Raw genomic sequence first — 56,371 nt, 5'->3', positions numbered from 1 at the left:
TGCCGGCGGATCGCCTGCTCGATCAGGCCGCGCTCGTATTCCGCGACCATTTCCTTGAGGCTCCGCGCGACCTCGGGCGCGTCGGCATCGGCATCCCCTGCCCCGCCGCGCGATTGCGGCGCGTCGAGCCGCGCCAGCACCTCGTCCTCGCCCAGCACGACCACCTGTTGCAGGATGTTGTAGAGCTCGCGCACGTTTCCCGGATAATCATAGTCGTTCAGCACCTGAAGCAATCGCGGGCCGATCCGCATCGGCTCCTGCAGGCGCTGGTTGAGGAACTGGGTGAAACGCTCGATGAGATGGGGGATAAGTTCGCGCGTCTCGCGCAGCGGCTGCATCGCCAGTTCGACCACCGTGAGGCGGAAATAGAGATCCAGCCGGAAGCGATCTTCGGCGACCATCGCCTTCAGGTCGCGGTTGGTGGCCGAGATCAGCCGCACGTTGACGGCTTTCTGGCGTTCGCCCCCGACCCTCTGGATCGTGCGCTCCTCGAGGAAGGACAGCAGCTTGGCCTGAAGCTGAAGCGGGATCTCGCCCACCTCGTCCAGGAACAGGGTGCCGCCGTCGGCCTGTTCGATCAGGCCCTTCTTCCCGGTATTGAGCGCGCCGGTGAACGCGCCCTTTTCATAGCCGAACAGCTCGGTCTCGAACAGGGTTTCGGGGATCGCCGCGCAGTTCACGACCACGAAGGGATTGCTCGGCTCGCTGATATAGCCGTGCAGATAGCGCGCCACCTCGGTCTTGCCGACGCCGCTTTCGCCCGAGATCAGCACCCCCGCGCCATGCAGCAGCGCCCGCTCGCCGCGCGACATGATGGTGTCGAGATAGCGCGAGATCTGCCGCTGCTTGGCGAAATCCGGGCGCATCTTGCGGTTGCTGCCGCTGCTTTCGCGCGGCATCTGCACCCCCGAGGCGCGTCTGCGCGCATGGTCGAAGACCTCGAGATCGCGCAGTTGCAGCACCATGGCCTGGTTGTCGGGCGCCGCGCGCCGCACCGTGACCAGAAGCGCGGAACGAAGGCCGCTGCGCAGCAGGAACTCGCCGTTCATCCGCTCGGCCACGGCGCCCAGGACCGGCGACCAGTCGTCATAGCCGCCCAGGCGTCCCAGATGGCTGAAATCCTGTCCGACCAGCTCGGTCGCCCGGACGCCCAGCATCGACGCCGCCTCCGGGTTGAGAAAGATGACGCGGCGGTCGGAGGCGACGCAGAGGATCCCGTCGGGCAAGGCCATCAGGCCGCGCAGAACGGATGCCGTGGCCGATACCTGCGGGCTGCTAGCTTGCGCGGTCTGCTTCATGCTGTGTCCTTGCACTATTCGGCCTGCAGGAATGCCAAGGACATGCCCTTGTCGCGCCACCGCCCGCGCCTGGCGATCCTGCGCAGGCTGACGATGATGCAGCTGTTGCCGCCGTTCTCCAGGCGACTGGCGCTTACCTCGACGGAAAGGGGGCCGTCCCGCCCGATCATCTGTGCGACGAGCGGGCTCTGCAATCTCTGCGTCACGCTGTCGGCAAGCAGTTCCTGCAACAGCGCGCTGCCGGCCTCGGGGCCGATCAGGTCATCGTAAGGGTGGTCCAGAATCCGCTCCGCCGGCAGTCCGAGCAGATCCTCGGCGGCGGCATTGGTATGGATGACCATGGCCGAGGCGCCGATCACCAGCAGCGGATCCGGGATGGCGGTCAGCAGATCCTCGAGGTTCGAGACCTGCTTGCGAAGCGTTTCGGTATTGTACAGGTGATGCGTGACATCGCGGACCGTCCCCCAAAGGCGATACAGCAGGTTGCCGCGGATGAAACTGCGGATGTCGTTCTCGACCGTCATGCTGACGCCGTCGTAACGCATGTCCACGGAGATGATGCGCTTGCCGTTGAAGTTGCAGCGGATGAGTTCGCGGATGAAACGCTCGTTGGCGGGATTGCGCGAGAATATCTGCGACCACGGCTTGGCGTTCATGTCCTCGCCTTCGGGAAGCCGGTAGTAGCGTCCCATGGCCGCATTGCAAAAGCGCAGCTTGCAGCGGTTGGAAAAAACCTGACGCACCACCTCCTGGTCGGGGGCGGAAAGATCGACCGGCTCGTCGAACTCCACGCACCAGCCCGGATCGTCCGAACTGGCCACGAAATCCGACAGGATAGCGAGATCCTCGGCCTGGCGCAGCGTCGCCTGCAGAAATGGCGCCTCGATCCACTTGAAAAGGCGCAGCAGCAATTCACCCGCCTCGTCGCGGACGAATTCCGCGATGGCCTGCACCTCGACCAGCCGGCTTTCGGCATCCAGCAGGTGAAGCCGGGTTGCGATCGGCCCGCGATGCGGCTCGGCAAAGAAGGATTCGATCTGCCGCAGGGAGCTTGGCGGGTAAATCCGCTCCCACGGCCTGCCCGCGATCTCCTGCAGGCGAAAGCCGAGCGCGCTGGCCTGAGCGGCTTCGCAGTCGCGGATGTTCCCATCTGCGGACAGAAGATCGACGAGGGCGGCGGAGCGGTGGCTCGAAACTGTCATTTTTTCTCCGTTTTCGGAAATGCGGCGGGAAGCAGGGTCGGAACGGGCGCACTCTTGCCCGGCCTCTGCAAGGCAGATGGCGGCGGTGTGCGATCCCTGTCCCGTGTCGAGGTTGCTCCTCGTCATCGTTCCGAGTCAATCGAAGAACATTGCCCCGGTCGCCGGGCATGGCGATGCCCGGCGACCGGTGCTGCGCGCCCGGGGAACTGGCCGCGTCCCCGGGCGCGCCGCCGGCTCAGTTCAGCGGATCGGCCGAGGCATGGGCCAGGTTGCCGTTACGGCTCTTGCGCAGCAGCCGGTAGGCCGTCAGCGCCCCGATCAGGGTGATGAGCACCAGCAGGTTGTTGAAGTGGCCGACCTTGCCGTAGCCGCCGCCGCTGATCATGGCGCCGCCGACGCTGGGCCCGACCGCGATCCCCAGGATCAGCGCGCTGCCCGCGGCCGCCGCGATCCGGCCGTTGATGTCCATCTCGGCCGCAAGCGCGGTCAGATAGGCGACGCAAAGCCAATAGATGCCGACCCAGGCAAGAACCGCGGTCGAGTAGAGCGAGGCGCTGTTGGAGGATTGGCTGATCGCATAGGTCACCAGACCCGAAAGAATGATGCCGAGGATGAGCGGCAGCGTCAGCCCGAAGCGCGCGCCGATCAGGGCCGCCAGCAACGGTCCGGAAATACCGATCAGCGCCGATTGCGCAAGCAGGCTGCCGACCTCGGATTCGGTCAGGCCGGCCGAGATGCCGATGCTGGTCAGGAACGCCCAGGACATGGTGTCGCGCAGGGAGAAGGCGAACATGCCCACGAGGATCGCAATCCCGGCAAGGCCGAGGATCGGCAGCCGGCCGTGGATCACCGTCTCGCTTTCGGGGAAATCCCGGGTCGGGGCCGAACGCGGCATGAACAGCATGAGCGCCATCAGCACCAGCACCGTCCCCGCCAGCGCAAGATAGACGCCCGGCTGCCCCCAGGATTCGGCGATATAGCCGAACGAGGCGCTGACCAGGGTTTGCAGCGCGACCAGCAGCACCGTCATCCACCCGGCGAACCGCTCGGGCCGCCTGGCGTTGGAAATGGTGGCGTTGCCGGTGGCCAGCGCCAGGCCCGCGCCGAGGCCGGCGATCAGGCGCAGCACGCTCAGCGATTCATAGGTGCCCCAATAGGCGCTGGCGACATTGGCCAGAACGACGATGCCGGCGCCAGTCAGCGCCAGGCGGCGGCGATCGACCCGCGCCATGCGCGGCGCGAACACCACCGAGGTGATGAAGACGCCGAGAAATTCCAACGAGCTCAGTATTCCGGCAGCCGCCTCGTCGATCTGCAGCGTGCGCATGTTGGCCGCGACCATGAACGGCAGGGCGATCAGCGCGAGCAGGCCGGTCCCATAGGCCGCTGCAAAGGCGGCCAGGACGGACTTCCAGCTTTCAGGCATAAGTTCTGCCAGCGCGCCGGGCGCTCTGTCTTCTCGTGCCATGTAACTCTCCTGTTGAATATCGTACTTTTTTCTGCGCCCGGGGTTGGCGGCCCCGGTCAGCAGCGCCGGGTGTCCCGGCCTTGGGCCATATGCAATTCCCGTGCCAGGGATATCGGCATGTCCCGCCCCGCATCCGAATAGGCAATGAAATTCAGCCATTATCTGATTAAGTCGGCAAATGCGCACGGCAGGTTCGGAACGAAATCCCGTGGCGCCGGCCGGTAAAGCGCGGCGATTCTGCATCGCATGACCGGTGCATTTCCGACCCGGGGCGCAGCCGGCCCTCGCCGCGATGAAGCATATTGCCGCGCCGGGAAAGGCAATGGTTCGCAGGAATCGGTGCGGGGTGGCGGCTTGCCGACGAGGTGGGACGGGAAGCCGGAGAATACCCCGACCGCATCGCCGCCGGCCTGATCGCTGGGCCGCGGCACCGCGGTATCGGCAGCCATCGAGGGCATGACTGGGGCGAAAGGCACGTGCCTGCCCGGCTCGACGAGCGACTTGCTCGGTTGAGCTCAGCCGGTGAACTGTCCGGAAAATCGGGGGTGATCGGTGGGCCTCGGTTGCGACGGTCGGAAATCAAGACCATCGCCGCAGGTCAAATCGGCTTTCTGTAATGGTCGGAAAGATCGGCACCGCGACGAAAGGCCCGCCAACCGTCCGGCACGGATCGGCACAGGCCCGTCGCGGCGGATTTCGAGCCCCCTGTTTGCGACGGGGTGCCGCGCCGCGTCCGGCAAGTCGATTGCCGCCGGCGGCTCATCGGCGCTGGCAAGGGAAAACAGCCGGCCCGGTCCCCTCGCCTCTGCGCAGGGCACGGCCCGGCATTCCCGGACCATTGCCGGGAATGGCAGGCTTGCGGGCATGATGCGGCAGGGGATCGCAGCCCGCGCCGCATATCCTTTCAGATCGCAGGCCCAAGCTTCAGGGGCGTGCCGTCGCTGAACCGGTTGAACCTGAACCGCGAAAGGTCGTGCCCCGCCGGGCGGCCCTGGATCAGGTCGGACATGATGCGTCCCGCGGCGGGACCGATGCCAAATCCATGGCCGCTGAAGCCGGAGGCGACCCAGAGCCCCTGCAGCCCCGGCACGCTGTCCATCGTCGGCACGATATCCGGCATCGCGTCGATCATCCCGGCCCAGCTGTCGAGGATGCGGATATCGGCCAAAGCGGGAAAACGCTCGGCGAATCTTCTTTTCAGCACCTTCGCGGCCCCGGCTCTCGGCTTGGGGTTCAGCACGCGCATTCTCTCGAACGGCGAAACCAGGTCATTGCTCCATTTTTTCGGCGTGCCCCAGGCATCGGGATAATATGCCGGCGCCCAAGGCTTGGGATAGGTCTTGCCGCGTTCGCGCCAGGCGGCCCGGAAAAAGTCGAACAGCGAGGAAAACGCATCGCGGCCCAAAAAGAACGAATGATGATCGGTGAATGCCAGCGTATAACCGCCGTCCTCGCGGCGGCGGAAGGCCAGCGAGGAATCGAGCGCGCCGCCACCGTAGATATTGGGCGCCTCGGCGGTTCGCGCCACGCTGGCCAGCACGCTGAGCTGCGGGAAATGCTTGCCGTGACGCTGCAGGAAAAGCCGCGACCAGGCACCACCGGCCAGAAGCACCGCATCGGCCTTGACGATGCCATGCTCGGAAACGACGCCGGTGACCTTGCCGGCCGAATAATCGAGCCCGCGGACGGCGCAGTTTTCACGGATGATCGCGCCCCGCTTTTGCGCGGCGCGCGCCATCGCCGGAACCGCGACCCATGGTTCGGCGCGGGAATCGCTTTCGCATTGAAGGCCGCCGATCCAGTATCCCGGGCGGCTCTTTATCAGATTCTCGACATCGCTGCGATCAAGTCTTTTGACGACCAGCTGGTGACGTTTCGCAACATCCAGGAAGGATTCGAACTTGACGCGATCGCTTTCCTTCCTGGCCAGATAGGCCAGACCCTCCACCCGGTGACCGATATCGGCGCCGATCCGCGCCGGCATGTCCTTCCAGATGCGGGTGGCTTCGGTGACGATCGGCAATTCCGCCTCGTCGCGTCCAAGCTGGCGAATCCAGCCCCAGTTCCGGCTGGATTGCTCGCCGGCGATGCGGCCTTTTTCAAGCACCGCCACCCTGAGCCCGTCCTCGGCCAGACAAAGCGCGGCAGACACGCCAATGACCCCGCCGCCGATAATCAATACATCGACCTTGTCGGGCAAGGCGTCGCGGAAATTGATCGGGGATTCTTCGGTAATCAGGGCCATTTTCACTCCTTGTGTTGACTTGCTTGACTGCCCGGCCTCTGCCGCATGTCAAGGAAAAGGCGCGGCGGCATGTCGGCCGGCCGGCTTCCTCAATAGGCCGGGAAGCGCCGGCAAAGATCGCGCACCTCGGCCAGCACCGCCTTCTCGACCCCGGCGTCACCCTCCGGACCGGCCGTCGCCAAGGCGTCGATCACCTTCAGGATCAACTTGCCGACCCGGCGAAACTCGGTCTCGCCGAAGCCGCGCGTGGTGCCCGCCGAAGTGCCGAGCCGCACGCCGGAGGTCACCGCCGGCTTTTCCGGGTCGAAGGGGATCGCGTTCTTGTTGCAGGTCAGGCCGGCGCGCTCCAGCGCCTGCTCGGCGTCGCGGCCCTTGACGCCCTTCGGCCGCAGATCGACCAGCACCATATGGCAGTCGCTGCCGCCCGAGACGATGTCGAGGCCGCCCGCGGTCAGGGTCTCGCACAGCGCCTTGGCATTGGCGACGACCTGGGTCGCATAAACCTTGAAGCTGGGGCGGAGCGCCTCGCCGAAGGCGACGGCCTTGGCGGCGATGACATGCATCAGCGGCCCGCCCTGGTTGCCCGGAAATACCGCCGAGTTCAGCTTCTTCGCCAGCGCCTCGTCATTGGTCAGGATCATGCCGCCGCGTGGACCGCGCAGCGTCTTGTGGGTCGTCGTCGTCACCACATGGGCATGAGGCAGCGGATCGGGATAAAGCCCGGCCGCGATCAGCCCGGCATAATGCGCCATGTCCACCATCAGCCATGCACCGATTTCGTCGGCGATCCGGCGGAAGGCGGCGAAATCAATGACGCGCGGATAGGCCGACGCCCCGGCCACGATCAGCTTCGGCCTCGTTTCCAGTGCCTTGGCGCGCAAGGCGTCATAGTCGATCAGCTGATCGGACTGCCGAACTTCGTAGCTGACCACATCGAACCATTTGCCGGACATGGTGACCGGCGAACCGTGGGTCAGGTGGCCGCCGTGGGCAAGCGACATGCCCATGATGCGGTCGCCCGGCCGGAGCAGGGCCAGGAACACCGCCTGATTGGCCTGCGCCCCCGAATGCGGCTGCACATTGGCGAATCCCGCACCGAATAGCGCCTTGGCCCGCTCGATGGCCATGGTCTCGATCTCGTCGACGAACTCGCAGCCGCCATAATAGCGGCGGCCGGGATAGCCTTCGGCATATTTGTTGGTCAGAATCGAGCCCTGTGCCTTGAGCACGTCGGTCGAGACGATGTTTTCCGAAGCAATCAACTCGATCTGGTCGTTCTGCCGATCAAGTTCGCGCGCGATCGCGGCGGCAATCTCGGAGTCTTTGAGCGAGGGGGTCACATCGGTATGAGCCATGGGCATTTCTTCTGTTTCGTTTCTGACGTTATGGTTCGAACTCGCAACGCGCAGCTCTCGAAAGCCGCCGTTCCATGACAGGGCCAGGACCTCTGGTTGCGGCCGGGATGTCCGCAGGAAACGGCCCGACCCCGTCACAAGCTTGCGCTGACCGCGCAGGAGGTTTCTCAATCCTGCTTCTCGGGAATTTTGACGATCACGAAATTCTTTTTCACATAATTGTCGACGGTCCATTCCATCCGGGTCCCGTTCTCCATGATGAAGGCATCCCCCACCTTCATCGTCTGCACGCTGCCATCGTCCAGCGACTTGATGGTCACCTCGCCTTCGATGATCTGGCAGAACTCGACGATGCCGTCCATGACGTCAAGGAAAACGCTCTTGTTCGCCTCCCAGACACCGGATCGAACCGTGCCGGTCCTGTCCTCGAATTGCAGCCAGCGGCCGAAGAAGGGGTCGCCGGAAATGTTGTTCTTGGTGTCGTCCACCACCTGGCGGACGGGAGAGTTCTGGGAAAAGTTGGTGATGTTCTTGTAGCTCATCCTGGGCTCCATTTATTCTGCTGAATGCATTGTGCCGCCGCGTGTGACTTGTGTGCGGATTTCCCGGCGTTATTCGATAGGTCGGTCATCCCCTGGGGAATCGGCAGTTGCGCCGGTTTCCCCCGGGAACGCCGCGGGCTTCCTCAAACCGCATCGCGCAGAGTCACCCAGATCGTCTTGGTCTGGAGATACTGATCCATCGCTTCCGTTCCATTGTCGCGCGACAGCGAACCGGATTGCTTGTATCCGCCGAATGGCGTCTTTATGTCGCCCTCGGAAAATCCATTCACCGATACGGTGCCGCAGGGCAGCCGCCGCGCCAGATACAGCGCACGATCCACATCGCGCGTGAATACGGTCGCATGCAGGCCATACACCGTATCGACCGCGATCCGCAGGGCATCGTCGATTCCCTTGACGGGAATAACGCCCAGAACCGGACCGAAAATCTCATCCCGGGAGATGGTCATTTCAGGCGTCAGTCCGGAAAACACCGTCGGTTCGATGAAACATCCCTTGCCGCTGCGGGCACCACCGGTCAACCGCCGGGCGCCTTCGGCTTCGCCGCGCTCGATATAGCCGGTCACGCGGTCCATGTGCTGCCGCGTGACCATCGCACCGATATCCGTCGAGGGGTCAAGGGGATCCCCGACCTTGTATTTCCGGGCCCGCGCCGCAACACGTTCGGCGAATTCATCGGCGATCCGGGCATCGACCAGCTGGCGCATGTTGGCCGAACAGTTCTGACCGGCATTCCAGAAGGCCGAGGCAGCCGCATGTTCGATCAGATCGTCGTTCAGATCCGCGTCATCCAGAACGATGAACGGGCTCTTTCCGCCCATTTCAAGTCCGACGACCTTGAGGTTGCTTTCACCGGCATAGCGAAGGAACAAGCCGCCGACTTCGGTCGATCCGGTAAACGAGATGATGTCGATATCGTTGTGCCGCCCGATCGCCTGCCCCGTGGTTTCGCCCAGGCCGGGCAATATGTTGAGCACGCCGTCCGGCAAACCGGCCTGTTGCGCCAGCTCTCCCAAACGGATGGCGCTCAGCGGAGTCTGCTCGGCCGGTTTCACGATGCAGGAACATCCCGCCGCAAGTGCCGGCGCCAGTTTCCATGCCGCCATAAGCAATGGAAAGTTCCAGGGCAGGACCAGGCCGACGACGCCCGCCGGCTCCTTGACAATCAAGGCAAGGGCACTGTCACCGGTCGGCGCCACCTTTCCGAAGGATTTGTCGACCAGCTCTCCATACCATTGGAAGAAGTTGGCGACATCCGTGCCGATTTCCCGCAGGCAGTCCGTGATGGTTTTCCCGCTGTCCAGGCTTTCCAGAACCGCAAGCTCGAAAGCATTCTCTCGAATAAGGCGAGAGAGGTTGAGCAGCACCTCCTTGCGATGCTCCGGTTCCGCGCGCGACCATTGCCCGTCGTTGAAGCTGCGGCGCGCGGCGATCACCGCCTTATCGACATCGGCCGCCTTGCAATGGGCAACCTTGCAAAGAACCTCGCCCGTGGCCGGATTGGCCGTTTCGAACGTGTCGCCATCTCCCGCCGAGCAAAGCTGCCCGTTTATGAACGCCTGAGTCGGGAAGCGGAGGTTTGAGGCAACCTCCCGAACCTTGTCGTAGGATATCGTCATTTCCAGCCCTTCAGCTTTCATTTCGTTCGATATTCATCATCGGATTTCCGTTTCGGCTGCGATGCCGATCAATAGACATCCCGCAGATAGCGCTTTTCCCGACGCAGGCGATCCACATAGGCCTGCGCTTCCTCCAGCCCAAGGCCGCCCTGCTCACCGACGATCCCCAGAAGGGCCTCCTCGACATCATAGGCCATGCGCTTGCCGTCCCCGCAGACATAGAGATAGGCGCCACTATCGAGCCAGGAAAAGAGTTCCTTCGCATTTTCCTGCATAAGATTCTGCACATATATCTTGTCCGCCTGGTCGCGCGAGAAGGCAAGATCGAGGCGGGTCAGCAAACCGTCTTTCTGCATCGCCGCAAATTCCTTGCCGTAAAGGAAGTCGCGGTCGCGGTGCCTGTTTCCGAAGAACAGCCAGTTTCTACCCTTGGCGCCCCGTGCCTTACGCTCCTGTAGAAAAGCCCGGAACGGTGCGACGCCGGTGCCCGGACCGATCATGATGACCGACGCATTGTCATCGGACGGAAGCCGGAACGACCGGTTGGGCGACATGAAGATCGGGGCTTTCGCGCCGGTCGCCAGGCGTTCGGCAAGATATCCCGAGCAGACGCCCAGCCTGTCGCGCCCGCGGCTGTGGCTTTGAACCTTTGCGACCGTCAGATGGATTTCATCGGGGTGCAGCTTTGCACTCGATGCAATCGAATAAGTACGATGCTGAAGCGGATTCAGCAGCGGAAGAAGCGCCTCGAGCGACAGCTTCCCGGCCGGTACCATATCCAGAAGATCGAGAATGTCCCGGCCCCAAAGCCACGCATCCAGGGCATCGCGGTCGCCCCCTTCGACGACATGGGTCAATTCGGGATCGCCGGCAAGCTCCTCGACCTTCAGGATAAGGGCGTGGGATGGAATCCGAATCTCCAGTTTCTCCGAGAGCAACGTACCCAGATTGTCATCGAAACCCGCAGCTGGAGCATGTGCACAGGTTCCGAAGCGATCGAAGAAAGCCGCGACGAGCGACGGATCATTCGTCGGCAGCAAGCCGATGCAATCGCCCGGCTCATAGACGATACCGCTGCCCGAGATGTCGAAAACGATGTGACGAACATCCTTGTCCGCATCCGCGGTTGCCAGGGATCTGTTTTCGGTGGCTTCCGACAGGAAGGGCTTGTGGCGCGTCCATTTGGGTCGGGCCAGTCCGGCACTTTGCTGAAGCAATGTGTCGCGGGTGATATTGTCCTCTCCCTCGACGGATTGCATGGCCGCAACGGCCGCATCAACCCATGCGAAGCCCTTCGTCGCGTAATTTACGTCGCAATCGGCGCGATCGGCGACACGCAACGCGCCGCGGCTTGCAAGTCTTTCGTCGATCAGGCGTCCGGCATTGCAGAAACGCTCGTAGCCGGAATCGCCCATGGCCATCACCGAATAGGTCAGGTTCTCGAACCGGACCGGATCGTCGCTGTCCAAAGCCTCCCAGAACTGTTGCGCGGAATCGGGCATCTCGCCGTCACCGTAGCTGGAGGTGACGATCAGAACCCGGCGCAGATTGCCCAAGATGCCCAGTGAAACGGAGTTGAGGGGCAGGACCACCGGATTGAAGCCACGCTTTCTGGCGATGCTTGCGACATCGCTCGCCATCTGTTCGGCATTGCCGGTCTGCGTTCCGAAAAGGATCGTCAGGTTGGTGCCACCGATGTTTTCCTCGACCGGTTCGGCATCGGTCTTTTCCTCTGCCAGGGCATGAATATCTATTCCCAGATCCCTGGACAAGGGGCCACGGTCGAAGGAAATGGGCAGCGTGATCGGGCCGGTATTGCCGCTGTCGGGAAGCCATTGCGCCCCGCTCCCGACGCGAACATTCTTCAGGCGGCTGGCGAGGATTGCCAGCGCCTCGTTCATGTCCGCACGCGCGATAAAATGGCCGACGCAATGGTGAACGCCGCCACCGAAGCCGAAATGCGGCTTGCGCTCCGCGGTTATGTCAAAGGACGGGTCGGGGAAGGCGCGCGGATCGGAGGCCGCCGACTGCCCGAAAAGATGGATGGTCGTGCCTTTCTTGATGTATATGCCCTGATACTCGAAATCCTCCAGCGCCTCCCGGGTGACCCAGGTAATGGCCGGGCGCACCCGCATCACCTCCTCCACTGCAGGCTTGCCCAGTTCGGGGTTCTGCCCCAGCAGCTCCCATTGGTCCGGATGCTCGGCAAAAACCGACAGCGCCAGGCCGATCTGGTTGCGCGTCGTATCCACGGCACCGAAAAGAACGGAGACGAGCATGTCATAAAGCTCGCGCTCGCTCAGCGTGTCGTCGCCTTCGCTGGCGGTACGCACCAGCGTGCTGACGAAATCGTCGCCGTATCCGCGCTCTCTGGTTTGCCGAACCAGCTCCTGAACATAGTCGAACAGCTTTGCCGTCGCGGCATCAATGATTTCCAGGTCGCGCTTGTAATTGACGCTGAGCGCAAGCCCCATTTCATTGGCGATGGTGGAAATGGTGCGCCACTCGTCCTGCGGAAGACCAAGAAGAAGGCAGACGACCCGCGTCGCATAGGGTTCGGAAAACTCGCTCATGAACTCGCAGCTGCCCTTCTCGATGAACTGGTCGATCAGTTCATGTGCAAGCGCAAAGAATTTCGGCCGCAAAGAAATGACGAGCTTGGGCGAAAAGACCGGGTTGGCGATACGGCGCAGGCGCGCATGGTCGGCGCCTTCCTGGCTCAGCATCTGGCGGTGCCACCATCCGGCGAAAAGGCCGGAAACCCCATTCAGTTCGGGCCAGGCATAACTGCCCTGCCGAAGCCGTTGATCGCGCAGAAGCTTGTGCACCTCGTCGTAACGCAGGACCGCGAGGCCATAGTTGGTGCGTGCAATCCAGCTTTTTTCCCGAGCATCCAGCACCTCGGCAGAGCGGATCGAAAAGCCCTGCTTCGACATGTCGAGGTAAGGCAGATCGAGGTAAGGCAGGGTCTGCGGCTGCATGGTTTTACTCCCTTATGTCGCTTAGACGTTGTTTTATCGCTTCTTATGCAACTCCCGTGCCAGCCTACGGCATTCGTCGCAGTATATTGATTTAAAATAATTTTTTAATTCCACATGAGAGGCACGTGATGAGCGGCGAACGTATCGCTGCGCTTTTGCATCCCTCTCTCGCGGAAAAATCACAGCGCCCGGTCTGCGATCCCGAAGAAGGCCGCAGGCAGCAGCGCAAGCGCGACTCATCAAAGTGTCCGCTTGCGAATTTGCAGGATGCTCCGGCCCGTGACGGCAATATCTTTCCGACCATGACGATTATTGCAGCGGCCCGGTGCGGGATTGCTGATCAATCGCAGCATCGGCCCCGCACCCGGGCCGGGAGCAATCCGGTAAATCCGCATATTGTGCAGAAAAAACAGTTGGTTTCACGAAAGGACCGCCGGCTGGCATCCGTCTTGCATAAGGAGGGCCGAGAAGAATGGAAAATCCTGGTTCTGACCTTGCCGGAACAAGACGATCAGATTTGGAACGGAAACGATGCGGGCGAGCCGGCGCAACGCTGCGGGCACCGCGTCTTCTTTCCGTATCGGATTCGATACCATGGCAGCCAGGCGCACCGATGCACGGCCGGGTGCCGATACTGGTATCGCTCGCGCGATCGGAAGCTGCACCGACCAGAAACCTTGTCAGTTGCAAACCTTGAGATTTGCCCCGCGCCCATCCTGAAACCATGCAAACATGGAGATGTATTTTAATGGCACTGAATGATCTCGCCGATACATTGAAAGAGCGAAAGATCAATATTGTCCATGTCGGGCAATTCGATCACGCGGGCATATTCCGCGAACGGCGCCTGCCGCGGGATTCCTTTCTGGAATGGGCGGATAAACCCCGGTTCTCGAACACCGTGGCCATTTGGGATTCTTCGGACAACCTGTTCGGCCCCGGCCCCTATCTCACGGAAGATGTCGTCATCGACCCGACGTCGCTGCGCAGCTACCCTTTCGAGCCCGACGCCGCTGCGATCATCGCGGAATTTTCGGGCGATTCGGCCGAGATCATGCCGCGCGCGGTCCTGCGCCGCCAGGTCGAGCGGGCCGCGGCCTTAGGGCTGGAAGTGCGCGCCGCCTTCGAATTCGAGGTGATCTTTCTTGACGAGACCGCCGAAAGCCTGCGCACGGCAGGCTTCGCCGGGCTGCGCTCCTTTGCCCCCGACAACAAGTGCTGGGGCGGGCAGACCGGCGCCAACCATGCGGGTTTCGTGGCCGGGCTGGAAGACACCCTGCGCGCAACCGGCGTTTCGGTCTTCGGGGTCTCGGGAGAGCTCGGCCCGGGCTGCTTCGAGGCGACGCTGGCCGCCGAATCCCCGCTGAAGGCGGCCGACGACGCGGGCTTCTTCCGCCTGGCGACGCGGGCCTATGCCCGCAATCACGGCAAGACCGCCTCGTTCATGTCCTGCCTGGGCCAGGGCTATCCCGGCCTTGGCGGGCATGTCAGCCTGTCGCTCTGGGACAAGGCCACGGGCAAGAACGTCTTTTCCGATCCGAAGAACGTGACCAACCCGGCGGCGCTGAGCTTCATCGGCGGCATGACCCGCACGGTGCCCGAAGCCTTCGCGCTTTGCGCCCATACGGTGAACGCCTATCGCCGCTATGCGCCGGGATCCTGGGCGCCGAAATCGGTGGGCTGGGCCGAACTCACCTTCACCACGGCGGTGCGCTCGGTGCCGTCGCAGGGTGGTGGTGCAAGGCTGGAGTTCCGCCTGCCGGGGGCCGATTGCAACCCCTATCTCACGCTTGCGCTGATGCTGGGCGCCGGCCTGGACGGGATCGAGGAAAAGCTCTCGGCACCCGCACCGACCCCGGACAACGGACCGGACGACATTCCACCCGGCGCGATCAGGCTGCCGGGAAGCCTTGCCGAGGCCGCCGCGCGGCTGTCGGCAAGCGAGAACGCGCGCCGTCTTTTCGGCGAACGCTTCGTAAACCACTTCACGAGAGCTTGCGAGGTCGAACATGCCAGCCTCGCACGTGCGGTCAGCACTCAGGAAATCGAACGTTATCTCGAGGGCTGAGACTTTGCTCATAACAACATCAAGGAACCAATGGGGAAACCATGACTGACGAATTGTATCAGGCCGAAGGCCAGGACCTGCTTGCTCCTCCGGGCGCACCGTCCGGCGGCGCGGCCCTGCCGGCAGGCAAGGCAGGATGGGACTCGTTTCATCAGGACAGCGACCTGATGCGCGAAGTCGCGGATCCGCTCCGCCAGGAGCGGGTCGCCAGGGTGCGCGAGAAGATCGACCGCCTCGGCATCGAATATATCTACTACCAGTATGTCACCATCACCGGGCGGGTGCTGGGCAAGTCGGTTCCCGCGCGCCATTGGGAGCAAAACGCCCGCAAGGGCGTCCAGACCTGGATCGGCGGCATCGCCAACCTCACCATCGACATCCGCGGCGATCTGATCGGCTTTTCGGCCAATGACGGCGAGTGCCTGGCATTGCCCGATCCCGAGACCTTCTGCCAGCTGCCGTGGGAGAAGAAGGTCGCCCGGGTCTTCTGCACGCTGTTCCGCACGCTCGACGAGCCGGAAAATCCCGGTTCCTACTTCGAATGCGATACGCGGGGCAACCTGAAGCGTTTCGATCGTGAGTTCCGCGAGAAGAACAACGGTCTGCATCTGCGGGTGGGGATGGAGCCGGAAATGCTGTGGCTCCGCCCGACGGGCGAGGGCCTCCGGTCCTTCGAGGGTATCAGCAAGCCGAACTCCTACCATATCGACCAGTTCGAGGCGACGCGGCGGGTCTGGATGAAGGTGTCGGAATACGCCCAGGCCATGGGGCTCGACATGATCCAGGGCGATGTCGAGGATTCGCCCGGGCTGCTGGAACTCAACTTCGCGTTCGACGATGTGCTGGCGACGGCCGACAGGCTGACCACCTATCGCCAGATCTGCGCCGAGGTGGCCCGCCAGGAGGGGCTTATCGCCTGCTTCATGGCCAAGCCCATCATGGGGGTCCCCGCCCTTGGCTGCCACCACAACTGTTCGCTCTGGTATGGCGGAGAGAAGAGGCTTGTCCCGACCGTCGATGGCGAGTTGCCGGGCATGGAGGAGGTCTTCACCTACAACAAGGGTGGCGTAAACGCCTTCGAGAACACCGAAGGCGGCTGGATCCCGACCGAACTTGGCCGCCACGCCCTTGGCGGCGCGTTGAAGCACATCGGGGCGCTGACCGCATTGGGCGCGTGCACCGTGAACTCCTACCGCCGCTTCGCGGATATCGGCCAGTGGGCGCCGGTCGGGGCGGACTGGGGGCTTCAGAACCGCTCGTGCTCGATCCGCATCTCGTCGCCGGACCGTTTCGAGTTCCGCGCGGTGGACGCCATGGTCAACCAGCACCTGTTCTGCGGGGCGCTGCTGAAGGCGCTCGACGACGGGATCAGGAACCAGGTCGATCCCGGCCCGCCGGAAGGCCGCAACGTCGCCGAAGTCCTGAAGGCGGGAACCGAGGAACTGAAGACCATCCCCCTCAACCTTTACGAGGCGCTCGAGGCGCTCAAATCGGATGATTTCATCCTCGAGGCGATGCCGGGCCGTCTGCACGAGCTTTTCGACAAGCTCAAGCGCGACGAATGGCAGCGGTTCATGAAGGAAATCACGGATTGGGATTTCGAACGCTACATGGACTATCTGCCGTAAGGCCGCTGCGGCCCTCGGGAGCCTCGCTCCCGGGGGTCTGCCATCCAGCTACAAGAAGGACATCTCCCATGAGTGAATTGCAGCAAAAGCCCGTCAAGGACTGGTCCGCGGCCGAATGGCACAAGCGCGCCGAAACCTTCAGCTTCGAAACCCGCATGTTCATCGACGGCACCTTCCGCGCCGGCCTGGACGGCGGGATCTACACCTCGATCAACCCGGCGACGGGCGCCCCCGTGGCGGAGGTCGCGCGGGGCTCGGCCGTTGACGTCGACCTTGCGGTGGCCACCGCGCGCCGCGCCTTCAACTCGGGCGCATGGTCGCGCCTGGCGCCGCGCGCCCGCATGGCAGTGATGCTGCGTTTCGCCGACCTGATCGAGACGCATGCCGTCGATCTGGCCCTTCTCGACAGCCTGGAAATGGGCAAGCCCGTCTCCTCCCTCACCGGCTTCGACATCCCCTGTGCCGCCGAAAACCTGCGCTTCGCGGCCGAGGCCATCGACAAGACCGAAGGCGCGGTCACCAACACCGCCGAGGAAGCCTTCCACTTCATCCGGCGCGAGCCCCTGGGCGTGGTCGGGCTGATCGTGCCGTGGAACTACCCGCTGATGATGGCCTGCTGGAAACTCGGCCCGGCCCTGGCGACGGGCAACAGCGTCGTCCTGAAACCGGCCCAGCAAACCTCGCTGTCGGCGATTCTGCTGGCGCGGCTTTTCAGCGAGGCCGGTGGGCCGGACGGCGTGTTCAACGTCGTGACGGGCGCAGGCTCCGAGATCGGCAGGGCGCTGGCGCTGCACGAGGACGTGGACAAGATCGGCTTTACCGGCTCGGAGGCCATCGGCGGCCAGATCCTGGAATATGCCGGCCAGTCCAACCTCAAGCGCGTAAGCCTTGAATGCGGCGGCAAGTCGCCCCAGATCATTCTGGCCGATTGCGATCTGGACGCCGCGGCGCGCAATGCCGTCATCGGCAGCTTCGCCAACCAGGGCGAGGTCTGCGCCGCAAGCTCGCGTCTGATCGTGGACGAGGCGGTCCATGACGCATTCCTGGCCAGGTTCACCGAGCAGACCCGGGCGCTGTACAACCCCGGCGACCCCCTGGATCCGGCGACGAGCATGGGGCCACTGGTCGATTCGAACCATCAGCGCAAGGTGCTGGCCTTTGTCGAGACCGGCATCAACGAGGGCGCCAAGCTGGCTTTCGGCGGCCAGGTCCCGGCGCACCTCAATGCCGGCTGCTTCGTCGAACCCACGCTTTTCACCGATGTCGACAACGGCATGACCATCGCGCGCGAGGAGATCTTCGGCCCGGTCACCACCATCATCCCGGTGAAGGGCGTCGATCAGGCGATCTCGGTGGCCAACGACACCCGGTACGGGCTGGCCGCCTCGATCTGGACCCAGGACCTCAAGACCGCCCACCGCTTCGCCCGCGAGGCCGAGGCCGGAATGGTCTGGGTGAATACCTATTTCGACTACGACGCCACCTCGCCCTGGGGCGGCTACAAACGGTCGGGCAACGGCCGCGACAAATGCCTGGAGGCGCTGACGCAATACAGCCAGACCAAGTCGGTATGGATGCGCGTCACATGAAAGAGGCCCGTGAAGCGCGAATGCCGCAAACGCATCCGGTTGCCTCGATCTGAAAAGAGCACATTCTGTGAGTGGCGGCCCTGAACATGTCGAATGCCTCCCCATCAGCGACAGAAAGAAAACGTGATGACTCGTCCCACCCTTCTTTTCATATCCCAGTTCGCCCATCCAGGGACCTATGACAAATCGAAATGGCGTCGCCTGCTGGGCGAGGACGACGAGACGATCCCCTTCGAGGCGATGCTGGATTCGCTCGGCGTCCTATCCTTCGTCAATTATCAGGGCGTCCGTGCCCATGAAAGCGAGCCGCTGCCCGATGATCTCGACAAGGTCGATGCCGTCATCCTCGGCGGAAGCTATGCCAACATCTCGGACAACTACGACTGGCAGGAGGCGATCACCCAATTCCTGCACGCATGGCGCAAGACCGGCAAGCCCCTGCTCGGCATCTGCGGCGGGCACCAGATGATGACCACGGTCCTGGGCGGCACCGTCGAGCGGTCGCCGCATGGGGCGGAGGTCGGCTCGCTTCCGATCCGGCTCACCGCGGTCGGGGCCTCGCATCCGCTGTTCGAGGGCTTCGACAGCGGCGCCGCCTTCTACTTCGGAAACTCGGAGATCGTGACGAATCCGCCGGCGGGAAGCGTATCGCTGGCCAGCCGGCCCAACGATCCGAACACGGCGCTGGACTACGGCGGCGACTGGCTTTCGGTGCAATTCCACCCCGAGGCCACCTGCGACCGCATGGCCACGCTCTGGTCCGAACTCAACCCGGCGAACTCCGCCCTCTACCGCTTCATTCCCGACTGCGAGCGTATCGTTCTCAACTTCGTCCGCTTCGCCGGCCTTCTGGGCGGCAGCTCTCCCGAGAAAGGGGGCCGGGCATGAGCGCCCTGCCCTCCATCGCGCTCATCGGCGACGTGAAGGACATCGCCGGCATGCCTTATCATGTCGTCGGCGACAAATATGTGCGCAGCATCCGCGACTATGCCGGCGCCATGCCGTTCCTGGTCCTGCCCCCCCTCGACGCCGCCGAGATCGACCTCATCACCGATCGCTTCGACGGCTTCATGTTCACCGGCAGCGCCTCGAACATTCATCCAAGCCACTGGAACGGCCCCGCCGACACACCCGGCCCCTTCGACGAAATCCGGGACGAGCTGGCCCTGCTCCTTGTACGGACCGTCGTCGAAAAGCAGGTTCCGGCGCTGTTCATCTGCCGCGGGTTTCAGGAGCTCAACGTGGGCCTGGGCGGCACCCTTGAGCCCGAGCTGAAAAGATTACCGTCCCGCATCGAGCATCACGCCCCGGAGCACGCGCCCCTGGAGGAGCTTTACGGGCCGTTCCACGACATGGAACTGTCCGAGAACTCGCCGCTGATCCAGGTGTTCGGTACGCGCCGGTTTGCCGTGAACTCGTTGCACTACCAGGGTCTGGCCGATATCGCCCCGCGCCTTCACGTCGAGGGCACCGCACCCGACGGCACGCCCGAGGCGGTTCGGGTCGTCGATCATCCCTTTGCCATCGGCGTGCAATGGCATGCGGAATACCGGCCCGACCTGTCGCCGCCCAATGCCCGGCTTCTGGCCGCATTCGGCACGGCCGCCCGGGACAGGCGGCAGGCGCGATGACCTTCGCCGGGGGCGACGCGACCTAAACGGCGACAAAGAGGTCGAAGGCGACCAGCCTATCGCGTTGGGCCAAGATCCATCGGGCTACAGCGCAGAAACCGGCGGCTCGCCATGTCGCTTGGCGACGATGCGGTGATCGGCGGCAATATCGGACTATGGAGGGCAGTCGGCGGCAAATGGTGGACGACGCGATAGCCGTAGGCGTTGCCGCCGCCGATCCTGCCGGCCCCGACGCGGCCCCTGACGCCGCGATGGGTCTTGATGGCAAGGTCTTTGAGGAACAGGGCATTCATGGTGCCTTTCAGGCCGGCATGAAGCTCGTTGATCTCGCCTTCCGACAGGGTGAATATCGTCACGCCCGCGCCGCGCAGGCGCTTGAAGACGCCTGCAACACCCTCCTGATCGCGGCTGATGCGATCAACCGAAGATGACTCCAAAAGGCCGTGCTTTTGGAGTAAAGAAGACGACGATCCAAGCGCGATGCATCGAAGACCGCTAAGTAAACCACCTGTGCAGGGTCATTCGCATGAAGCTCGACCAGGGCATCAACCTCGCGATGGGCATGGATGATGACAAATGGCGTCGTCATGCAAATCCATTGAGCGTGTGGACACGGCTTGCAACGGTTCCTGCCTTCGCAGTCGCGATCTATTCGAGGGTATGGCTTGGTTGGTGGTGCCTTCTGCCCGTTGCCCTCATCATGATCTTTCTATGGCTTAACACGCGCATATTTGCACCGGCGCAAACGGACGAGCGGTGGGAAACCCAGGCGATACTGGGCGAAAGGCTGTGGCTTAACCGCCGGTCAGTTCCCATTCCGCAGCACCACCGACGCGCGACAAGGTGGATTGTGGCGGGAAGCTCGCTGTCGGCCATTCCGATGCTCATAGGCTTGCTCCAACTCGATCCATGGGCGACGGCATTCGGTGTCGCGGGTGTCCTCTTCGGCCAGATTTGGTTTCTCGACCGCCTGGCGTGGCTCCATGCTGAAGCGAGGAGCGGAGGAGGCAGGTTCGGTAGCCACATCAAGGATAGTGAGTAACACCATGGTGGCCGATCTTCCTTTCAGCATCTTGATCTGGGGCGGGCTGCTCTCTGCGGCAATGTCGGCGCTGATCCTGTTTCTGCTCTGGTATAGGCCACGCTCGCTGCTTCACCAGTTTCCGGCAACGCTGCAAGCACGGGTGCCGCCCAAGACTGCGGACGAAAAGCGGGTGGCGTCGCTCTCCATTGCCGTTTCGCTGCTTCTCGTCCTCGGACTCCCCATCGCCGTCAGCCTGTCGCTGGAGCACGGACCGGTGGAGGCCTTTCTTCACGCTGCCGGCATGCTGCTTGTCCTTCAGGTCGTCGATCTCGTCCTGCTCGATTGGCTGCTGCTCTGCACGATCACGCCGGACTTCGTGACGATTCCAGGCACGAAGGGCGCGCCCGAGTATAAGGACTACCGACATCATGCGATCGGCTTCGCAAGGGGGATGGTGCTCGTGCTGTTGGCGGCGCTATTGACGGCGTTGGCCTCGTTCGTGGCGGGATATCTCGTGTGACCTTGCTATGGCCGCGAAACTCCCAGAGTTTGCCATGTCACAGGAGATGCCGCACGTTTCGGAAATTCAGGGCAAGAGGGCATAGGAGCAAATATACCATCAGGCTATTCCTGCGAGGGTACTTACGGCCATTCCCGCGCTGTCTGGGTTGGCGATCAGGTGTTCGTTTCGGAAACCACGGCTCGCCCCAACATGGCCTTGGCGGCGTTCAAACCATCCACCTTGAGCTTTGGCGGCCGGCCGCCCATCTTGCCCCGCGCGCGGGCGGCATCGAGGCCGGCGCGGGCGGACTCACGGATCATGCTCCGCTCGAACTCGGCCAGCATCCCGAAAATCTGGAACATTGGCTTGCCACGCAAAGACGACATCGGCTGCGGGGGCGTGTGCGTCGTGCAGTTGGCGTGTGCGTCGTGCAGTTGGCTCAGTGCCGCGGCAGCTCTGGTGGCATGGGGCTATGGGCGCATGACACGCTGCACCCAGATCCACCTGCGGAACAACCATGCCGCCGCCGATAGGGTGAGAGCCGCTATTGCCGCAAGCGGAATCGTGTTGGCGAGAACCTCCGACATGGGAATGTCCTTCAGGAACACGCCGCTGACGACGACGAGGAAATGGCGCAGCGGATTGACCTGCGTGACCGGCTGAAGCCATTCCGGCATGTTCTCGATCGGGGTGGCGAAGCCGGACAGCAGCAGGGCCGGCCCCATGAACAGGAACGCGCCGAGGATGGCCTGCTGCTGCGTCATCGAAAGCGCGGAGATGAACAGGCCGATCCCGACCACGGAAGCGAGGAAGAAGATCGCGCGTCCGTAAAGCAGCGGAAGCGATCCGCGCAGCGGGACTCCGAAAATGAACACGGCCGCCAGAACGTAGACGGTGACGTGGAACAGCCCGATCAGCATGGGCGAGGCCAGCTTGCCGATCAGGATTTCATGGGTGCGCAGCGGCGACACCATGAGTTGGTCGAAAGCGCCACCTGCGCGCGCTGGCGCAGCGCGTCGAGGTCGCTGACAAGGAGGTCCGCATCATGGGATCGAAGTCGGAACTGCTGCGAACGCTGGTCGCCATTTCGAGCGGGAAATCGACGGCGTTCAGAGTTCTGTACTGAAATGGCGCGCCCGACACGATTCGAACGTGTGGCCTCCACCTTCGGAGGGATGTAGTCAGCGACACGGCTTAGCACAGCGGCGCTATCCCGTGTAAGACGCTGAAATTAAAATTAAAATCCCGCCGGAAGACCAGACTAGCGAGTTGCTCTTTGGCGTTCCTCGTTCGCGGCGCTTCCTTGGCGCGTTCGCGAAGGGAAGCTGACCGAAGAGACCCACAACGATTGGCATGCAATGCGCCTGCTGCAAGGGATCCCCTAGCAGCGTGACGAAGCACCTCTTCCGGGCTGTTTACGGCCGAGAACGGGTATGTTACCCGTTCTCTCGACAAGATCGGGTAACATACCCGTTCTGGAGGAGGTGCCGCCTGCGTTTTGTATCCACCCCGATCGCCTCGCAACTGACGGGGCTCTCAACGGACAAGCTCCGGGAATGGACCAGCCGGCGCGCGCTGATCCCTGCAGATCAGCGTCCGAAGAGGAAGGGTTCGCCGGCAAAGTTTAGCTGGCAGACAATCCTTGTCCTCCGGGTAGCGGTTCTTTTACGCAATGAGTTCAGCCTAGAATTGCAGGTCCACAAGGCGGCGTTCGCGGAGCTGCGGAAACAGCTACGCTCGCAATCCTTCATCGCGCTCTGGGGAAAGCGGCTCGCACTTGTACCGGGTCGGACGTGGGCATTCCTGGATGGTGCCGATGCGACTCCCCCGACCGACGCACTGCTGATCTCCCTTGATCCCCATCTCGCCATTCTCCGGGACGGCTTCGCGTTGCCAGGCGCAAGCGAGGAAAGGCAGTTCGATCTTTTTTCGCTGCCGAGCATTCATGGCAAGCAGCGCGCTACACCCCAACAACTCCCTAGTCGGCGGGCGTCATGAAAATGGCTCTGCCATATGCGCCAGCGCTCCTGAGCGACTATGCCCACAGGCGTGTTCGTGATATGTTTTCATCAATGCAGTGGCGGATGGAACGGACATGACCGCTACCGCGGTCCAGAATTGGCTTGAAAAGCTTGGCTATACGGCTGAGCCGGATGTGCTGCATCTGCGCGGCGAGGCGATACCCGAGACGCATCCCTATGCGCTGGAGATCAAGACCCTCCTGAAGCCGGATGGGGCAGTTCGCGCCCAGGCCGTCTTCGACGTGGAAGGCGTACCGACCGTCGTCTTTGTAGCGGAGGACGGTGCATCGCTCACCAACGCAGAATTGGACAAGACGCGTCAGCGAATTTGGAACCAGAATCTCGCGACGATTGTCATCGAACTCAAAGGCGATGAAGCGATCGCACTTCCCGCTCGCAAGCTGAAGAACGCAGGCGAGCGCTTGCGCCTAGACGAAGCGCGGCCGGATGGTCCGTTTTCCGCCCTCGACGTCTCAACGGCGAACCTGTCGCGGCGCATGCCGAAATGGTTCGATGTTAAGGCTAGGGTTGATCGCAAGCTCCTATCGAATTTGTCGACTACTGTCGCGAAGCTGACCGACGAAGGGCTGGACGGGATAGACGACAAACGAGCGCGCAGACGGCTCGCTGAGCTCCTGATGGGACAGGTGTTGTTCATCTCCTATCTCGAGCATCGCGAGATTGTCGGCGAGACCTATCGCGCCCGGCGCAAGGTCGACCAGCTTCCCGATTTGATCGCCAAGCGAAACCTTGCAGGGATCGCCAAGCTGATCGACCGGCTGCGGTCGGATTTCAACGGCGACTTCCTTGGCGATGACCGGCATGACCCATGGACAGCGCTCTCCATCGGCGGCTTTGGTCTCCTCGATCAGTTCCTGAGCCGCACCGACATGCGCACCGGCCAGGGCGATTTCTGGAACTATGACTTCAGCTACATTCCGGTCGAGCTGCTGTCGGGCCTTTACGAGCAGTTCCTGACGCCGGAGCAACAGGCCGAGGATGGCGCCTATTACACGCCCCGCAATCTCGCCATGCTCGCGGTCGACCAAGCATTGCTCGCCTCGCCTGATCCGCTTTCGGAGACCATCTTCGACGGTGCCTGCGGATCGGGGATCCTGCTCACGACGGCCTATCGTCGTCTGATCGCGCTCGCAGAAGCACGTGAAGGACGGCAACTCGGTTTCGCCGAGCGTGGCGAACTGCTCAAGCGGAGTATCTTCGGCGGCGACATCAACTTCATGGCCTGCCGCGTTACCGCCTTCAGTCTCTATCTGTCGCTGCTGGAGGGGCTTGATCCGGCCGACATCCTGGAAGCCCAGGAGCGCGATGGCACTAAGCTGCCGCCACTCAAGGATCGCAATCTCGCGCACGGGCGTGATCGCGCCGACTTCTTTGAAGACAACCATGCCTTCTATGGTCGCCGTTTCTCCCTGATCATCTCCAACCCACCTTGGGCCGAGCCGGAAGGCGAAACGCATACCTCTGCGGACGACTGGGCCGATCGCGCGGGAACGCCTTTCGCCCGTCGGCAGATGGCTGGGGCCTATGCTCTGCGCGCGCTCGACTTTCTGGAGGAGGACGGGCGAACCTGCCTAATCCTGCCGATCGGCCAGTTGCTTGGCGCGTCAAGCGAGGCGTTCGTCTCCTATCTCCTGCACGCCTACAAGCCGAGCCGCATCATCAACTTTGGCGATCTCCAAGGGCTGCTGTTCCCGACGGCCGAGAATACCTGCCATGTGTTTCTGGGCGCGCGCCGCGGCGAGGCGGTTCCCTCGACCATCCCGTTCGGCGAGACGTTCGACTATCTCGTTCCGAAGGCTGACTTGAGCTTGGCGCTTGGCCGCCTCACCATGCAGTCGGCCGATCGGCATGCGCTGCAGACCCGCTCGGTCGCGGAGGATCCACAGCTCCTCGTCACCATGATGTGGGGCGATGCCAACGACCTGGCGATCTGGAGCCGTCTCAGCATGCGCGGCACCTTCGCCAATTTCTGGCGCGGACCTCGCGAGTTCAGACGCTGGACCTACCGAAAGGGCATCCATCTCGAAGACAAGAGCCGGGTGGCGGTCGATCCGGGTCCGCTTCGTGACATGCTTCACGTCCCGATCGCCGCGCTCAGCGCCGGCGTACCTGTCCTGCATCCCGATCTGCTTCGGCCCTGGCCCGAGGACAAGAATACTGTCGTCGGCCTCAACGACGCCGTGCTCGCTGTGTTCGAGGGCCCGCGCGTGATCTTTCCGGATGGCTTCTCGCGCGAGCAGCAGAATGTCCGCGCAGTTTACTATGATGAGCCTGCGAGCTTCACCCACAGCATCGGCGTCATCGCCGGCCCGAAGCCGGACGCACCGCTGCTGAAGTTCGCCGCAGTCTATCTGCGCTCCACGCTGGCCCGCTATTTTCTGATGATGCGCGGCTGGAAGATGCTGTGCGAGCGCAATGGCATCCATCTAACGGATGTCGATGCCTTTCCGTTCTTCCCACCCGAAGACGCACCCGATCCTGGCGCAGCCGCCTCGGCGTTGGTGTCGATCACGGATCACGTCGACCAGCTGAGATCCCAGCAGGAGCTACTCCAGCTCAATCAGTACCAGTCGCTTCGCGGCGAACTCGACGCGGCTGTCTTCGCCTATTTTGGCCTGACGGACGAAGAGCAGACGCTGGTCATCGAGACCGTCGAGGTGCTTATGCCGTCGATCCGTCCCCGGAGCTTCAAAAGCCTCGACACGCCGGCCCAGCGGACCGCCGACGTGCAGGATTTCCGAATCTACGCAGATGCGCTGGCATCGGCGCTTACCGCCTGGCGCGATAAGACGGGTGGCCGAGGGCGCTTCCACGTCGACGTCGTCGCCAATGACCCGGCCCGAGCCGGGCCCTCGGGGATCGTGAAGATCAGCTATGCTGAAAAGGGTCGGGCGGCGCCCGATGTCGCGACCGCCGTAAATGATGAACTGGTTATCGAGACGCTGGCTGCGCTCAGGAAATCAGGCCTGCGCACCATTCCGTCGGGGGACTATCTCACCCTCGTCCCGGACGCGCAGCTCTGGATCGACGGCAGCCTTTATCTGGTGCGGCCGCTTACGCAGCGCAGTTGGACCGTTCGCCAAGCGCTGCGCGACGCCGAACATATAGTGCGGACCGTTCAATCCCGCGCTGGGTCCGACAGTTTGGCGGTGAGTGCGTGATGGCGGCTGCCGATTGGCTTTCGGCCTTCCCGCTGCAACCGGCGACCGAAGCAGTCGAAGCGCTCCGGCAGGGCTGGTCGGAGCTCGCGGAGCGACCAAGGCCGGATTTCAATCCCAAAACCAAGGAAGACGCGCTCACCAAGCGCCTCAAGGTCTATGTCGAGAACCATGTCGCGCGCGAGCGCGGCCTACTGGGCATGTGGGCGGCCGAGGACGTTATCGGTGAGATCGACCCGACGACCGGCGAGCTGGTCGAGGAGCGCAGGACCGACATCGTCTATGGCTGGAACAGCGAGGTTCAGTCCATGAAGCTGGTCTTCGAGTTCAAGCGGCTCGGACGCCAGAAGAAGCACCGCGACCATTACCTGCGCGAGCAGGGGCTCGGGCGTTTCGTGACCGGAATCTACAGCCGGCGGCAGGCGGTCGCCGCCATGGTCGGCGTGCTGCTCGATCCGGAAGAGGAGATTGTTCCACCGATCCGGGATGCGCTGGGTGAGACAGCGCTAGCCACCCTCTTGCGATTGCGGCTGACGGCCGCCGGCGAGCCCTACGCGCGACCGTCTCCGCTCTTCACGGCCGCAGACTTCGACACGGAACATGAGCGCGAGCCGGCGCTGGCGCCCAGCCACGGAACGATCCGGGTGTCGCACTTTTTCTTCGCCTTTGGTTATCCCACGAGCACCTTGAAACCGGCAAAGTCCGCCGCGTAGCCGCTGCGTTCGCTGGAGGCGCCGCGCTGGTGTCGGCAGAACAGCTCCGCCATCGCCGCCACGCGCGACCGCGTAGACTACTGCAAAGATTGGAAACTGGCTCCGTTGCAACGATGCGCCAAATAGTGATCCACTATGCGGCGATTGGTCCATAACGTCTCCCACTCCCCATAGCCTTGACGTCGTACAACCTGTTGCCAAAGGCCGTGAGGAAATCATCCGCTTCCAGTGCCCACATTTTGAACTGGTTCCCGCTGCGTTGAAACACCAGAACTTTACCGTCGTAGAGGTCGAGCCCATGCGTCTCGGGGATCGGCAGCGTTATTTTCTCCATCAGATTATTGCCAAGTCTTAGGTCTCGCGAAACGAGGCCGCCGCTCGGCGGTTCAACGGAAATATACCCAGCGCCCATCGCCCCGATTGCCACGCGGACATGAGAAGCATCGGTTATATCGGTCCCTCTGACTTCCAAGCATATAGCCCGACAGGCGCGTATCCTTGCCGATCACGACACGATGGCGGTGGTCACCGCGACGAAAGACACGGCCAGCCGCCATGCCGACGCGCAAGGCGGTTTCCGCCGTCATCGCGCCTTCGTTGGCTTTGCCACGAATACCGTCTGTGCCGAAATATTTGCGCACCATAAGGTCGATTATCCTGTCGTCGGGTCGCCCTCAAAGGGGACATGCCTGCTGAACCGCGAATATAGAGAAATATCCCGAATGTGCAGTTAACGAATTCTTGCGGTTTCTTTCAGCGCCGCCAATACCGCCAGCCCGTCGCGCAAGGGGCGCGGCTCGTGTGTGCGGATGAAGTCAGCTCCACCTGCGGCGGCGGCAAGCTCTGCAGCGAGTGTCGCGGCCCCGACATCCCCCGGACCACGGCCTGTGAGCGCGCGCAGAAAGGATTTGCGCGAAACAGACAGAAGCACCGGCAAATCGAAGCGCAGCCGCAATTCATCGAACCGCGCCAGCACCGAGAGCGAGGTTTCGGGAGCAGCCCCCAGAAAAAACCCCATGCCGGGATCAAGGACAAGGCGGTTGCGTTTGATACCGGCACCCGTCAGCGCCGCGATGCGCGCGTCAAAGAACGCCGCAATGTGATCCATGATGTCGCCAGCGGGTGCCTCGCGCCGATCTGCCTGCCCGTCTTGCACCGAATGCATAACGACGAGTTTGGCAGATGATTTCGCCAATTGCGGATAGAACGCAGCGTCTGGAAAACCGCGAATATCATTGAGATAGGCCACACCACGCGACAAGGCATAGGCTTGCGTCGCGGGTTGATAACTGTCGAGCGAGACGGGAATGCCATCTGCCTTGAGCGCGTCCAGCACCGGCGCGATACGCGCGATTTCTGTGTCGGACGAAACAGGCGCGGCGTCGGGATTGCTGGATGCCGGACCGAGGTCGATCACATCTGCCCCCTCGGCCATCAGCTTACGCGCCTGCGCAATGGCTGCGTCTGGCGCCAGATACCGGCCTCCATCGGAGAAACTGTCCGAGGTTATGTTGACGATGCCGAAAATGATGAGCGATTTATTCATGGGGGCTTCTATAATAATAATAATCGAGCATGAGTCTCATCCTGCATTCCCCAAGTGGCGTGTCGTTTGAGGTGAAGATCGCCTGTATCCGAGCGCTAGACAAGGATTTTCTGCCGCAAGCGGCACCTGCGGTCGCGCAGACTGCTGGATCTGGACGGATCAGACCGCGAAGCCGCTGTTTCCTTGCCCAGGGGCGGCGTTTTTCAGCGCAGCGGACAGATCTGTCCAGCCGCTTTCGTTCAGTTTGAGCGTGGATCGCGATCATGCGCATAGCGGTGGCGCTCGCAATCGGCGGATAGCGGCGAGGATGGCGCGTACCATCGTGCCGGTGACAGCGACCTCGGCCAGCTGGAAGGTGATGGTGCGGGCGTGACGGACCACACGTGCCCCGATCTTGATCAGCTTCAGTTGCAGGCTGGTCAACGACCAGTCGGCCATGGCCTCGGGCAGCTCGATGCAGTGCAAGAAGGTGGCCAGGTTGTACGCCAGGGCGTGCAGTTGCAGCCGCACCTCATTGTCGCGGAACTTCCGGCACGACAGCCGCGTCCAGCGAAAGGCGTATTTGCCCTCTTTGATGTGCTGCTCGGCGGTGCCGCGCTGGTTGTAGAACCGCACCACCCAGTCCGGCTCCATCGGCAGGTTGGTGACGATGAAGCCGACACGCGGGAACAGTTCGCCCGGATGCCATTCGATCTTGGCGATCACCCGGCGTTCCTTGTCCCAGGACGCCGCCTGATACTCGAATTCCTCGAAGAACCGCTTGACCTTGGTCAGTGACGGCCGCCCGACAGGGCGCGTTAGCCGATGCGCGATCTTGTCCTTGAGGACCGCGTTTGCGGGCAGCCGGATGGCGTAGAAGAACCGCGCTTCTTCCAATCGCTCATAGATCGCCGGGATCGCGTAGGCAGCATCGGCCCGGAAGAACCTGCCACCAAGGTCGCGCTCCGCGTAGCGCGCAATGACGGGGTCGAGAACATCACGCCAGCCATCGGCGCTGTGGACGTTGCCATGGCGCAGGGCGCAGCGTTCCAGCATCCCGAACTGGTTGAACAGAAAGTTGGGGTGATAGCAGCTACAGTCGAAATGGCCATTCCAGGCGGACCCTTCCTGGTCGCCATGGGTCGGGCTGACCGAGCTGTCCATGTCCAGAACGATGTACTTCAGCCCGTTACGGTCATGGAACCGGTCGATCCATTGCCCGTTCAGGTCGGCCAGCGCGGCACGGTTCCCGGCCAGAGCCAGCGTCTCGGTCTCGAACCGTCCCATCTGCGATGCCGAGGCCGCTTGTGCATCGACCGCTCTGCCGCCGACAACTTGGCGCATGACCGGATCGCAGGCGAGACGGTTGGCGTCGTTGACATCCTCGTATCCGGCCAGCCGCCCAAAGACTGATTGCCGGAACAGGCCGTCGAGCCGATGGACCGTGTTCTTGCCAGAGCGAGTATCGCGCAGCGCCGCTGACGCCAAATCGGACAACCCGAGCGCGTCATCAAGCTCGCGCATCACCAGAAGGCCGCCGTCGGAACTGAGCTGCGTGCCGCGAAATTCCAGCCGCACGCGAGGGTCGAAATCCACCCGATCTGCCCGTTGCAAGCCCGCACCCTCTGGGTGATCCATGAAACGCGCCCCTCGCAGCCTTCAACACCATGTTTTATATAGGAAATATAATGGTCAGGACAGCGAAATCAGCGCCTTACTTGGGAAATGTGGGTTCCATGATCTTAGATTCCAGATCATCTTCGTCACCGGACCATATCTCCCACGCACCGCTCTTCGATTCTGTGCTTGAAATAATGACGCAATCGTCCAACTCCATGCGAAAATCTACCGAAGACCCCGATATTAAAGTGACCTCGACTCCTGCCCACTTGATGATCTCTGACTTCATCATTCAATCCTCTTTCGATTAGACTATTTTGTTGCTAGCGCGATACCGTCGCTGCGTTGCTGCTTTTGCCTCACGAGCAACCGCATCAAGGAGATCAGTTAGATCGTCACCGCGCCGGTAGAGAACGGCTTCCGACTGCACAAACACGAGAGCATCATTCGCGAAGATCCTCGCGATGGTGTCGGCCGCGTGTTTCTCGCTGAACCCGACACACAGCGGAGATCGGAAATAGACCTGGTTGCGTGAACCCGGTTGCGCAGCAAGAGCGGCCATCAAAGTTTCGCGCTTAGGCAATTTCCCTTCCCAGCGCGTTGTGCGCCCAACCTCGCTCACGTCATCGGCATAGATTTGAGAAGCGTCAACGCTGGAATATCCGGCCCAGGCACGGACACCCGCCAACTGTACCGCCTTCGATGGCAATGACGGATGAACCGTGATGCAAGCCCATTTCCGGGCTTCCTGATTTGCTTCAGCTGCTACGGGCAAGGTAGCTCCTTCCATTCGTATTTTCTCATATCGTAGATAAAGTGCTTGCAAATGGCAAGCTCCGTCATTATATCTTTTCGTAGATAAACATCCCTTGTCCGAGAGATCAGATGCGCGACAACCCCAAGAGCATTCTGGACGAGATCAAACGTCTCGACGCTGCCCACTGGTCCACCCCGAGCAATGGCCTCGCGATCCAGATCGAGAAGCTGGAAAAGCAATATGAAGCGACAACAGGCCAGCCATGTCCCGCGTGGCCGCGCCGCGTCCAATAACCCACCGGCAGGAGGCCGACATGCAGACCATCACCCCCGATCAGCAAGCGGCCTTGCAGAGCTTCGCCAAGCAGAATGGCCGGTCTTGGAAGGCGAAGCTGAACGCGCTCTGGATGAACGCCGCTGCGCCCCAAATCCTTCATAGCCTGCGCAACTCGCACGGTCCCTCGTGGCTGGCGTCCTACCGCCTGCCTCGCGCTGATCCACAAACCCCGAAGGCCACAATGCCGAGACACAGGCATCCCAAATACAGGTGTTCTTGCGCACTGTGCGGCTGGCATGGCCTGCGCAGCCTTCTCACCCAGAGCAACCCTTGTCCGCATTGCCGTCAGTGTGATGTCCGGCGCGTAATCTGAAGTCCATCTAACCAGGAGGAAGGCCATGAGCCAAACGGCACGGTCTATCATCGAGAACCTTCCGATCCATTGGCAGGCCAATGGTGAAAACAACGGCATCCCCGTAAGGATCTGGGAGGGTTACGGGCATGAGGCTCGCGTGACCTTCGGCTTTGACCGGAAATGGGGAGCTGTGGTTGACCATAGCGGAGAAATCTTCCCCGAAGATCAGGAGGCAGAAGCATTGGGCTATGCCGAGCGTAAAATCCGCGCCCGCCTGCTTTCACGGCTCGATGCCGCCGAACGTCTGCGCGAAGACCTTGCGCCGCTCGTTTCGATCTAGCCCCGGAGGCACCCACCATGATGACCTATGAACAAGCTGTTGCGCTTGCTCCGACGATCAAGGGGCGGCTCCTGCGCAGCCTCGACGCGCTTGAGCGCGAGACGTTCGACGTGTTGCAGGCCAACGGCGCGGCAGACGCGATTGCGGCCTATCCTGACAGCCCTACCAGCAGCGACGAGCGCGTGGCGCTCGTCGCTGCTGGTCCACAGACTTCGGAGTGCCCGACCATGAACCTGACCCTGACCGATACCAAGATCACTGCCCTTCGTGGTGCTCTTGAGCTGGCCCGCGAAAAATACCTGTCGAACGCGGCCGAGCTGCGGAGCATCCCCGGCCATGAGCGGCTGGCAGAGCAATTCGACCGGCAGGCCGCTGACGCGGAAAAGCTGCTCGAAGAAATCGACTACTGACCCCATCTGGATTCAGGTGTCCCATGTCGGAGAAATGGCGCTGCCGCCTGTTCTGGGGAAACCCCACAACCACGCCCCCGGACGGGTTGCCTCGTATAATCAAAGCGGTCCTGTGTGACCGCCCACACCCGATCCCTGACGAGATCCAGCAAATGTGCCAACCAGGCACCGAGTATGCACCCGGCACAGGTTGGAGCATCGGCTGGGAGCAGATCACGCAGCGCCCGATCCGCAGATGGAGCCAGGAGGCTCGTGCCAGAGTGCGGCTCAACAACCTGCGCCGAAGGATTGAGCGGAAGTTTCCGCTTTTCGCGGAGAGCTTCATAGCGGCCGAGATCGCAAGCCGCCCGCGATACTTCTCGGGCGAGTATGAGCATGACTCACAGAACACGGGAGAATGATATGGCCCGCCAGCTCACCCTTCCGGGCATACCCTCAAAACCGCGTAGCCAGCGTGTCTGGCGGATGCAGGTTGCCGATGCGGGGCATATGCCGGGCGGTGCCGTCAAAGGCATCCAGTTTATATGCCCACGCTGCGGCCACGATACCGGCTGGATCGAGGACAGCTGGACAATCACCCAGAACCGGCGTGGGCTTCCTTGCCCTTGCTGCAATCAAACGGCATCAGGGAGTTTGACCGATGGCCCTCAAGATCGGGGATAGCTGCTACCGCGCCCGGTTGGAGGGAACGCGGATCGAGTATTGGGAATATGTCCTGCGCACGATCCGCACTCGCCATGGCGTCACTTATGGTTACTGGTGGTGCAAGCTGCCTGGTGTGACGTGGGGCAAACTGTCACCAAAGCATGGCGACTATGGATGGCTCCCCGACGCCTGGACGGGCTTTCGTGACCGGAAGCCCATCGATAAAGGCAGGCCCCATGCGGCGTCCAAGGCGGGCGCTCTGCGCGACGAAATAGCCTCCCTGCGGGGCCTCATCGTTGACTATGGCGCGGACTGCCATTTCGATGATGACGATGGGCCTACGCTTGGAGATCAGCTCAAGGCCGCACTCGCCGCCCAGAAGCGGCTACGCCATGCCAAATCAACCACCAGCAGGAAGTGAAGATGATCGTCACGCACAAAGAATACCTGCCGAGCTTTGGCCTTCTACAGGAAGACCAAGCGCCAGTCTGCAAATACACCATCCTGTCGATCAATGAGGCCGTGCGCGACTGCGCAGCTTATGAGGGTGTTGGCCCTACGATGAACGGCGCAAGCTATACCGAGACAGATGCGCTCATGCGGCGCATAAAGGCGGGCGGATCGAAGATCAGCGAAGACCGCGCTCGTGAACTATTCAGCGAGATCGAGGAAATGGAGCTGCGCTATCGCCTATGACAACACCATGAAGCCGCCCAAGGCCCCATGTGGCTCTTGCCCTTACCGCATAGACACTCCGGCCGGGATCTGGTCGCGCGAGGAATACGAGAAACTTCCGGCCTATGACGGGGAAACATGGGAACAGCCGCCGCAGGTTTTCATGTGCCATCAGCGCGATGGCTGCATCTGCGGAGGCTGGCTCTTGACCCATGACCGGGATCACCTTCTTGCTTTGCGCATAAACGCCCGTCACCTCGATACGTCTGTCTGGGACTACAGACCAGATGTAGAGGTTTTCGCCTCCGGCCGTGATGCGGCCGACCACGGGATTTCCGGCATTGAAGCCCCTTCGCCCGAGGCACAGCGAAAAATCGCCGGGCTGATCCGCCAAAGAGATCGCAAATCTCCAGCGTGTTGACGGGCGGGAGCGCACAACCAAAATATGACCCGCCTCAAGATCACAAAAAAGGAATGTGCCAATGGATGACAAATGGCAGCAAGAGCAACGCAGGCGCGAAGATGAAGATCGGCGCAGACGAGAGGATGACCAGCGCAGGCGCGAAGAGGAACGCCGAATGGAAGACCAGCGCAGGCGCGAAGAGGAAATGCGCAGGCGCTAATAAAGTTTGGGCCGACTATTGGCTTATAGTCGGCTTTCGACGCAGGGATAAAACAGAATTCTGAATGCCCTCGGGATCATCGAGCAGCTTCATCCGCAGCAGCGATGCCCCGCGCATATCCACCACAAGATCACCCGTTCCCATGACCCGCTGGAACAGCGTCTGATGCAGATCGATGCTGGCGATTTCCTGAATCGGGATCTTCGCCACAGTCCTGTTGAGAACGCCCTTCGCATAAACCAGCTGGTCTCCGTCAATGGTCAGGCGAGTGCAGGACCATTGAATTGCCGAGATCAACACCGACGAGACAGCGCCGATGCCGATCAATGCCACGGTGCTGATCTGGATTCGCGAGTAAAGGTTCGCGGGTAGGGCAAAGCGATCCGAAACCATGCCGCTCATGACCAATAGGATAGCCAACAGAGCGCCAGCGAACATCCACGGAACGAGCTTATCGACAAAGAACCACCAGTGCATCCGGTGTGATGTATCTTTACTCATTGCCCATCCCCCCAAGGATCTGGTGAAGCCATACGCTGCAAGAACCTCGCCTTGTCCTGGGACACCTCATCCCACAGGGTGCCCAGCACGAGCTGCTGGCTCGCAAGCATTGAGTTGCTATCGATAATGAGGTCGCGCAGTGCGGGCCGGTTCTGGTCGAGGCCAGCAACGACCCAATCTATGGCGATGGCCTCATCCATCTTTTCCCCCCGCAGTCGTGTCCCGACGCGCACAATACCTGGGCCGAGGGTGTTGACACTCACCACATCGATCTGCTCGCCCTGATACCCTTGGAACGCAGACACATAGCCTCCGGCCGTCACCGCCAGAAGAGAATGAGCCAGCGCCCGCCGCTCATTGTCATTGAGCACCGCCACAAGCTCTGGAGGAACGCTGTTGCGAAGCACAAAGCCCCAATCGACCGAACGCTCCACCAGCGCCGTCATCGCCTGTAGCCGCCCCTGGGGCGGCAACTGATAAACGCGCAGCGCACCCCCCGCGATGGAGGCCACGGCGTCCACAGCGCGATCCTCGGCGGCGGCATCACGCGGCGTAGCCGCCTGAGCCGCTTGTGGGGCCGAATTGCCGCCCGGATCGGCCTGATAGCCATGAGCATGACCGGCAACCAGAGCGATTACGCCCGCGACAGCAGCGATCCCGATTTTATGGAGCACCGCTCTCTCCCGTTCCCAAGATCGTGCAGACGTTATCCAGCGAAATATCCATGCCGAACGTGTTGGAGAAGATCACGGCCAGATCAGTGATGAAGAAGGCGCACAGTCCCCCGAAGGCAAAGCCAATGACCTTCAGGCCGATGCCTTGCCCTTGGAATGACGTGATCCGCGAATATGCTAGGAAAGCCGCCCATGCCCATGCCGTAATCCCGATACACATCCAGAACAGGATAACTCCCGCCTTGACCCGATCACACCAGGGGCTGGTATTGGGCGGCGGCAGGTAGGAGAGCATGTTGTAGGTCTCGTCTCCCCCCAGCACAAACGTCCCGGCCGCGTCCCACAGGAGAACGAGCGGGACTGACATGGCTCCACCCAACACCCACAACCCGAGCGCCTTCCAAGGTGTCGGTGTTCCCTGACCATAAGATTGGCCGCGCCCGCTGTCGGTTGCGGCCTTCCAGGCGATCATGCCGCCAGAGACGACACAGCCAAGCCCCGCCAAGGCCAGCAAAGCCAGGATGAACTCGATGTAATAGGGAAAGACACCCGTCAGCCTGACCAGCGCGGTATCGAGGCTTGGAATTTCCATGTCGCCCCCCGCCTTATTGTTCCAGGACCACGCCAGTATTCAGATACTCGCGCAGTGCGTTATATTTCTCGGCCAGATCGTTATAGCCTCGGATCAGGCGCTCATTCGTCTCTTCGAGCGCGAGGATGCGATCCTCGGCGCGGCGCACCTGGATCGCGAGCAGATTCGGATCGAGATACTGGTTCGGCACATATTCATCGACGGCCACCGCGTTCGGTTCCACCGCCCTCTGTGCCGGTCCCTGTTGCTGCGCACTCGCTTGTCCCGTGGTGACAACACCGGCCAGGACGGCGATAGCGATCATTTTGCTTGCAGATAGCATTGAATGAAATCCTCTGTTTCGGACACAACCGACGCCTCGGCTGCGATGCTGATCTCTCCGGTCTTCTTCCCGTCCACCACGAGCGCTGGCGCATCGTTGGGCTTCGTGCCGAAGGGATCGGTGACGATGAATGCCGGGGTGTCTGTCGCGCCCATGACGCAACCACCCATCCCGAGCATCGACGTGTCGTCGTCTGGCGCTGTCGCCGCCCACTTCTGGTAAATGTCCTGGACATACCAGATGACTTCCTTGGACAGGCTGTTCTCCTGACCAACGAAAACAGAGACGCGAGCGCCGCGCTGGACGGCCGCAACAAGGGCCTCGGCCTCGGGCTTTGTCAGCTCGCCGCGAGTGTGGAAAATCACCACAGACTGCGCCGCGTTGATCGTATCGATCGCGCAGCCCGTCCCACACTCCGGCCAGCTGCTTGTCGAGAGCTTGGACCAGTTCAGCGCCTCGATTTCCGCCATCGCCATGACGGGAACCGTTACCGCCAGAAGCACCCCCGCAATCACCCGTTTCATTGTGCATGTTCTCCCGCTGTAGATGACACCATTGTTGCCCAGGCCGCATTCGGCCGGGACCGGCTAGAGCTGTAGAGCTGCGCCCTGGTAAACTCGTCAGCCGCGATCTTGGTGAGGTCAAGAACCGCATCTCGGAACTCTCCCATGGCCATGTCGGCCGCATAGCCAACGTCAGCCAAGTGTCCCATGGGGTTCGTTCCCAGCTCCGATGCAGAAACCCCGCCGCCTGTGCTTGCCATCGGCATACCCGTGAGGCTCCCGACCTGGCAGTTGTTCGCCAACGTCAGCCCATCCGGGCGCGAAATACCCTGCGAGGCATAAGCCGAAGCCAGCTCGGCCGGGAAGGCGACACGGTTGGGCAAGAACGGTTCTGGGTTGACGAAATAGAAGCTGCTTGGCAACGCCGAGGCCACTTGATCGGCCGTCAACGGATTCTTCTCCTTTGAGCCAGTCCAGCCGCCAGGCGATTCCCAGATACGGGACTCCATCCCGACACCTTGGAGCTTCGATCCCTCGATCAAACTGCCCAGGTGCAAGTGAATTGCCCCAGGCGATCCACTATCGCCCATCGTCCCGATCTGGGTGTCAGGGGTCACAACCGTTCCGATCTGCCGCACGTCGCGATGGACCGAATCCAGGTGCATGAAGACGAACCGCTGCGAGCCGTCGCTTGTCTCGATGACGACGCGGTTTCCTCCACTACCAGAACCCGCGACCACAACCCGCCCGTTCACACCGGCATAGATGGGATCGCCTCGGCCGACACCATTCACCAGGTCCAAGCCTTGGTGCCATCCAGCTGACGCCCTGCCCGTTCTATCGACGCCATAGGGCGACGAAACCCGCTGACCACTTGTGGACATGATCGGGTGCGTCATGCAGACGCCAGACACGCTTCCCGCGTTCTCTGCCGCCGCCTGGGCCACCTGATCCACGGTATAGCTACCGCCCGCCCCACCCGCACTGCCACCATAACCTGACGCGCCAGCGATACCGCCATGCGCCGCAGCGCCACTTACCAACCGCCCCATCACATACTGATCGAGCCGTTCCAGCGTCTGCTGTGACGGGAAGTTTTGGGCGAGGATCGTGGACAGGTTACTGAGATTTGCGCCGGTGAAGCCCGAACTAACGAAATTGTTCATCCCCCCGGCACCAAGGAAGTGAGCACCGGAAAGCAGCCCGCCCTCGGTCACAAGAACCCCGTTCACGACTTTCCCGATCTGCCCCTTGGTTGACGCACTCAAAGAGCGCCAGTTGCGAAGGGTGAATTCATCGAAAGCCTGATCCTGCAACCGCCGCCCGGACTCGGTTGTCAGGAAATCGTTGATCGTGCTGACGCCCATAGCCTGGGATTTGGCCGTGAAGACCACATTATCCCAATCCCAAACCCCTGTCGCACTGGACACATATCCCAGATCGGCCAGCGTCTGGGGCATAAACTGATAGGCCCCGGCTGCTTTGCCGGTCACAAGATTGAGGATCTCATAACGACGCCCGGATTCCGGCCCCATAACCGCCACCCTGAAATCCTCGAAATCGAACCCCCCGGAAATGCTCTGCGCAACGGCTGGTGCAGCCGTCAGCGCGAGCGCAGTCGAAACGGCAAGGGCGGCAAGGGTGCGGCGCATTGATCTACTCCACATAGCGAGGGTTCCTCGGCGGCGACTGCGCTGGCGCAGGCTCGATCATGGTCAGCTGCGTGACTGCCCCCGTCCCCAGGTCGATCTGGGAAACGGCCGCCTCAAGCTGATATTCAACGAAGACGCGGCCATCGGCCTCAAGGAAGCCCCACGGCAGGTCCAGATTGATAAAGATTGTCTTCGGCGGCTGGCCTTCGCGCAGAACCACGAGCGGGCACTGTGCGCCGCCCTCAGCACAGATGCTGGTTGTCGCGAGACGGACGCCCTTGATGGTCTCACCAGACCCCGACCGGAACAAATACGTCATGTTCGCAGGGCTGTTCTCCGGGGTCTCGGCCAGATCATCCGAGAAGGGAGCAATCGCGGCCGCGAAATCCTCGGCGCTCGCCGGGCCAGCCGCGACGGCCTCTTCCGCAATCAGCGGAACGAAGCCCTTGTTCCGCCATTGCCACTGCCTGCCGCCAGCCACGATGCGTTTGAAATAAGAGCGCGGGTCATCCACCAGGCCCGTCACATCCCGGCGGGAGTGGGCAAAACTTGGGGGTGTCTGTGTATGTTGGTGGTTCATTGAGAAGGGAACTGCCATGGAAGTGCGGATTATTGTCGAGACGACCTTTGAGAACGGAACCACAAAGAGGCATCGTCTCGGCCGTTTGTCCCGCCCGTTTCGACGCACGCAGCCTGAGGGGTTCGGGTTGTTGCTCGAAGATGCGAAGACGATCCTGGGGCAATTGCAAAGTGCGATCCTGCACGACCAGATCGAGGAAATTTCCGAAGCCAGCCGGATCTGCCCGGACTGCGACGGGGTCCGGGCTATACATGATTATCGGTCGCGGGTGCTCGACACACTCTTCGGCAGGTTCGAGGTCAAAGCGCCGCGCATTCGGCGTTGCGCCTGCAATGCAAAATCCGATGTTGTCTTGGGCGGACCGCTTTCGCCTCTCGCTCACTTTTTCCCGGATCGATCGACCCCGGAACTGCGACGCCTTCAAGCCGAACTTGGAGCGCGTCATTCCTTTCGGGAAGCGGTGCGTATTCTGGAAACCTTTCTGCCTTGCGCGAAGCAGGTGAACACATCGGTGCGCAATCGACTGGGCAAAGTTGCCCGGGAAATCTGCGACAGCGAGCAGAATGAGCCGCTGGTTCCTTCAGCCGCCGAAGAGGCGCCTGCGCTGACGGTTTTCCTGGACGGTGCGCATATCCGATGCAGGCCGGAATATCAGAAGCGACACCTCGATGTTGTGGTCGGTAAAATTGAAGGCCACGATAGGTGCCGTCGCTTCGGCTTGGTGCAACAGGCGGTCCTGTCACCTGCCAGTCAGCTTCGCCAGCACTTGAGGGCTCTCGGTTGGGATCACGAACAAACCGTCACGGTAATTTCGGACGGGGAACCAGCCCTGCCAAACCTCGTCCGCAATGCCGTCGATGGAAAGGTCCGCCACATCCTCGACTGGTGGCATATCTCGATGCGTATTCAGCACGTCGAGAACGCCGTAAAAGGCCTGCTGCAGAGCAGGGGTTTCTCCGGCATTCCAGTGTTGTTCAAACGTCCGGCCGAAACACGGGAGTGGGCAAAACTTGGGGGTGTCTGTGTATGTTGGTGGTTCATTGAGAAGGGAACTGCCATGGAAGTGCGGATTATTGTCGAGACGACCTTTGAGAACGGAACCACAAAGAGGCATCGTCTCGGCCGTTTGTCCCGCCCGTTTCGACGCACGCAGCCTGAGGGGTTCGGGTTGTTGCTCGAAGATGCGAAGACGATCCTGGGGCAATTGCAAAGTGCGATCCTGCACGACCAGATCGAGGAAATTTCCGAAGCCAGCCGGATCTGCCCGGACTGCGACGGGGTCCGGGCTATACATGATTATCGGTCGCGGGTGCTCGACACACTCTTCGGCAGGTTCGAGGTCAAAGCGCCGCGCATTCGGCGTTGCGCCTGCAATGCAAAATCCGATGTTGTCTTGGGCGGACCGCTTTCGCCTCTCGCTCACTTTTTCCCGGATCGATCGACCCCGGAACTGCGACGCCTTCAAGCCGAACTTGGAGCGCGTCATTCCTTTCGGGAAGCGGTGCGTATTCTGGAAACCTTTCTGCCTTGCGCGAAGCAGGTGAACACATCGGTGCGCAATCGACTGGGCAAAGTTGCCCGGGAAATCTGCGACAGCGAGCAGAATGAGCCGCTGGTTCCTTCAGCCGCCGAAGAGGCGCCTGCGCTGACGGTTTTCCTGGACGGTGCGCATATCCGATGCAGGCCGGAATATCAGAAGCGACACCTCGATGTTGTGGTCGGTAAAATTGAAGGCCACGATAGGTGCCGTCGCTTCGGCTTGGTGCAACAGGCGGTCCTGTCACCTGCCAGTCAGCTTCGCCAGCACTTGAGGGCTCTCGGTTGGGATCACGAACAAACCGTCACGGTAATTTCGGACGGGGAACCAGCCCTGCCAAACCTCGTCCGCAATGCCGTCGATGGAAAGGTCCGCCACATCCTCGACTGGTGGCATATCTCGATGCGTATTCAGCACGTCGAGAACGCCGTAAAAGGCCTGCTGCAGAGCAGGGGTTTCTCCGGCATTCCAGTGTTGTTCAAACGTCCGGCCGAAACACTGCGATGGTACCTTTGGCATGGGAAAGTTCTAACGGCCACGACCAGTCTGCAATGGTTGATCGTCGATTGCACGCGGCTGAATACAGATGATCGCATGGCGGCTGAAGCAGCCCGACGCGTGCAAGCCCGGTGCCGGGACCTCTATTCCTACCTTGCGAACAACATGGACAGCCTGACCGACTATGGTCGGCGGTACCGCACGGGTTTTCCGATTTCTTCATCCCGGGCAGAGGGCTGCGTGGACGACATCGGGAACACCCGCATGGGCAAGCGCCGCCGCATGAGATGGTCGCCCAATGGAGCCCACCGCGTGGCTGTTGTCCGCGCCGCCGTTCTCGACGGTCGGCTAACCGGAGCCTACCAAAGAGCAGCCGCATGACCCCCAAGTTTTGCCCACTCCCATGTGTGCCGGATTTAAGGGCAACGCGACAGTATTTTTCACAGATCCTGTTTTCCAAAGAGCGCCGGTTTACTCACGTTCGAGACCGGAGGTTCGCACGGGAACCGAATTTGCAAAGCTGCCGGCGATGTATTCTTCGAGCCTCTGCAGTGCTTCGGAATTGCTTCCCGTTGCCCGGTGCAACCGTAGTTCCAGTTCGCCCAAGTTGGGCAAGCCGTCCCGTTCGGAGAAGATCTTGCTGTCGGGTGGGATTGCGCTGCCCGCCATGACGGTTATGCCGATGCCGGCCCGTACAGCCGCAGAAATCCCGTTATAGCTGGAGCTGAGATAGACGATACGGCATGCCCGCTGCGCCTGGTTCAGACTTTGCAGGATCCGGTTCCGATAGATGCAGGGCGGGGGCGCTAGGACCAGCGGCAGGGGCGTCTGCAGATGGCTTGCATGATCTATGCTTCCCACCCAGACGAGCGGTTCGGTGTAGACCAGTCGACCGCCAGGAGAGGCCGATTCCTCGTGAAGGGCGATGACCAGATCAAACTCTCCGGCCTGCTGGCGGCGCAGCAGATTCTTGCTGAGGTCGCTTGTCACCTCAAGCATGACGTTCGGATGGGCCTGTGCGAACTTGCCCAGGAACTCTGGCAGAAGCGAGGCCGTGTACTCGTGAGGTGCCCCCAGGCGCACCCGGCCGGTGACCGAAGGCTGTCGCAGGTTGGACAGAAGCTCGTCGTTTAGGGCAAGGATTCGCCGAGCAAACTGAGCAACGGTCCTGCCGTCTGCGGTCAGCTGCAACTTGTGGGCATCCCTTTGAAAAAGCGCTGCATTTGCGATTTCTTCCAACCGCTTGATCTGAAGGCTGATGGCCGAGGGAGTGCGGCCGACAAGCTCGCCGGCGCGGGTGAAGCTGCCGCTGTCGATGGCCTTGATAAAGGTGCGCAGCAACTCCATCGGGACATTTTGCATGGCAGACCTAATGTTAACAAAACTCAATCTATGATTAGAAGAATGAAATTTTCAAAAGTCAACAAAGGTCTATACATCCTATGTCCGCCCCAAGGTCGCGACCCGGCTCCCACCCGACCGACGGTTCCGTCACTCTGATGCCGAGCCGAGAGTCACGGGCAAGCCACATGCAGGCTCCGGGCGGATCGACGAGGAGGACGCCCATCAACAAAGCAGAAAGCTGTGGCGCGAGATGCGCCAAGGCCCGGTAGTCCCTTGCCGTGGGGTGCTTGGCTGCAAGGGACAATGAGGAGATTGCCCTGTGGAAACACTCAATGCCTTTTTCAATTTGCTGAACGGCATTGTTTGGGGCGTTCCGATGATCGCCCTGCTCATCGGCAACCTGATCTCGCTGCCGCTGTTGTCTCTGGTCGTCATCAAGCTGACCCGCGACTACTTCGCAGAACCAGAAAACCGCTGGCCAATCAGGCCGGCGCGCCTTTGCGCGCCGGTTCTTCCAGCCAAATAGGAGACGCAGATGCACGACGCTCAGGAAGATATCGCCACGTTCGACCCGGCCCTGTGGTCTGCCCTTGAAGCCGAGCGCGCACGCCAGGAAACCCAGATCGAGCTGATCGCCTCGGAAAACCACGCCAGCCTGCGCGTGATGCAGGCGCAGGGGTCGGTCCTGACCAACAAGTACGCCGAAGGCTATCCCGGCAAGCGCTATTACGGCGGCTGCCTGCATGTTGACGTGGTCGAACAACTGGCCATCGACCGGCTGAAGGCGCTGTTCGGCGCAGGATACGCCAACGTCCAACCCCATTCCGGCGCGCAGGCGAACGGTGCGGTCAAGCTGGCGCTGCTGAGCCCCGGCGACACGATCCTGGGCATGTCGCTGGATGCCGGCGGCCACCTGACCCACGGCGCCAAGCCCGCGATGTCGGGCAAGTGGTTCCGCGCGGTGGCCTACGGCCTCGGGGCCGATGGCAGGATCGACTATGACCGGGTCGAGGAACTTGCCCTGGCCGAAAAGCCGAAGCTGATCATCGCCGGGGCCTCGGCCTATTCGCGTGTCATCGACTTCGCCCGCTTCCGCGCGATTGCCGACAAGGTGGGCGCCTGGCTGATGGTGGACATGGCCCATATCGCCGGGCTGGTGGCAACCGGCCACCACCCCAGCCCGATGCCGCATGCCCACATCGTGACCTCCACCACGCACAAGACGCTGCGCGGCCCGCGCGGCGGGATCATCCTGACCAATGACGAGGCGCTGGCCAAGAAGATCAACTCGGCCGTGTTCCCCGGTCTGCAGGGCGGCCCTTTGATGCATGTCATCGCGGCCAAGGCCGTCGCCTTCCAGGAGGCGCTGCAGCCGTCGTTCAAGGATTACATCGGCAATGTCGTCGCCTCTTCGGCGGCGCTGGCCGAGGTGCTCGTCAATCGCGGCGCGGCCATCGTGTCGGGCGGCACCGACAACCACCTGATGCTGGTCGACCTGCGCCCTCTGGGCGTGAAGGGCAATGCCGCTGCCGAAGCGCTGGAGCGGGCCAACATCACCTGCAACAAGAACGGCGTCCCGAATGACCCGGAAAAGCCGACCGTCACCTCGGGCATCCGTCTGGGCACGGCGGCGGGGTGCAGCCGTGGCTTCGGCGTGACCGAGTTCCGCGAGATCGGCGGGCTGATCGGCGATGTGCTGGATGCGCTGCGCCGCAATCCCGAGGGCGACGCCGCTGTCGAGGCCGCGGTCCGCGCCAAGGTGCAGGACCTGTGCCGCCGCTTCCCGATCTATGGGGCCGGCCATGCATGAGTTCGATCTTGTCGTGATCGGCGCGGGCCCCGGCGGCTATGTGGCCGCGATCCGCGCCGCTCAGCTGGGCCTGACGGTGGCCTGCGTCGAAGAACGCGCCACGCTGGGCGGCACCTGCCTGAACGTGGGCTGCATCCCGTCCAAGGCGCTTCTATCCTCGTCGGAACACTGGGCCGAGCTGAAGCACCTGTCGGCGCATGGCATCTCGACCGGCGAAGCTTCGTTCGACCTGTCGGCCATGATGGCGCGCAAGGACAAGGTGGTGGGCGACCTGACCAAGGGCATCGCGCATCTGTTCAAGAAGAACGCCGTCGAATGGCTGAATGGGCGTGGCAGCATTCCGGCGCCGGGCCGGGTGCAGGTGGGCGACGAAACCGTCGCCGCCAGGACCATCCTGATCGCAACCGGGTCGGACCCGGCCGCGTTGCCGGGCGTGACGGTGGATGAAAGCGTGGTGCTGTCCTCGACCGGCGCTCTGTCGCTGCCGAAGGTGCCGGATCATCTTGTGGTGATCGGCGCGGGCGTCATCGGGCTGGAGCTGGGCCAGGTCTGGGCGCGGCTGGGGGCCAAGGTGACGGTGGTGGAATATCTCGACCGCATTCTGCCCGGCGCCGACGGCGAGATTGCCAAGACCGCGCAGCGCCTGTTGCAGCGGCAGGGGCTGGCCTTCCAGCTGGGCCGCAAGGTGATGTCAGTCACCCAGGCCGATGGCAAGGCCAGCATCACGCTGGAACGCCGCGACAAGGGCACTGAAGAAACGCTGGAGGCCGATGCCGTGCTGGTGGCCATCGGTCGCCGCCCGCGCACTGCCGGGCTTGGGCTTGAGGCGTTGGGCATCACGCTGGATGCGCGCGGCTTCATCCCGGTGGACGGGCAGTTCCGCACCGCCGTGCCGGGCATTCTGGCCATCGGCGATGTGGTTCCCGGCCCGATGCTGGCCCACAAGGCCGAGGAAGACGGCATTGCGGCGGTCGAAGCGCTGGCCGGGCACGCGCATGGCGCGCCGGACTATTCGCTGGTTCCCGGCGTGGTCTACACCGCGCCCGAGATCGCCAGCCTTGGCGCCACCGAAGAGGCGCTGCAAGAGGCCGGTCGCGCGCATGTGGTGGGCAAGTTCCAGTTCATCGCCAACGGTCGCGCCCGTGCGATGGGGGCGACCGTTGGCCTGGTCAAGGTGCTGGGCTGTGCGGACACCGGCCGCATCCTTGGCGCGCATGTCCTGGGCCGCGGCGCGGGCGAACTGATCCAGGAATTGGTGCTGGCCATGTCCACCGGGGCCACGCTGGCGCAGATCGCCGCCACGTCGCACGCCCATCCGGGCATGGGCGAGGCGGTCAAGGAAGCCTGCCTTGCCGCGCTTGGCAAACCGCTGCACGCCTGAGGGGGATGCGATGAAGGACTTTGTCGAAAAACCGCGCCACCCGGAAAAGGTCCGTCGAGCCATCTCTGAGACCCCGCGCAAGCCGGACTGGATCCGGGTGTCGCGGGCGGACAGCCCGGACTACGGCCAGACCCGCCGCATCCTGAAGGACAACGCGCTGTCCACCGTCTGCGAGGAAGCCGCCTGCCCGAACCGCGGCGAATGCTGGTCGCAGCGCCACGCGACCATGATGATCATGGGCGAAACCTGCACGCGCGGCTGTTCGTTCTGCAACGTCGCCACCGGTCGCCCCGACGCGCTTGACCCGTTCGAGCCGGGCCGGGTGGCGCAGGCGGTGGCCAAGCTGGTCCTGCGCCATGTCGTGATCACCAGCGTTGACCGGGACGATCTGGACGATGGCGGAGCGGCGCACTTCGCCCAGACCATCCGTGCCGTTCGCCATCAGAACCCCGACACCACCATCGAAGTGCTGGTGCCTGATTTTCTGCACAAGGGCCCGGCTTGGAAGATCGTGGTCGATGCCGCACCAGACGTGTTCAACCACAATCTGGAATGCGTGCCGGGGCTGTACCCCTCGGTCCGGCCCGGCGCGCGCTATTACCAGTCGCTGCGGCTTCTGGACGACGCCAAGCGGCAGAACCCCGGGATCTTCACCAAATCCGGCCTGATGGTCGGGCTTGGCGAAACCTTCGAGGAACTGCGCCAGGTGATGGACGACATGCGCGCCGCTGGCGTCGATTTCATCACCGTGGGGCAGTATCTGCAGCCCACCGCACGGCATCACAAGCTGGATCGCTTCGTGCCGCCTGACGAGTTTCGCCGGATCGAGGACATGGCCCGGTCAAAGGGCTTTCTCGCCGTTTCTGCCACCCCGATGACGCGGTCGTCCTTCCATGCCGGGGATGACTTTGCCCTCCTGAAAGCCGCCCGCAACGCCATGACCTCCGCCAAGGAATCCCAGAATGGATGATACCACGACCCTGAAGAAGACCCCGCTGACCGCCCTGAACATCGAGCTGGGGGGCAAGATGGTTGGGTTTGCCGGCTATCAGATGCCGGTGCAATTCCCCGAAGGCGTGATGAAGGAACACCTTCATACCAGGGCCAAGGCAGGTCTGTTCGATGTCAGCCACATGGGTCAGGTGATCCTGCGGCCGAAGTCGGGCAAGGTCGAGGACGCTGCGCTCGCGCTGGAGCGGCTGGTGCCGGTCGATATCCTGGGCCTGAAGCACGGTCGCCAGCGCTATGCGCTGTTCACCGATGCGCAGGGCGGCATCCTGGATGACCTGATGGTGGCCAACCGGGGCGATCACCTGTTCGTCGTGGTCAACGCCGCCTGCAAGGAACAGGACGTGGCGCACATGCGCGCCAACCTGTCCGACCTGTGCGATGTGATCGAACTGACCGACCGCGCACTGGTCGCGCTGCAAGGCCCGGCGGCGGAAAGCGCGCTGGCGGCACTGGCCCCCGAAGTGGCGGCGATGGCCTTCATGGATGTGCGGGGCGTTTCGATCCTTGGCGTGGACTGCGTCGTCTCGCGCTCGGGCTATTCGGGCGAGGACGGCTACGAGGTCTCGGTCCCTGAAGCCAAGGCGGTGGAGTTTGTCCGCAGCCTTCTGGCCAACCCCGACGTGCAACCGATCGGGCTTGGCGCGCGCGACAGCCTGCGGCTGGAAGCGGGCCTGTGCCTTTACGGCAATGACATCGACACCGGCACCACCCCGGTCGCGGCGGCGCTGGAATGGGCGGTGCAGAAGGTGCGCCGCACCGGCGGGGCGCGGGCAGGGGGATTCCCCGGTGCCGATGTGATCCTGCGCGAGTTCGACATTGGCGCAACGCGGCGGCGTGTCGGCATCGCACCGGAAGGCCGCGCGCCCATCCGTGGCGGCGATCTCTACCTGGACGAGACGTCGGCGGACCCCGTGGGCCGTATCACCTCGGGCGGTTTCGGCCCCACGGTGAACGCCCCCGTGGCGATGGGCTTTGTCGCCGCCAGCCTTTCTGAAACCGGTACGCGCCTGTTCGTCGACCTGCGCGGCAAGCGTGTGCCCGTCACCGTCGCCGACCTTCCCTTCATCACCCCCCGTTACAAGCGCTGAGGATCAAGACCATGTTGAAATTCACCGAAGATCACGAATGGCTGAACATCGCCGATGGCATCGCCACGGTCGGCATTACCAATCACGCCGTCGAACAACTGGGCGACCTGGTGTTCGTCGACCTGCCCGAAACCGGGGCCACTCTGGCCAAGAACGATGCTGCGGCAACGGTCGAGTCGGTCAAGGCCGCATCGGACGTCTACTGCCCGCTGGATGGCGAAGTGGTTGAAGTCAACGAGGCGATCCGCAACGACCCGTCGATCGTCAATGCAGATCCGCAAGGCGCCGGCTGGTTCTTCAAGCTGAAGCTTGCCCGCGTCGCCGATGCCGAAGGGCTGATGGACGAAGCCGCCTATCTGGCGCTTGTGGGCTGAGGGGAAAAACCATGACCTACAAGGAATCCAGCTACGCCCCCTACGATTTTGCCAACCGTCGCCATATCGGCCCCTCTCCGGCCGAGATGGCCGAGATGCTGAAGGCCGTGGGCGCGCCCAGCCTTGACGCGCTGATCGACGAAATCGTCCCCGACGACATCCGGCTGAAAACCCCGCTGACATGGGGCAAGGCGCTGTCGGAACAGGCCGTTCTTTCCAAGCTGCGCAGCGTGGCCGACATGAACCGGGTGATGACCTCGTTCATCGGGCAGGGCTACCACGGCACGGTCACCCCGCCGCCGATCCAGCGCAACATCTTTGAAAACCCGGCCTGGTATACCGCCTATACTCCCTACCAGCCGGAAATCAGCCAGGGCCGTCTTGAGGCACTGCTGAACTACCAGACCATGATCGCCGATCTGACCGCGCTTGACGTGGCCAACGCTTCGCTTCTGGACGAAGGCACCGCCGCCGCCGAGGCCGTGGCGCTGTGCCAGCGTTCGGCCAAGTCGAAGGCCACCGCCTTCTTTGTCGATCAGGACTGCCACGCCCAGACAATCGCCGTGGTGAAAACCCGGGCCGAGGCTTTGGGCTGGTCGGTGATCGTCGGCAATCCCTTTGCCGATCTGGACCCTGCCAAGGTCTTCGGCGCGCTGTTCCAGTACCCCGGCACCTATGGCCATGTGCATGACTTCACGTCCGTCATCGCCAAGCTGCACGCCGCTGGCGCGCTGGCCACCGTCGCCGCCGATCCGCTAGCGCTGACCGTTCTGAAGGCTCCGGGCGAAATGGGCGCCGATATCGCCATCGGCTCGACCCAGCGCTTTGGCGTGCCGATGGGCTATGGTGGCCCGCACGCTGCCTACATGGCCGTCAAGGACGGGCTGAAGCGCAACATGCCGGGCCGTATCGTTGGCGTGTCGATCGACGCGCGCGGCAACCGCGCCTACCGGCTGTCGCTGCAAACGCGCGAGCAGCATATCCGCCGCGAGAAGGCCACCTCGAACGTCTGCACCGCGCAGGCTTTGCTGGCGGTCATGGCGTCGATGTATGCCGTGTTCCACGGTCCCGAGGGCCTGAAGGCCATTGCCGAACGCATCCATCGCAAGACGGTGCGTCTGGCCAAGGGTCTGGAAGCGGCAGGGTTCACCGTGGAACCGGCGGCTTTCTTCGACACGATCACCGTCGAGGTCGGCGCCGTCCAGGGCGCGATCCTGAAATCGGCCGAGGCGGCCGGCATCAACCTGCGCCGCGTCGGCACGACGAAGATCGGCATCTCGTTCGATGAGCGCGCCACCCGCGCCCATACCGAGGCGATCTGGGCTGCCTTCGGCAACGAGCGTCGCGACGACGACCTGACGCATGAATACCGTCTGCCGGAAGCGTTGGTGCGGACCTCGGAATACCTGACCCATCCGGTCTTCCACATGAACCGCGCCGAAGCCGAAATGACCCGCTACATGCGGCGTCTGGCCGACCGCGATCTGGCGCTGGACCGGGCGATGATCCCACTGGGCTCCTGCACCATGAAGCTCAACGCCACCGCCGAGATGATGGCGCTCAGCTGGCCCGAGTTCGCCGACGTTCACCCGTTCGCGCCGAACAGCCAGACCGCAGGCTATGCCGAAATGCTGCGCGACCTGGACGCCAAGCTGTGCCAGGTGACGGGCTATGACGCCTTCTCCATGCAGCCCAACTCGGGCGCGCAGGGGGAATATGCGGGTCTTCTTACCATTCAGGCCTATCACCGCGCCAATGGTCAGGGCCACCGCGATATCTGCCTGATCCCGACCTCGGCTCATGGCACCAACCCGGCTTCGGCGCAAATGGTGGGGATGAAGGTGGTCGTTGTTGGTGTTGCCCCGAACGGCGACATCGACATGGACGACTTCCGCGCCAAGGCCGAACAGCATTCCGCCAATCTTTCGGCTTGCATGATCACCTATCCCTCGACCCACGGCGTGTTCGAGAAGACCGCGCGCGAGATCTGCGAAATCACGCACAAGCACGGCGGGCAGGTCTATCTGGACGGCGCCAACATGAACGCGATGGTCGGCCTGTCGCGGCCCGGTGACATCGGCTCGGACGTCAGCCACCTGAACCTGCACAAGACCTTCGCCATCCCGCATGGCGGCGGCGGTCCGGGCATGGGTCCGATCGGCGTGAAGGCGCATCTTGCGCCCCACTTGCCGGGCAACCCGTTGCTTGCCGATGGCGGTGCAGTGTCTTCGGCCCCCTATGGCTCTGCCTCGGTTCTGCTGATCAGCTGGGCCTATTGCCTGCTGATGGGCGGTGAAGGGCTGACCCAGGCGACCAAGGTGGCGATCCTGAACGCCAACTACATCGCCAACCGGCTGAAGTCGGCCTACCCGATCCTCTACTCGGCGGGCGGACGTGTGGCGCATGAGTGCATCCTTGACACAAGGGTGATGAAAGACCGCGCCGGGGTGACGGTGGATGACGTGGCCAAGCGTCTGGTCGACTGCGGCTTCCACGCGCCCACCATGAGCTGGCCCGTGGCGGGTACGCTGATGGTGGAGCCGACGGAAAGCGAGCCCAAGGCGGAGTTGGACCGTTTCATCACCGCCATGCTGGGCATCGCGGCCGAGGCGGAAGCGATCGTCGAAGGCAAGCTTGACGCCGAAGACAACCCGCTGAAGCACGCGCCGCACACGGTCGAGGATCTGGTGGGCGAGTGGAACCGGTCCTACAGCCGCGAATCCGCCTGCTTCCCGCCCGGGGCTTTCCGCGTGGACAAGTACTGGTCGCCGGTGAACCGCGTCGACAACGTCTATGGCGACCGGCACCTGATCTGCTCATGCCCGCCCCTGGAAAGCTACATGGACGCGGCCGAGTGATCCTCGGCTGAAGACAAGACGGGGCGGCGCTTCGGTGCCGCCCCATTGCAGACAGGGAAGCGCAGGATGTTCCTTTCAACTTTCGATATCTTCAAGATCGGCATTGGCCCGTCCTCCTCGCACACGATGGGACCGATGGTGGCCGCCGCGCGCTTTCTGGACGAGCTGCGCCGCGCCGCGCCGCCCGAAGGCACCCGGCTGCGCGCCAGCCTGCACGGTAGCCTCGCCTTCACTGGCAAGGGCCATGCCACCGACCGGGCGGTGATCCTGGGCCTGCTTGGATTCCTGCCCGACACCATCGACCCCGACCGCGCCGAGGCGCAAGAGGCCGCGCTGCGCTCCGCCAGGACCATCGCGCTGCCCGGCCTGCCAGTGCTGGCGTTTCGCCCCGACGAGGATCTGGTCTTCGACTACGGCCCCCCTCTGCCGGGCCATGCCAACGGGCTGGTCCTGACCGCCCTGCGACCGGACGGCGAACCGCTGATGTCGCGCACCTATTATTCCATCGGTGGCGGATTTGTCCGCACCGCCGAGGAGCTTGCCGCCGACCGGGCGCAAGACGGCGCGGCACCGGCCGCGGGTCCGGCGTCACCGGGCTATCCGTTCCCCTTCACCTCGGCGGTCGAGATGCTGGCGATGGGCGCCGCATCGGGCGAAAGCATCGCCTCGATGAAACGGGCGAACGAAACCTTGGCGCATGGCGCGGCCTTGGATGACCGGCTGGATGCCGTTTGGGCCGCGATGGACGGCTGCGTCGAACGCGGCTTGCGGCAGGAGGGCATCCTGCCCGGCGGCCTGTCAGTGCGCCGCCGCGCCAGCGACATCCATCGCCAGCTTCTGTCCGAAAGTGGCGCCAACCGCAGCCAGCCGCATGTCGTGAACGACTGGATCGCCACCTACGCCATGGCCGTGAATGAAGAAAACGCCGCCGGGGGCCGGGTTGTCACCTCGCCCACCAACGGGGCCGCAGGCGTGGTGCCCGCCGTGATCCGCTACTACCGCGACCACTGCAACGGCGCGACGCATGAGGGCATCCGCGACTTCCTGCTGGTGGCCGCCGCCATCGGCGGGTTGATCAAGCACAACGCCTCGATCTCGGGGGCCGAAGTCGGGTGCCAGGGCGAGGTCGGCTCGGCCTCGGCAATGGCGGCGGCAGGACTTTGCGCAGCACTTGGCGGCACCAACGAGCAGATCGAGAACGCCGCCGAGATCGCCCTGGAGCACCATCTGGGCATGACCTGCGACCCGGCAAAGGGGCTGGTTCAGGTGCCTTGCATTGAACGCAACGGTCTGGGCGCGATCAAGGCGGTGTCGGCGGCCAGTCTAGCGCTGCGTGGCGACGGGCAGCATTTCATGCCGCTCGACAACTGCATCGAGACGATGCGGCAGACCGGCATCGACATGAACCTGAAGTACAAGGAAACCTCCACCGGCGGTTTGGCCGTCAATCTTCCGGAATGCTGAACAAGCCGATTTTACTCAGCTACACTGCCGAGATTTTCGCCGCTTGCAACTTTGCAGTAGCGATCCTTCTCACCCGCTCGACGAAGTTCTTCGAACACCTTGCCCATACCCGTCCGAGTCACGCCGGCATCTTCCATCTTCTGGGAGAGGTCGAAGTCGCTTTCGCCTTCTGGGAAATGGTGCCGATCGTCGGGATAGTGATCCTAAACGGCCAAAACATGGCGCTCACCCAGCAACAGTGCCTAAGTGGCAGTCTGAGGCTGCCATCGGACACCGGTTTTGATCATCGCGTTTGCGATTGCGATGAGCTTGCACGCGATGGCGATGATGATGAGCTTTTGCGGATTTTCGTGCGTCGTCAGGCGATGCGCGGCCACAAACTGCAATCAGTGGATCCTCGCAATCGCCTTTCCGCTGTTCCGTCATGATGACAGTTACCTGACGGAGTTTCTGCGTAGCATAACCGGCGCTACCCCGTCGGAGTTCTGAAATCTCTGGAGCAGGGCTTAAGCGTCCTAGGTCAGCACCTCGGCCTTCGACAGGATCCAGTCGCGGGTCAGGGCGGCGCGGTCGGACAGCGCATCGGTATTGGACCACACTAGATAGAAGCCCGCCCCGGTCTCCCACCTCCAAGGGCCGACAGGTATGATCAGCCTCTGACCGATCGGCAGACGGCAAACATGGTCCCAGCCCAGGGCGATCCCCTCTCCGGCCATCGCGGCCTGCAACACGAGGGCGTAGTCGTTCAGGCGCAGGCCATCGCCACGTTCGGGATAGCTCGCCCCGAAATGGCGGAAGAAAGAGGCCCAGGTTGGCCGGTAGCGGTGCGGTTCGTCCAGATGCACCAGTTGTTGGGAGGCCAGATCGGCAAGGGTGTTGATGGGGGGAAGTCGGCGCAGAAGCGCAGGACTGGCAACTGCGAGCAGACGTTCTGGGGCGATGCGGGCGGAATAGTAACCCGTCCAGTTGCCATCCCCCCGCCGAACGGCCAGCGTGGTGGCGGGCGAGGCGATCTCGATATCGCGGTTGACGGTTTCCAGCCGCAAGTCGAAGCCCGGATTGAGGGCGTGAAATTCCTGCAGATGCGGCACCATCCACCATGTGGCAAAGGCGGTGGAGACGAGCAGCGTCACATGGTCGCCCGCCGAGCCCCGCCCGATCTGGCGCGCCGTCGCAAGGATGCGCTGGAAGCTGTCGCTGACATCGCGATAGAGCCTTTCCCCGGCATCCGTCAGGGCGATACCACGGTGACGGCGAAGGAACAGCCGCGTGCCGATCGCATCTTCCAGCCGACGCAGGGCCTGACTGACTGCGGGCTGCGAAACGGACAGCTCTTCCGCTGCTCGTGAAAAGGACAGATGGCGCGCCGCCGCCTCGAAGACGACGAGGTTATGGGCGGAGCCGATCTGATGTTCCAAGCGCAGCATAACTTCATATTATCCAAAGACCAACATTTCGCAACGGTCACGTGGCGCGCAGCTTGGGCTAACCTTTGCGCAAACCTCACTCAGATGCGCAGAAACCATCACCATGACCGTCATTGAAACCAGCACGCGCCGCAAGCGTGGCCTTGACCGAGAACCCGCCGCTGCGGCCCCGGCTTATATCACGCGCGCGCTTCCATGGTATGCCATGGCGGATGAAGAGGCTCTAGATCGGATCGAGTCCCGCGCCTTCGCGCTGATCGAACGGGTCGGGATCGAGTTTCGTGACGATCCCAAGGCCCTGGCATTTTGGCGCAGCGCCGGTGCAGCTGTTGATGAGACCCGCGTCCGCGCCGCTCCCGAGTTGATCCGCGGGCTTCTGGCCCACGCGCCAGCCGAGTTCACGCAGGTCGCCCGGAACCCGGCTCGGTCGGTCAGGATCGGCGGGCGGCATCAGGTCTTTGCGCCGGTCTATGGCTCGCCATTCGTGCGCGATCTGGAAGGGGGGCGGCGTTACGGCACGTTGGAGGACTTCCAAAAGCTGGTGAAGCTGACCCATGCGCTGGACCCGCTGCACCATTCCGGCTTCGTGACTTGCGAGCCCTGCGACGTTCCCGTCAGCAAGCGCCATCTCGACATGGTGCTGGCCCATATGACCCTGACGGATAAGCCGCACTTGGGCGCAATCACCGAAAAGTCCCGCGCCGAGGACAGCGTGGCCATGGCGCGAATCCTGCATGGCGATTCTGTGTTCGACAGCGAATGCGTCATCATGGCGAACGTCAATTCAAACTCGCCCCTTCTGGTCGACAAGGTGGTGACCGAGGCGATCGAAGTCTACTCAGGCGCGGGGCAAGGAATCATCGCAGTGCCGTTCATCCTTGGCGGTGCGATGGGACCTGTGACCACCGCCGGGGCCATCGCGCAGGCGCTGGCCGAGGCGATGATGGTCGGTGCCTACGTCCAGATCGTGCGCCGGGGCGCGCCTTTCATCTTGGGCAACTTCCTGTCTTCGATGAATCTGCGTTCGGGTGCGCCGACCTTCGGAATGCCGGAACCGATGATGTCGAACTTCGTCATCGGCCAGCTGGCGCGTCGGCTGAACCTACCGCTGCGCTGTGGCGGGGCGCTGACCGCGTCGAAACTACCTGACTTTCAGGCGGCGGCAGAAAGCGCGGATTCCATGCTTTCCACCGTCCTTGGCGGGGCAAACTACGTCTTGCATGCGGCGGGCTGGCTGGAGGGCGGGCTGGCCACGGGATACGAGAAGCTCGTCCTCGATGCAGACCGTCTGGGAGCCTATGCTGTGGCGCTGCAGGGCATGGCCGTGGACGACAACGCGCTGGGGCTGGATGCCTATGACGATGTCGAACCGGGAGGGCATTTCCTTGGGTCGGCCCATACCATGGCCAATTACACCACCGCCTTCTACGAGGCGAAGTTGTCGAACTCCGACAGCGTTGAACAATGGGAAGAACAAGGCTCCAAGGATGCCGCAAGACGGGCCTATGACCGTTGGAACCTTCTCCTGAACCAATACGAAACTCCACCCATCGACCCCGGCACGTTTGAGGCGCTGAACGACTATGTGACGCGCCGCAAGTCAGAACTGCCGGATGCCTGGTACTAACAACCCCCCTCGGAAAGGACGAACGCGATGACAAGACACCTTCTTCTTGCGGCTGCACTTACGACCTTTGCGCTAGTCACATCGGCATTTGGGCAGGAGCGGAGCACCGTGAACGTAGGTGACCTGACTGTATCCTATGGCGACACGGGGTCCGGGCGCTCCATCGTCCTGGTACATGGAGGGGGTCTAACCTCGCGCATGTGGGGCGGCTTTGTCGAGGCAGCCTCGCCGAACTTCCGGCTCCTTACGCCCGACACGCGCAACCACGGCGGCACTGACAACCCCTCTGGAACCTTCAGCTATGATCTGGCGGCCGAGGATCTGGCTGGGTTCATCGCCGCCCTCGGCCTCGAAAAGCCCGTGGTAATGGGCTACTCCGACGGCGGGATCATCGTGCAGAAGTTCCTGATCGCCCATCCCGGCGTGGCTTCTGCGGCGGTGATCGGTGGGGCGACCAACCGGGTCGCGGCGGACGACCATTACATGGCCGGGATGATGGCGTTCTACGGCTATGACCAGCGAGGCGAACTCCCTGATGCGGTGCTAGACGCGCTGGAAGTGAACGCGCCGGATTTCGCGGGTCGCCTGCAGGCTCTGCACGGAGGTGACGCCGCGCCCGACCGGTGGCGCCAACTGCACAAGCTCGCCTGGCCGGTCTGGACCACCGAGATGGTCATTCCGGCGGAAGAACTGGCGAAGATCGACATTCCGGTCCTGGTCATCCTCGGCCAGAACGATGATTTCTTCCGCCCCGAAGATGCGCTGGCCTTGGCCGAGACCCTGCCAAAAGGCGAAATCGCCGTCATCCCGGGTGCC

The 56,371-nt window shown here is 62.6% G+C and carries 51 protein-coding genes and 5 pseudogenes (2 of these 56 cut by a window edge); 32 read left to right on the top strand and 24 right to left on the bottom strand.

Annotated features, from left to right (window positions below; genetic code table 11):
- The 8 genes from NBE95_RS21130 to NBE95_RS22445 all read right to left on the bottom strand — a co-directional run.
- Window positions 1-1,298, bottom strand: partial view of a sigma 54-interacting transcriptional regulator gene (locus tag NBE95_RS21130; protein WP_289896581.1) — the 5' portion only. It extends 79 nt beyond the left edge of the window; 1,298 of the gene's 1,377 nt are visible here — the first part of the coding sequence; its start codon is at window positions 1,296-1,298; its stop codon lies off the left edge, out of view.
- Between the two features lie 14 nt (window positions 1,299-1,312).
- Complete coding sequence (locus NBE95_RS21125; RefSeq protein ID WP_289896580.1) at window positions 1,313-2,500, bottom strand: PAS domain-containing protein; 1,188 nt, start codon at window positions 2,498-2,500, stop codon at window positions 1,313-1,315.
- 235 nt (window positions 2,501-2,735) lie between these two features.
- Window positions 2,736-3,968: an MFS transporter gene (locus NBE95_RS21120; RefSeq protein WP_289896579.1), complete on the bottom strand. Its 1,233-nt coding sequence runs from the start codon at window positions 3,966-3,968 to the stop codon at window positions 2,736-2,738.
- A gap of 904 nt (window positions 3,969-4,872) precedes the next feature.
- Window positions 4,873-6,213: an FAD-binding oxidoreductase gene (locus NBE95_RS21115; protein ID WP_289896578.1), complete on the bottom strand. Its 1,341-nt coding sequence runs from the start codon at window positions 6,211-6,213 to the stop codon at window positions 4,873-4,875.
- An 89-nt stretch (window positions 6,214-6,302) separates the two neighbouring features.
- Complete coding sequence (gene glyA / locus NBE95_RS21110; RefSeq protein ID WP_289896577.1) at window positions 6,303-7,568, bottom strand: serine hydroxymethyltransferase; 1,266 nt, start codon at window positions 7,566-7,568, stop codon at window positions 6,303-6,305.
- A 167-nt stretch (window positions 7,569-7,735) separates the two neighbouring features.
- Window positions 7,736-8,110: a cupin domain-containing protein gene (locus NBE95_RS21105; RefSeq protein WP_289896576.1), complete on the bottom strand. Its 375-nt coding sequence runs from the start codon at window positions 8,108-8,110 to the stop codon at window positions 7,736-7,738.
- A gap of 143 nt (window positions 8,111-8,253) precedes the next feature.
- The gene (locus NBE95_RS21100) at window positions 8,254-9,750 is read right to left on the bottom strand and encodes an aldehyde dehydrogenase (RefSeq protein ID WP_289896768.1); all 1,497 of its coding nucleotides are present in this window, start codon (window positions 9,748-9,750) and stop codon (window positions 8,254-8,256) included.
- A 68-nt stretch (window positions 9,751-9,818) separates the two neighbouring features.
- On the bottom strand, window positions 9,819-12,731 hold the full coding sequence (locus NBE95_RS22445; protein ID WP_354670380.1) for a cytochrome P450: 2,913 nt from the start codon (window positions 12,729-12,731) through the stop codon (window positions 9,819-9,821).
- Window positions 12,732-12,859: 128 nt separating this feature from the next.
- Between NBE95_RS22445 and NBE95_RS21085 the strand changes: the two genes are divergently transcribed.
- The 6 genes from NBE95_RS21085 (at window position 12,860) to NBE95_RS21060 (ending at window position 19,647) form a co-directional block, all read left to right on the top strand.
- The gene (locus NBE95_RS21085) at window positions 12,860-13,480 is read left to right on the top strand and encodes a hypothetical protein (protein ID WP_289896575.1); all 621 of its coding nucleotides are present in this window, start codon (window positions 12,860-12,862) and stop codon (window positions 13,478-13,480) included.
- Window positions 13,480-14,799 carry a glutamine synthetase gene (locus tag NBE95_RS21080; protein ID WP_289896574.1) on the top strand — a complete coding sequence of 440 codons (1,320 nt, stop codon included), beginning with the start codon at window positions 13,480-13,482 and terminating at the stop codon, window positions 14,797-14,799. Before NBE95_RS21085 ends, NBE95_RS21080 begins: the two co-directional genes overlap by 1 nt.
- Window positions 14,800-14,840: 41 nt before the next feature.
- Entirely contained in the window at window positions 14,841-16,427 is a 1,587-nt protein-coding gene (locus NBE95_RS21075; protein ID WP_289896573.1) for a glutamine synthetase family protein, read from the top strand.
- Between the two features lie 68 nt (window positions 16,428-16,495).
- Window positions 16,496-18,016, top strand: a complete 1,521-nt coding sequence (locus NBE95_RS21070; protein ID WP_289896572.1) for an aldehyde dehydrogenase — start codon at window positions 16,496-16,498, stop codon at window positions 18,014-18,016.
- A 126-nt stretch (window positions 18,017-18,142) separates the two neighbouring features.
- Entirely contained in the window at window positions 18,143-18,904 is a 762-nt protein-coding gene (locus NBE95_RS21065; protein ID WP_289896571.1) for a type 1 glutamine amidotransferase, read from the top strand.
- Window positions 18,901-19,647 carry a gamma-glutamyl-gamma-aminobutyrate hydrolase family protein gene (locus tag NBE95_RS21060; protein ID WP_289896570.1) on the top strand — a complete coding sequence of 249 codons (747 nt, stop codon included), beginning with the start codon at window positions 18,901-18,903 and terminating at the stop codon, window positions 19,645-19,647. Before NBE95_RS21065 ends, NBE95_RS21060 begins: the two co-directional genes overlap by 4 nt.
- A 182-nt stretch (window positions 19,648-19,829) precedes the next feature.
- On the opposite strand, the pseudogene NBE95_RS21055 reads toward NBE95_RS21060, so the two are convergent.
- Window positions 19,830-20,129: pseudogene (locus tag NBE95_RS21055) on the bottom strand (recombinase family protein); the annotation flags it as partial.
- A 44-nt stretch (window positions 20,130-20,173) separates the two neighbouring features.
- Here NBE95_RS21055 and NBE95_RS21050 point away from each other — a divergent pair.
- Together NBE95_RS21050 and NBE95_RS21045 are read left to right on the top strand one after the other, a co-directional pair.
- Entirely contained in the window at window positions 20,174-20,689 is a 516-nt protein-coding gene (locus NBE95_RS21050) for a DUF6653 family protein (RefSeq protein WP_289896569.1), read from the top strand.
- 4 nt (window positions 20,690-20,693) lie between these two features.
- Window positions 20,694-21,191: a hypothetical protein gene (locus NBE95_RS21045; protein WP_289896568.1), complete on the top strand. Its 498-nt coding sequence runs from the start codon at window positions 20,694-20,696 to the stop codon at window positions 21,189-21,191.
- Between the two features lie 188 nt (window positions 21,192-21,379).
- Here NBE95_RS21045 and NBE95_RS21040 read toward each other — a convergent pair.
- Window positions 21,380-21,616 (bottom strand): annotated as a pseudogene (locus NBE95_RS21040) (recombinase family protein); the annotation flags it as partial.
- Between the two features lie 27 nt (window positions 21,617-21,643).
- Window positions 21,644-22,159 (bottom strand): annotated as a pseudogene (locus NBE95_RS21035) (ABC transporter permease); the annotation flags it as partial.
- A gap of 1,109 nt (window positions 22,160-23,268) precedes the next feature.
- On the opposite strand from NBE95_RS21035, the gene NBE95_RS21030 reads away from it, so the two are divergent.
- Complete coding sequence (locus NBE95_RS21030) at window positions 23,269-26,376, top strand: N-6 DNA methylase (RefSeq protein ID WP_289896567.1); 3,108 nt, start codon at window positions 23,269-23,271, stop codon at window positions 26,374-26,376.
- The gene (locus NBE95_RS21025) at window positions 26,376-27,086 is read left to right on the top strand and encodes a Fis family transcriptional regulator (RefSeq protein WP_289896566.1); all 711 of its coding nucleotides are present in this window, start codon (window positions 26,376-26,378) and stop codon (window positions 27,084-27,086) included. Before NBE95_RS21030 ends, NBE95_RS21025 begins: the two co-directional genes overlap by 1 nt.
- Before the next feature lie 470 nt (window positions 27,087-27,556).
- Here NBE95_RS21025 and glmM read toward each other — a convergent pair.
- The 4 genes and pseudogenes from glmM to NBE95_RS21005 all read right to left on the bottom strand — a co-directional run.
- A pseudogene (glmM, locus tag NBE95_RS21020) lies at window positions 27,557-27,730 on the bottom strand (phosphoglucosamine mutase); the annotation flags it as partial.
- 86 nt (window positions 27,731-27,816) lie between these two features.
- The gene (gene sul2 / locus NBE95_RS21015) at window positions 27,817-28,632 is read right to left on the bottom strand and encodes a sulfonamide-resistant dihydropteroate synthase Sul2 (protein ID WP_001043260.1); all 816 of its coding nucleotides are present in this window, start codon (window positions 28,630-28,632) and stop codon (window positions 27,817-27,819) included.
- A gap of 261 nt (window positions 28,633-28,893) precedes the next feature.
- Window positions 28,894-30,249 (bottom strand): IS1380-like element IS1247 family transposase, encoded by a 1,356-nt coding sequence (locus tag NBE95_RS21010; RefSeq protein WP_078527637.1) that lies wholly within the window; start codon window positions 30,247-30,249, stop codon window positions 28,894-28,896.
- 289 nt (window positions 30,250-30,538) lie between these two features.
- Window positions 30,539-31,021 (bottom strand): hypothetical protein, encoded by a 483-nt coding sequence (locus NBE95_RS21005; RefSeq protein ID WP_289896565.1) that lies wholly within the window; start codon window positions 31,019-31,021, stop codon window positions 30,539-30,541.
- 95 nt (window positions 31,022-31,116) lie between these two features.
- On the opposite strand from NBE95_RS21005, the gene NBE95_RS21000 reads away from it, so the two are divergent.
- From NBE95_RS21000 to NBE95_RS20960, 9 genes are all read left to right on the top strand, one after another.
- The gene (locus tag NBE95_RS21000; protein WP_289896564.1) at window positions 31,117-31,281 is read left to right on the top strand and encodes a hypothetical protein; all 165 of its coding nucleotides are present in this window, start codon (window positions 31,117-31,119) and stop codon (window positions 31,279-31,281) included.
- Between the two features lie 20 nt (window positions 31,282-31,301).
- The gene (locus NBE95_RS20995) at window positions 31,302-31,637 is read left to right on the top strand and encodes a hypothetical protein (protein ID WP_289896563.1); all 336 of its coding nucleotides are present in this window, start codon (window positions 31,302-31,304) and stop codon (window positions 31,635-31,637) included.
- 25 nt (window positions 31,638-31,662) lie between these two features.
- Entirely contained in the window at window positions 31,663-31,959 is a 297-nt protein-coding gene (locus NBE95_RS20990; protein ID WP_289896562.1) for a hypothetical protein, read from the top strand.
- A 17-nt stretch (window positions 31,960-31,976) separates the two neighbouring features.
- A complete protein-coding gene (locus tag NBE95_RS20985) occupies window positions 31,977-32,369 on the top strand; it encodes a hypothetical protein (RefSeq protein WP_289896561.1) in 393 nt (130 codons plus the stop codon).
- 23 nt (window positions 32,370-32,392) lie between these two features.
- Entirely contained in the window at window positions 32,393-32,770 is a 378-nt protein-coding gene (locus tag NBE95_RS20980) for a hypothetical protein (RefSeq protein ID WP_289896560.1), read from the top strand.
- Window positions 32,771-33,009: 239 nt separating this feature from the next.
- Entirely contained in the window at window positions 33,010-33,435 is a 426-nt protein-coding gene (locus NBE95_RS20975; RefSeq protein ID WP_289896559.1) for a hypothetical protein, read from the top strand.
- Between the two features lie 2 nt (window positions 33,436-33,437).
- On the top strand, window positions 33,438-33,710 hold the full coding sequence (locus NBE95_RS20970) for a hypothetical protein (protein WP_289896558.1): 273 nt from the start codon (window positions 33,438-33,440) through the stop codon (window positions 33,708-33,710).
- Between the two features lie 7 nt (window positions 33,711-33,717).
- Window positions 33,718-34,110 carry a DUF6283 family protein gene (locus tag NBE95_RS20965; RefSeq protein ID WP_289896557.1) on the top strand — a complete coding sequence of 131 codons (393 nt, stop codon included), beginning with the start codon at window positions 33,718-33,720 and terminating at the stop codon, window positions 34,108-34,110.
- Window positions 34,111-34,171: 61 nt separating this feature from the next.
- Window positions 34,172-34,312, top strand: a complete 141-nt coding sequence (locus NBE95_RS20960; protein ID WP_289896556.1) for a hypothetical protein — start codon at window positions 34,172-34,174, stop codon at window positions 34,310-34,312.
- Between the two features lie 15 nt (window positions 34,313-34,327).
- On the opposite strand, the gene NBE95_RS20955 is transcribed toward NBE95_RS20960, so the two are convergent.
- Genes NBE95_RS20955 through NBE95_RS20925 form a run of 7 tightly spaced genes read right to left on the bottom strand, consistent with a single transcriptional unit; the run spans window position 34,328 to window position 39,154 of the window.
- Window positions 34,328-34,813: a PH domain-containing protein gene (locus NBE95_RS20955; protein ID WP_289896555.1), complete on the bottom strand. Its 486-nt coding sequence runs from the start codon at window positions 34,811-34,813 to the stop codon at window positions 34,328-34,330.
- Window positions 34,810-35,487 carry an ABC transporter substrate-binding protein gene (locus NBE95_RS20950; RefSeq protein ID WP_289896554.1) on the bottom strand — a complete coding sequence of 226 codons (678 nt, stop codon included), beginning with the start codon at window positions 35,485-35,487 and terminating at the stop codon, window positions 34,810-34,812. Before NBE95_RS20950 ends, NBE95_RS20955 begins: the two co-directional genes overlap by 4 nt.
- Window positions 35,477-36,079, bottom strand: coding sequence for a hypothetical protein (locus tag NBE95_RS20945; RefSeq protein WP_289896553.1), 603 nt, complete (start codon window positions 36,077-36,079; stop codon window positions 35,477-35,479). Before NBE95_RS20945 ends, NBE95_RS20950 begins: the two co-directional genes overlap by 11 nt.
- 13 nt (window positions 36,080-36,092) lie before the next feature.
- Window positions 36,093-36,383 (bottom strand): hypothetical protein, encoded by a 291-nt coding sequence (locus NBE95_RS20940; protein ID WP_289896552.1) that lies wholly within the window; start codon window positions 36,381-36,383, stop codon window positions 36,093-36,095.
- Complete coding sequence (locus NBE95_RS20935) at window positions 36,380-36,925, bottom strand: hypothetical protein (RefSeq protein ID WP_289896551.1); 546 nt, start codon at window positions 36,923-36,925, stop codon at window positions 36,380-36,382. Before NBE95_RS20935 ends, NBE95_RS20940 begins: the two co-directional genes overlap by 4 nt.
- Window positions 36,922-38,556: a M23 family metallopeptidase gene (locus NBE95_RS20930; RefSeq protein ID WP_289896550.1), complete on the bottom strand. Its 1,635-nt coding sequence runs from the start codon at window positions 38,554-38,556 to the stop codon at window positions 36,922-36,924. The genes NBE95_RS20935 and NBE95_RS20930 overlap by 4 nt, the downstream gene beginning before the upstream one ends.
- Before the next feature lie 4 nt (window positions 38,557-38,560).
- Window positions 38,561-39,154: a hypothetical protein gene (locus NBE95_RS20925; protein WP_289896549.1), complete on the bottom strand. Its 594-nt coding sequence runs from the start codon at window positions 39,152-39,154 to the stop codon at window positions 38,561-38,563.
- Here NBE95_RS20925 and NBE95_RS20920 point away from each other — a divergent pair.
- Together NBE95_RS20920 and NBE95_RS20915 are read left to right on the top strand one after the other, a co-directional pair.
- Window positions 39,153-40,130: pseudogene (locus NBE95_RS20920) on the top strand (ISKra4 family transposase); the annotation flags it as partial. The gene NBE95_RS20925 and the pseudogene NBE95_RS20920 overlap by 2 nt on opposite strands.
- Window positions 40,131-40,193: 63 nt before the next feature.
- Complete coding sequence (locus tag NBE95_RS20915; protein ID WP_108437546.1) at window positions 40,194-41,552, top strand: ISKra4 family transposase; 1,359 nt, start codon at window positions 40,194-40,196, stop codon at window positions 41,550-41,552.
- Between the two features lie 90 nt (window positions 41,553-41,642).
- Here NBE95_RS20915 and NBE95_RS20910 read toward each other — a convergent pair whose 3' ends face one another.
- Window positions 41,643-42,518 carry a LysR substrate-binding domain-containing protein gene (locus NBE95_RS20910; protein WP_354670379.1) on the bottom strand — a complete coding sequence of 292 codons (876 nt, stop codon included), beginning with the start codon at window positions 42,516-42,518 and terminating at the stop codon, window positions 41,643-41,645.
- A gap of 316 nt (window positions 42,519-42,834) precedes the next feature.
- Between NBE95_RS20910 and NBE95_RS20905 the strand changes: the two genes are divergently transcribed.
- The 9 genes from NBE95_RS20905 to NBE95_RS20865 all read left to right on the top strand — a co-directional run bounded on the left by NBE95_RS20905 (window position 42,835) and on the right by NBE95_RS20865 (window position 52,929).
- Window positions 42,835-43,041, top strand: coding sequence for a hypothetical protein (locus NBE95_RS20905; RefSeq protein ID WP_289896547.1), 207 nt, complete (start codon window positions 42,835-42,837; stop codon window positions 43,039-43,041).
- Window positions 43,042-43,050: 9 nt separating this feature from the next.
- Complete coding sequence (gene glyA / locus NBE95_RS20900; protein ID WP_289896546.1) at window positions 43,051-44,325, top strand: serine hydroxymethyltransferase; 1,275 nt, start codon at window positions 43,051-43,053, stop codon at window positions 44,323-44,325.
- On the top strand, window positions 44,318-45,706 hold the full coding sequence (gene lpdA, locus NBE95_RS20895) for a dihydrolipoyl dehydrogenase (RefSeq protein ID WP_289896545.1): 1,389 nt from the start codon (window positions 44,318-44,320) through the stop codon (window positions 45,704-45,706). The genes glyA (NBE95_RS20900) and lpdA overlap by 8 nt, the downstream gene beginning before the upstream one ends.
- Before the next feature lie 10 nt (window positions 45,707-45,716).
- On the top strand, window positions 45,717-46,676 hold the full coding sequence (lipA, locus tag NBE95_RS20890) for a lipoyl synthase (protein WP_289896544.1): 960 nt from the start codon (window positions 45,717-45,719) through the stop codon (window positions 46,674-46,676).
- Window positions 46,669-47,805: a glycine cleavage system aminomethyltransferase GcvT gene (gcvT, locus tag NBE95_RS20885; RefSeq protein ID WP_289896543.1), complete on the top strand. Its 1,137-nt coding sequence runs from the start codon at window positions 46,669-46,671 to the stop codon at window positions 47,803-47,805. Before lipA ends, gcvT begins: the two co-directional genes overlap by 8 nt.
- Before the next feature lie 11 nt (window positions 47,806-47,816).
- Window positions 47,817-48,179 (top strand): glycine cleavage system protein GcvH, encoded by a 363-nt coding sequence (gene gcvH, locus NBE95_RS20880; RefSeq protein ID WP_234872294.1) that lies wholly within the window; start codon window positions 47,817-47,819, stop codon window positions 48,177-48,179.
- Window positions 48,180-48,190: 11 nt separating this feature from the next.
- Window positions 48,191-51,037: an aminomethyl-transferring glycine dehydrogenase gene (gene gcvP, locus NBE95_RS20875; RefSeq protein ID WP_289896542.1), complete on the top strand. Its 2,847-nt coding sequence runs from the start codon at window positions 48,191-48,193 to the stop codon at window positions 51,035-51,037.
- A gap of 66 nt (window positions 51,038-51,103) precedes the next feature.
- On the top strand, window positions 51,104-52,501 hold the full coding sequence (locus tag NBE95_RS20870; protein ID WP_289896765.1) for an L-serine ammonia-lyase: 1,398 nt from the start codon (window positions 51,104-51,106) through the stop codon (window positions 52,499-52,501).
- Window positions 52,495-52,929, top strand: coding sequence for a putative Na+/H+ antiporter (locus tag NBE95_RS20865; RefSeq protein ID WP_289896764.1), 435 nt, complete (start codon window positions 52,495-52,497; stop codon window positions 52,927-52,929). Before NBE95_RS20870 ends, NBE95_RS20865 begins: the two co-directional genes overlap by 7 nt.
- An 87-nt stretch (window positions 52,930-53,016) precedes the next feature.
- Here the strand turns inward: NBE95_RS20865 and NBE95_RS20860 are convergent, their stop codons facing one another.
- Window positions 53,017-53,928, bottom strand: a complete 912-nt coding sequence (locus NBE95_RS20860) for a LysR substrate-binding domain-containing protein (protein WP_289896763.1) — start codon at window positions 53,926-53,928, stop codon at window positions 53,017-53,019.
- Window positions 53,929-54,031: 103 nt separating this feature from the next.
- On the opposite strand from NBE95_RS20860, the gene NBE95_RS20855 reads away from it, so the two are divergent.
- Window positions 54,032-55,555, top strand: a complete 1,524-nt coding sequence (locus tag NBE95_RS20855; protein ID WP_289896762.1) for a trimethylamine methyltransferase family protein — start codon at window positions 54,032-54,034, stop codon at window positions 55,553-55,555.
- 27 nt (window positions 55,556-55,582) lie between these two features.
- On the top strand, window positions 55,583-56,371 hold the 5' portion of the coding sequence (locus tag NBE95_RS20850) for an alpha/beta hydrolase (protein ID WP_289896761.1). 81 nt of this gene lie beyond the right edge of the window; 789 of the gene's 870 nt are visible here — the first part of the coding sequence; the start codon lies at window positions 55,583-55,585; its stop codon lies beyond the right edge, outside the window.

The sequence above is a fragment of the Paracoccus sp. TOH genome, from assembly GCF_030388245.1.
Lineage (GTDB): Bacteria > Pseudomonadota > Alphaproteobacteria > Rhodobacterales > Rhodobacteraceae > Paracoccus > Paracoccus simplex.
This window is presented reverse-complemented; position numbering and strand designations above follow the sequence as displayed.

What these genes read in the sequence shown, in the direction of transcription:
- NBE95_RS21125 (WP_289896580.1), bottom strand. Translation starts at nt 2,500, where the DNA reads ATGACAGTTTCGAGCCACCGCTCCGCCGCCCTCGTCGATCTTCTGTCC.
- NBE95_RS21120 (WP_289896579.1), bottom strand. Translation starts at nt 3,968, where the DNA reads ATGGCACGAGAAGACAGAGCGCCCGGCGCGCTGGCAGAACTTATGCCT.
- NBE95_RS21115 (WP_289896578.1), bottom strand. Translation starts at nt 6,213, where the DNA reads ATGGCCCTGATTACCGAAGAATCCCCGATCAATTTCCGCGACGCCTTG.
- glyA (WP_289896577.1), bottom strand. Translation starts at nt 7,568, where the DNA reads ATGGCTCATACCGATGTGACCCCCTCGCTCAAAGACTCCGAGATTGCC.
- NBE95_RS21105 (WP_289896576.1), bottom strand. Translation starts at nt 8,110, where the DNA reads ATGAGCTACAAGAACATCACCAACTTTTCCCAGAACTCTCCCGTCCGC.
- NBE95_RS21100 (WP_289896768.1), bottom strand. Translation starts at nt 9,750, where the DNA reads ATGACGATATCCTACGACAAGGTTCGGGAGGTTGCCTCAAACCTCCGC.
- NBE95_RS22445 (WP_354670380.1), bottom strand. Translation starts at nt 12,731, where the DNA reads ATGCAGCCGCAGACCCTGCCTTACCTCGATCTGCCTTACCTCGACATG.
- NBE95_RS21085 (WP_289896575.1), top strand. Translation starts at nt 12,860, where the DNA reads ATGAGCGGCGAACGTATCGCTGCGCTTTTGCATCCCTCTCTCGCGGAA.
- NBE95_RS21080 (WP_289896574.1), top strand. Translation starts at nt 13,480, where the DNA reads ATGGCACTGAATGATCTCGCCGATACATTGAAAGAGCGAAAGATCAAT.
- NBE95_RS21075 (WP_289896573.1), top strand. Translation starts at nt 14,841, where the DNA reads ATGACTGACGAATTGTATCAGGCCGAAGGCCAGGACCTGCTTGCTCCT.
- NBE95_RS21070 (WP_289896572.1), top strand. Translation starts at nt 16,496, where the DNA reads ATGAGTGAATTGCAGCAAAAGCCCGTCAAGGACTGGTCCGCGGCCGAA.
- NBE95_RS21065 (WP_289896571.1), top strand. Translation starts at nt 18,143, where the DNA reads ATGACTCGTCCCACCCTTCTTTTCATATCCCAGTTCGCCCATCCAGGG.
- NBE95_RS21060 (WP_289896570.1), top strand. Translation starts at nt 18,901, where the DNA reads ATGAGCGCCCTGCCCTCCATCGCGCTCATCGGCGACGTGAAGGACATC.
- NBE95_RS21050 (WP_289896569.1), top strand. Translation starts at nt 20,174, where the DNA reads ATGAAGCTCGACCAGGGCATCAACCTCGCGATGGGCATGGATGATGAC.
- NBE95_RS21045 (WP_289896568.1), top strand. Translation starts at nt 20,694, where the DNA reads ATGGTGGCCGATCTTCCTTTCAGCATCTTGATCTGGGGCGGGCTGCTC.
- NBE95_RS21030 (WP_289896567.1), top strand. Translation starts at nt 23,269, where the DNA reads ATGACCGCTACCGCGGTCCAGAATTGGCTTGAAAAGCTTGGCTATACG.
- NBE95_RS21025 (WP_289896566.1), top strand. Translation starts at nt 26,376, where the DNA reads ATGGCGGCTGCCGATTGGCTTTCGGCCTTCCCGCTGCAACCGGCGACC.
- sul2 (WP_001043260.1), bottom strand. Translation starts at nt 28,632, where the DNA reads ATGAATAAATCGCTCATCATTTTCGGCATCGTCAACATAACCTCGGAC.
- NBE95_RS21010 (WP_078527637.1), bottom strand. Translation starts at nt 30,249, where the DNA reads ATGGATCACCCAGAGGGTGCGGGCTTGCAACGGGCAGATCGGGTGGAT.
- NBE95_RS21005 (WP_289896565.1), bottom strand. Translation starts at nt 31,021, where the DNA reads ATGGAAGGAGCTACCTTGCCCGTAGCAGCTGAAGCAAATCAGGAAGCC.
- NBE95_RS21000 (WP_289896564.1), top strand. Translation starts at nt 31,117, where the DNA reads ATGCGCGACAACCCCAAGAGCATTCTGGACGAGATCAAACGTCTCGAC.
- NBE95_RS20995 (WP_289896563.1), top strand. Translation starts at nt 31,302, where the DNA reads ATGCAGACCATCACCCCCGATCAGCAAGCGGCCTTGCAGAGCTTCGCC.
- NBE95_RS20990 (WP_289896562.1), top strand. Translation starts at nt 31,663, where the DNA reads ATGAGCCAAACGGCACGGTCTATCATCGAGAACCTTCCGATCCATTGG.
- NBE95_RS20985 (WP_289896561.1), top strand. Translation starts at nt 31,977, where the DNA reads ATGATGACCTATGAACAAGCTGTTGCGCTTGCTCCGACGATCAAGGGG.
- NBE95_RS20980 (WP_289896560.1), top strand. Translation starts at nt 32,393, where the DNA reads ATGTCGGAGAAATGGCGCTGCCGCCTGTTCTGGGGAAACCCCACAACC.
- NBE95_RS20975 (WP_289896559.1), top strand. Translation starts at nt 33,010, where the DNA reads ATGGCCCTCAAGATCGGGGATAGCTGCTACCGCGCCCGGTTGGAGGGA.
- NBE95_RS20970 (WP_289896558.1), top strand. Translation starts at nt 33,438, where the DNA reads ATGATCGTCACGCACAAAGAATACCTGCCGAGCTTTGGCCTTCTACAG.
- NBE95_RS20965 (WP_289896557.1), top strand. Translation starts at nt 33,718, where the DNA reads ATGAAGCCGCCCAAGGCCCCATGTGGCTCTTGCCCTTACCGCATAGAC.
- NBE95_RS20960 (WP_289896556.1), top strand. Translation starts at nt 34,172, where the DNA reads ATGGATGACAAATGGCAGCAAGAGCAACGCAGGCGCGAAGATGAAGAT.
- NBE95_RS20955 (WP_289896555.1), bottom strand. Translation starts at nt 34,813, where the DNA reads ATGAGTAAAGATACATCACACCGGATGCACTGGTGGTTCTTTGTCGAT.
- NBE95_RS20945 (WP_289896553.1), bottom strand. Translation starts at nt 36,079, where the DNA reads ATGGAAATTCCAAGCCTCGATACCGCGCTGGTCAGGCTGACGGGTGTC.
- NBE95_RS20940 (WP_289896552.1), bottom strand. Translation starts at nt 36,383, where the DNA reads ATGATCGCTATCGCCGTCCTGGCCGGTGTTGTCACCACGGGACAAGCG.
- NBE95_RS20935 (WP_289896551.1), bottom strand. Translation starts at nt 36,925, where the DNA reads ATGAAACGGGTGATTGCGGGGGTGCTTCTGGCGGTAACGGTTCCCGTC.
- NBE95_RS20930 (WP_289896550.1), bottom strand. Translation starts at nt 38,556, where the DNA reads ATGCGCCGCACCCTTGCCGCCCTTGCCGTTTCGACTGCGCTCGCGCTG.
- NBE95_RS20925 (WP_289896549.1), bottom strand. Translation starts at nt 39,154, where the DNA reads ATGGCAGTTCCCTTCTCAATGAACCACCAACATACACAGACACCCCCA.
- NBE95_RS20915 (WP_108437546.1), top strand. Translation starts at nt 40,194, where the DNA reads ATGGAAGTGCGGATTATTGTCGAGACGACCTTTGAGAACGGAACCACA.
- NBE95_RS20910 (WP_354670379.1), bottom strand. Translation starts at nt 42,518, where the DNA reads ATGGAGTTGCTGCGCACCTTTATCAAGGCCATCGACAGCGGCAGCTTC.
- glyA (WP_289896546.1), top strand. Translation starts at nt 43,051, where the DNA reads ATGCACGACGCTCAGGAAGATATCGCCACGTTCGACCCGGCCCTGTGG.
- lpdA (WP_289896545.1), top strand. Translation starts at nt 44,318, where the DNA reads ATGCATGAGTTCGATCTTGTCGTGATCGGCGCGGGCCCCGGCGGCTAT.
- lipA (WP_289896544.1), top strand. Translation starts at nt 45,717, where the DNA reads ATGAAGGACTTTGTCGAAAAACCGCGCCACCCGGAAAAGGTCCGTCGA.
- gcvT (WP_289896543.1), top strand. Translation starts at nt 46,669, where the DNA reads ATGGATGATACCACGACCCTGAAGAAGACCCCGCTGACCGCCCTGAAC.
- gcvH (WP_234872294.1), top strand. Translation starts at nt 47,817, where the DNA reads ATGTTGAAATTCACCGAAGATCACGAATGGCTGAACATCGCCGATGGC.
- gcvP (WP_289896542.1), top strand. Translation starts at nt 48,191, where the DNA reads ATGACCTACAAGGAATCCAGCTACGCCCCCTACGATTTTGCCAACCGT.
- NBE95_RS20870 (WP_289896765.1), top strand. Translation starts at nt 51,104, where the DNA reads ATGTTCCTTTCAACTTTCGATATCTTCAAGATCGGCATTGGCCCGTCC.
- NBE95_RS20865 (WP_289896764.1), top strand. Translation starts at nt 52,495, where the DNA reads ATGCTGAACAAGCCGATTTTACTCAGCTACACTGCCGAGATTTTCGCC.
- NBE95_RS20860 (WP_289896763.1), bottom strand. Translation starts at nt 53,928, where the DNA reads ATGCTGCGCTTGGAACATCAGATCGGCTCCGCCCATAACCTCGTCGTC.
- NBE95_RS20855 (WP_289896762.1), top strand. Translation starts at nt 54,032, where the DNA reads ATGACCGTCATTGAAACCAGCACGCGCCGCAAGCGTGGCCTTGACCGA.